Source organism: Paenibacillus sp. D51F, assembly GCF_053345695.1.
This window is the reverse complement of the sequence record NZ_JBKFAO010000015.1, coordinates 1-57526: the sequence shown is the minus strand read 5'-3', so window position 1 is coordinate 57526 and position 57526 is coordinate 1. Positions and strand designations below refer to the sequence as shown.

Genomic DNA, 57526 nt, shown 5'->3' with positions numbered 1-57526 from the left:
ATCCCGTTCTCCGTCGCCTCCATCGCCGAGCGACGGCAGCAGCTCCGCCAAGTGGCGGACGACGCTGCCGCGGGTAATAAGTCCGATGAAGCGTCCGCCTTCGTCCACGACAGCGACGTTGTGCAGCCGGTGGCTGGCGAGCAGCTCGACGGCCTGTGCCAGCGGAGTGCCCGACTGGACGACGTAGCGCACGGGCATCATGACGTCGGACACGGTCTTTTCCTCTTCGCCGTACCGGTCCAGAACGTTGTAGATCGACACGCTGCCGAGCAGGCGCCGCTGGCGGTCCACGACGTACAGGGAATCCACCTTGCGCCGCTCCATCGTCAGAATCGCCTCGGCCAATCCGCGGTTCGGATACGTGATGGCCGGCTGGGTGACCATGACGTCGTTGACGGAAGCGGAAGGGGAGTCGACCGAAGCGTTCGCTCCTTCAAGCTGCAGCGCTTCTTCCTGTCCGACACCCGCGTCCAGACGCTTCTGCCCGATGAAGGAACGGACGAAGTCGTTGGCCGGGTGGCGGAGAATCCGATCCGGCGTATCGCTTTGCACGACTTCTCCGTCCTTCATGAGGACGATGCGGTCGGCGATCTTGAGCGCTTCGTCCATGTCATGCGTGACGAAGATGATCGTCTTGTGCAGCTCCTGCTGCAGCCGCGCCATGTCTTCCTGGAGCTGCTCGCGGCTGAGCGGATCGAGGGCGCTGAACGGCTCGTCCATGAGGATGACGTCCGGATCTGCCGCCAGCGCGCGGATGACTCCGACCCGCTGCTGCTGGCCGCCGCTCAGCTCCGAAGGATAGCGGTCCCGGTATTGGTCGGGATTCAGGCCGACCATCTCCAGCAGCTCGTCGACGCGGCTCGCGATCCGATCCTTGTCCCAATGCTTGAGGCGCGGAACGGTGGCCACGTTGCGCGCGATCGTCATATGGGGGAACAGCCCTACGCTTTGGATGACGTAGCCGATGCTGCGGCGCAGCTCTACGGGATCGATCGATGCGATGTCCTTGCCGTCGATCGTGATGGAGCCGCTGGTCGGAGCGACAAGGCGGTTGATGAGCCGCATCGTGGTCGATTTCCCGCAGCCGCTCGGTCCGATGAGGACGGTCATCTCGCCTTTGCGGAATTCGAGGTTGATATCTTTGAGGGCATGGAAGCCGTCGTCGTACTTCTTGTTGACATTCTTGATAACAATCATGGCACGCAACCTCCGCCCGATTCCTGAAGTGGTAGTTAAAGTATGGCCTTCCAGCGCCGTTTCATCCGCAGAAATTCCTTGCCGGCGACACTGGGGCCGGCCGGGCCAAAGCCTCCCGCGTCCGCGTCGGGGCACGGTGAATTCGGGCTTCACGCAAGTTGCGGCGGGAGACGTATTGGCGCTGCTTCCCCGGTTAATGCTACAATTTAACTCTAGAGGAGGCGATTGACGTGGCGTTTTGGCAGCCTTCCAAGTTGACGGTCTATCTGGTCGCCGGCGTCGCGACTTATCCTTCCACGTTTCAGGAATGCAGGCGCATGCTGGATCGGCTCTTTGGCGAGCAGGGCACGGAGGTGTCCATGGAGGTGCTGTTTCCCTATGGCGATTATTCCCGCAAGCTGTGGCGGCAAGTATGGGAGGTCCGGTCGGATCTGACCCGGCTGCTGTTCCCGAGCCGGATCGGAGCCCGCGCGATGATCCGCGATCTCGGGCGCTCTTATGCGGGCGGACCGGTGCTGCTGCTCGGCCACAGCGGCGGAGGAGTCGCGGCATGCCGGGCCGCGCGGCTGCTGCTGGAGCAAGGCATTCCGGCGGATGACATCCGGGTCGTCCAGATCGGGTCTCCCCGGGTGCCGGTTCCGGATGAGCTGCAGGAGAGCAGCGCGTATTTCTACGCGCTTGACGGCAGAGGCCGGCCGGACGATCCCGTGACGCGGCTCGGGAGCTGGGGAGGCTGGCTGCGGCTGCCTGGCGGAATTCCAGCCTGGAACCGGATGCGCTACGCGCCGGGTTATGTGAAGGGGCTGCCGGTCATCGGCGGGCATACGAATTATTTCCGCCACCAGCTTCCTTATGTGGACGGAGACTCCCGCAGCAATCTCGACAAGACGATCAGCGCCGTGGCGGACTGGTTGAAAGGCGACCTGCCTTCCGTTAAACTACAAAAAGGTAAGTAAATATAATTCGATTAGAGAAAGGGGCAGGCCCATGTACGAGATTCGCCGCAACGCGGACCGTTCCCATCGCGAGAACGAGTGGCTGAAGAGCAGCCAGAGCTTCAGCTTCGGGGATTATTATGAAGAGAGCAACCGCAGCTTCGGCTCCATGGTCGTGTTCAACGAAGATATCGTCGCCGGCGGCAGAGGCTTCGGCGCCCATCCGCATCGCGAGATGGAGATTGTGTCCATCGTCCTCAGCGGCAGGCTGAAGCATGAAGACAGCTCGGGCGGCAGCGCCGAGACGACCTACGGCGGCGTTCAGCGCATGACGGCCGGGACAGGCATCGTGCATTCGGAGGTCAATCCCGACCCGGACGAGCCGGTTCATTTCCTGCAGATCTGGTTCACTCCCGAGACGAGGAAGCTGGAGCCGTCCTACGAGACGAGCTTTTTCGATCCGAAGTCCATCCATGGACAGCTGCTGCCGATCGTCTCCAGGGATGCGGCGGGACCCGGCGCTGCTGGCATCCATCAGGATGTGAATCTGTATCTGAGCGAGCTCGGCGGCGGCCAAGGCATCATCCACTACACGCGCGAAGAGCGCCTGCTGGCCGTCTTCGTGCTGGACGGCAGCCTTGGCGCGGAAGGCGTCGACGGCGAGCTGGCCCAAGGCGACATGCTCCGGGCTTCGGGCTTCGACAAGCTGGAGCTGAAGGCGGGCCCGGACGGGACGCGGCTGCTGCTGATCGACATGGCTCCAGTCGGCAAGGGAGGCGTTCCGGCATGAGCGAGCGGCTTCTGATCAAGCTTGTCATCGGCCGTACTCTCCTCGATACAGGGGCGCATTCGCTTGCCTTCCAGGTGGAAGAGGGCGGCAGGGGATGGGTCATCACGGTGTCCAATCTGGCCGCTGCCGATGCGTCCTATATCGGAGACAACATCGATCAGCTGAACTTCTTTCATTTCGTAAGCGACGATTCTTCCGGACTTATCCGCAAGTTCTGGCTGTACGACCTGGACAGGCCTTCGTATGTGTACGATCCGGCGATGCAGGAAGCGGTATTCGAGGTGGATTCCCGGGTAGCGTACTCCAACGAGAAGGTGTAACCGCCCAGCAAGCGATTTCATAGGATAGGGAATGAGGAAGGAGGAAGGGATTCATGGCAAATACGTACACGTATACGCGGCGCGAGGAAGTGGCCAATGCGGTCACGCATGGAATCGGCACGGCGCTGAGCGTCGCGGCGCTCGTGCTGCTCATCGTGTTCGCGGCCGAGAAGGGAACGGCGCTGCATGTCGTCAGCTTCACGATCTACGGAGTGGCCATGCTGCTGCTGTATGCGGCTTCGACGCTGGTGCACAGCTTCCGGGAGGGGCGGGCCAAGCAGGTGCTCGAGGTGCTGGACCACTCCTTTATTTACGTATTCATCGCAGGCACATACACGCCTCTGCTGTTCCATATGGTCGGCGGAAAGCTGGGGTGGACGCTGTTCGGCATCATTTGGGGAATCACGGTATTCGGCGTGCTGTTCAAATCGTTTTTCGTGACGAGATTCCTGTTCACCTCGACGATCCTGTACATCGCGATGGGATGGCTGATCGTATTTGCCTGGGGCCCCCTTACGGCTCGCCTCGCTCCCGGCGGAGTCGCTCTGCTCATTGCCGGCGGTCTGCTCTACACGGTCGGCACGATCTTCTATGTATGGCGGGGATTCCCGTACCATCACGCGGTATGGCATCTGTTCGTGCTGGCCGGCTCGGCCGTCCATTTCTTCGCGATCCTGCTCTACGTGCTTCCCTGGAGCTGATGCCGCCGTATGCGGCTCGGCAGCTGTCAGCCGTTCATAGAGGCAAAACAAAGAGGCTGTCCCATAAGTCATGAAAATGACTGGGGGCAGCCTCTTCGCTTTTTCCCGCTTATCCCTGCTCTGCGGACGAAAAACTTCGCCGGCTACAGCATATCGGAATCGATGATGCGCCAATGGAGGCGTACCGCCTGCTCCAGCTTCTCCTTGTCGCGGCTGCGGAACAGCTCGGCGATCAGGCGGTGCTCGCCGTTGATTTCCTGCAGGAGGGCAACCAGCCTTTCCTTGTCCTCGCTGGCATAGGATTGCCGCAGGAATCCGTTCTTGAGGGAATCCAGCATCTCGATCAGGGTGGAGTTGCCGCATCTGCGGAGGTAGTATTCGTGGAACTGCGCCTGATGCTCGTAATAACGGCTGAAGTCATAGGCATCCAGATCGTCCTGAATCGCCGCGACCAGATCGTCGAGAGCCTCAAGGTCCCTATCGCTCAAGTGATCGACAGCCAGCGTGGCGGCCAGCGAATCCAGCGTTCCGATCAGGAGGGAGTAATCCTCCTTTTTTTTCTGGTCGAAAGCTTTGACGGTGAAGCCCCGTCGAGGCAGGTAATCGAGCAGGTTGTCCGAGCTGAGCTGGAACAAAGCCTCGCGGGTAGGCGTCCTGCTGATGTCCAGCCTCTTGCATATTTCGGCCTCGTTGATCTTGGAGCCGGGAAGCAGCGTTCCTTCCTGGATCCGCTGGGCGATGTACTCATAGACATGATCCTTGAGGGACTGGTACTTCGGCTGCATGCCTTCACTCCTCTGTTGAAGCGTTGCTAGGTTATCGTGCATGGATATGCAATTTATTTGTATAAATACTCCATATGACACATATTATCATCGGTTTTAAGCTTCATCAAGGGCATAAAAAGAATAATGATGACAGTTGCATGTTCGGTTTATGCACATGAATTCCATTAATCAAGAAAATCATTGTTAGATTCCATTTTCTATGTTATTATTCCTTTCATACGCGATAAGCGCTTCCATACTAGAATATTGTATACAAATGAAGCGTGTTTTAACCCTCCGGATCTCTGTTGGCCGGGTGGAGGCAGGGCGCCTGGATGTTTCCCGCATCCGGGATTTTTTATCCGTCATATTGTATACAAAATACAATATGCATTTAAAGGAGAGAAAAAACATGCAATCCGCAGAAGCCATCGCTTTATCCGAGCGGCATGCCGCCCGCAATTACCACCCTCTGCCCATCGTCATCGAGAAGGCCTCCGGCGTCTGGGTGCACAGCCCGGAAGGCGAACGCTACATGGATATGCTGAGCGCTTATTCGGCTCTGAACCATGGCCATCGCCATCCGGTGCTGATCCGGGCGCTGCAGGACCAGGCTGCCAAGGTGACGCTGACTTCCCGGGCCTTCCACAATGACGCGGCGGCTGCGTTCTACGGCAAGCTTGCCGACTTCACGGGCAAGCCGAGAATCCTGGCCATGAATACGGGCGCCGAGGCGGTGGAGACGGCGCTGAAGGCCGCCCGCCGCTGGGGCTACACAGTCAAGGGAATCCCGGAGGATCAGGCGGAGATCATCGTCTGCACGGGCAACTTCCATGGAAGAACCCTCGCGATCACCTCTTTCTCTTCGAGCGAGGAATACAAGAGAGGATTCGGCCCTTTCCTGCCGGGCTTCAAGCTCGTTCCTTACGGCGACCTGGAGGCGATGGAGGCGGCGGTCGGGGAGCATACCGCTGCCGTGCTCATCGAGCCGATCCAGGGAGAGGCGGGAATCGTCATTCCTCCGGACGGTTACCTGCGCGGAATCCGGGAGCTGTGCAGCCGCCGAGGCATGCTGATGATCGCCGACGAGATCCAGACCGGCTTCGGCCGCACCGGCAGGCGCTTCGCCTGCGATTGGGAAGAGGTGGAGCCGGACATGTACGTGCTGGGCAAGGCGCTGGGCGGCGGCATCATGCCGATCTCGGCCGTGGCGGCGGATGAAGGCGTGCTTGGGGTGTTCGAGCCGGGATCGCACGGGTCCACATTCGGCGGCAACCCGCTTGCCTGCGCGGTCGCCTCCGCAGCGCTGGACGTCCTGGAGGACGAAGCTCTGGCGGAGCGTTCCGAGCGTCTCGGAGCTTATCTGCTGGAAAGGCTGCATGCGATCCGGAGTCCCCGCATCCGGGAAATCCGCGGCCGCGGGCTGTTCGTCGGCATCGAGCTGGACCGTCCCGCGCGAGAGTACTGCGAAGCCTTGATGTCCAAGGGCCTTCTGTGCAAGGAAACGCATGATACGACGATCCGTCTTGCCCCGCCTCTCGTCATTGCCGAGGAGGAGCTCGACTGGGCGCTCGAAAGACTGGCGGAAGTGCTTGAAGCCGACATCGACCACAAAGGAGACGGTAGCGATGATGAAGATGACGACGGACATGAATGAGCGGCAGCGGAACGGGCAGCGCAAGATTCAGCTGATTCGAGTGCCATTCTGGCTCGGCGGGGGCCGTGCAGGTACGGAGCTTGGACCGGAGAGCATCATCGAGGCCGGACTCAAGCGGCAGCTGAAGGCGATGGAGCTGGAGCTGGCGGAGGAATGGGAAGTCGACGTGCCGGGAGATGCGGTGGAGCCGGCCCCTTCCGGATGCTTGATGAAGCACAAGGCTGAAGTGGCGGAAATGGCTGGCCTGGTCGGAGAGAAAGTATATCGCAGCGTCAGTTCAGGGGCTTTTCCCCTCGTGCTCGGCGGAGACCACAGCGTCGCCATCGGAACGCTGGCCGGCCTCAGCGGACATTACGGCAAGCTGGGAGTCATCTGGTTCGATGCGCATGGGGACTTGAACCACGAAGGCACGACCCCCTCGGGCAACATGCACGGCATGGCTCTGGCGGCAGCGGTCGGACACGGCTCCTTCACGCTCGCGGACATTCCGGGAGCAGGGCCGTTGATCCGTCCTGAGAATGTCGTTCTCGTCGGCGTGAGGGAACTGGATCCCGGTGAAAAAGAGTTCATCCGCTCGTCCGGCATGACTTGCTTCACGATGCATGAGATCGACCGGATGGGCATTCATGCGGTCATGGAAAAAGCGATCGCCGCCGCCGGGCGGGATGCCGACGGCGTTCATATCAGCTTCGACCTGGACTGTCTCGATCCCTTGCAGGCTCCGGGAGTGGGGACGCCGGTTCCCGGAGGACTGAGCTACCGGGAAGCCCACTATGCGCTGGAGCTGCTGGCGGAGAGCGGAATCGTCACTTCGATGGAGCTGGTAGAGGTGAATCCGGTGCTGGATCCTGCGCGGCGGACGGCCAGGGCAGCGGTTGAGCTCGCGGCTTCCTTGCTCGGCAAGCGTATTTTATAGGCGGAAAGGCTGCGATCCGGGCTGCTGCATGATTATACGGAGCAGCCCTTTGCATTAAGCTTGATTTTATCGTATGTTTGGTTGCTGTTTGGTTCATTTCAACGAGCAAAACCATGAAAAAAGTCGTTTGCTATCAAGGAATATACCGAATCGTAATAATTGAAAAGATAGATTGAGAGAATAGGATCGCAATGTTATAATTCCTACCATACGTTATACAGTCTTTAGTATATTGTATACATAATAAGGGGGAATGAAATCTTGTCCAGCCGCTTGAAGCTGAATAGAAAGCTGTTGTCTGCCGTCATTGCCGGTTCGATGCTTGCATCGCTGCTGGCTCCTGCGGCATCCGCCGCGCTGCCGAGCGCTTATGATTCGGCGACCGTCCAAACAACGGATGCACAAACGAGTGTGCCGCTCAACGGATCTCTAGTGCAGGGAGCGCCTGGCTACGAGGCGTACCAGTACATGATCAATCTTACGGATACGATCGGCACGCGGCCGGCTGGTTCCGCCAAGGAAAATGAGGCGCGGGATTATATCCAGGGAGAATTCGCCGCAATGGGGTACAGCCCCACCGTCACCGAGTTCGTCTACAACTCCAAGAACGGCGGCAAAAGCTACAATGTCGTCGCCGAGAAGCATGGCGCATCTCCGCGCACGATCATAGTCGGCGCTCATTACGATTCCGTGAAGGCGCCTAGCCGCGGCGCGGACGACAATGCCTCCGGCGTCGCCGTCATGCTTGAGTCTGCTAAAGCGGTATCGCAGCAGACGGTTCCATACACGATCAAATTCGTTGCCTTCGGTTCCGAGGAAGCCGGCCTGCAGGGCTCCAAAGCCTATGCAGCCGCCATGTCCGAGGCCGACAAGGCCAACACCGTGGCCATGATCAACCTGGACAGCCTCGCTGCCGGAGACCATATGTATGTCTACGGATCTGCCGGAAAGGGCGGCTTCGCGCGCGACCAGGCGCTGGCCATCGCCGGCACGCTCGGACTGGACCTGCAGACTCAGAACGGGGACAATCCCGAGTATCCTGCCGGGACGACCGGCGACTGGAGCGACCATGCTCCGTTCAAGAACGCCGGCATTCCGTACGCTTATCTGGAAGCGACCAATTGGGCGCTTGGCGACAAGGACGGCTACACCCAGACCGAGAAGGACGGAGCCATCTGGCATACAGCCAAAGATACGCTGTCTTATCTGAACGCCAATTATCCCGGCAGGGTCGAAGAAAGGCTGAGCACCTTCGCGTCCGTGCTGACGAACCTGCTGCTGGAAATCGAAGAGCCGTCCGACAAGCTGACCTTGAGCAGCGACAAGGCCTCGATCACCGAGAAGCGCACGATTACGGTCGATATGACTCTTCCGTCCGGAATTTCCGCGACGGATGCCGTTTATATGAATTGGACCTATGGCGGCAAGCCTCTCAGCGACTGGAAGAAGTACAATGCGCAGAAAGGCGATTATTCCGGAGCTCCCTTCATCTATCTGGAAGGCAAGCCCGTTGTAAGCGGACGCCATCTTACCGCCAAGATCACGTTCGACCTGCCCTATGACCGCGTCAACGTGTCCGGCAGCCCCTACCGCCAGCTGTATCCGAAGCTGCTCGGCACGAACGTGCTGATGGTATCCGACGCTGACGGCGTACCGGTCGCTTCGGCGCCGATCAAGCTGAACGTCTATGACACCTACCGCACTTATGACGAAATCAAGCCGGAAATCGACCGCATAACGGCCGGCGCGAAGAGCGGCCGCTACATCGAGACCCGGGTGCTCGGCAAGTCCGTCCAGGGCCGCGACATCAACTTCACGATTCTGGCCAAGGACAAGGCGTCCGTCGACCAGTATGTGAACGAGACGCTGCCCGCCATGATCGAAGATCCGGCCGGGCTGCAGGAGAAGATCCGCAGCGGCAAGCTGACGGACTACAAAGTGCCGGTCTGGATCAACAACATCCATCCGGACGAAGCACCGGGCGTGGATGCGATCCTGAACTTCTTTGAGGAAATGACCAAGAAGGACACGATCCAGTACGGCACGACCGACAGCTCCGGAGCCGCGCGCCAGGTAAGCTTCGATGTGGCGGATGCGCTGGATGACGTCATCTTCCTGCTGAACTACACGCAGAATCCGGATGGCCGCTACCTCAATACGAGGGCCAATGCGAACAGCTTCGACCTGAACCGCGACAACTCGTACCAGACGCAGCCGGAGACGCAGATCGTCGCCAGCGAGATCGCCAAGTGGTCGCCGCTGTCCTTCCTGGATTTCCACGGGTTCGTCGGCCAGTTCCTGATCGAGCCGTGCACGCCTCCCCATGATCCGAACATCGACTACGATCTGCTGATCGACAGCATGGTGGAGCAAGCCGATGCGATGGGCCGCGCCGCTGTCGCCAACACGAAGTACGATGTGTACCACATCCCTTATCTGGAAGCCGAAAAAGCGGCTGCAGACCCGAGCTACAAGCCGATCGCCAACGCTACGGGCTGGGACGACGCTTCGCCTGCCTACACAGCCGTATTCGCCATGCACCAGGGCGCTCTCGGCCATACGATCGAGATTCCCGAGCTGAATGAAGATTCGACGACGGCACTGCTGTATACCGCGCTTGCTTCGACGGATTACGTCATGGCGAACAAGCAGAAGCTGTTCCTGAACCAGCTGGAAGTGTACAAGCGCGGCATCGGGAACGTTGACAGCCCGACTGTCGACAAGTATCTGGTCAATGCCAAGCATGAGTCCATCGGCCGCCCGCGCGCCGAAGGCAAAAGCTTCTTCCCGGAGTACTATGTCCTTCCGGTCGACGCATCCAACCAGAAGAACGCTCTCGAAGCGGTCAATATGGTGAACTACCTGATCCGAAACAGCATCAAGGTCGAGAAGACGACCGATTACGCAACGATTGAGGGCAGGACGTATCCTGCCGGCACTTATCTTGTTCCTATGCATCAAGCCAAGCGCAGCTTCGCCAATCTCGTCCTGTATGACGGCATCGACGTTTCCGACTTCAGCGAAATGTATGCCGACATCGTACAGAGCTTCTCTTATATGAGAGGTTTCGACCGCTACGCGGTCTACGTCAAGAACGCGTTCGCCGGCAAAACTGAAGCGGTAGCGAAAGCAGACAAGCCCGCATCGGTTATCAACGGCTCTTATGCCCATTATGTCATCCGCAGCAGCAACAACGATGCGATCCGGGCGGTCAACGAGCTGACGGCTGCCGGCAAGGCTGTTACGCTCCTTACGGCAGGGGGACCGGATTACGAGAAGGGCGACTACCTCGTCTCGTATGCGAACCTGAAGCTCGTCAAGGACAAGTATTCCCTGGTTACCATTCCTTGGTATTCCCCGAGCTCCGTCCCAAGCGGCAAGCTGCTGAAGTCCGCTGCCGTATCCGCATCCGGCGTTCCGGCATTCGCGCTCAAGGATCTCGGCTTCAAGATCGCGGCCGATCAGGCCGCAGCGGATGTGCTCGTCAATACGGCCGGCAGCAAAGCCTTCATTGAAGCCGGCAAGCCTTTCATCGCATATGGAAGAGCGGCGATGAATACGCTGAAGGGGACGGGACTGCTTCCGGGATTCGATTTCGCGACTACGGGCAGCACCCATGAAGGCTTGATCAAAGCGGTCCTGAACCAGGACAGCGTCATCTCCGCTCCATATCTGGGAGATGATTATCTGTACACCCAATCCGGATCCTATATCAAATCCGTTCCGGAAGGCGCCGAAATTCTGGCCTCGGCAAGCGCTGCAGAAGATTTCTTCATCGCCGGCTGGTGGCCTGGGCATGACGTCGTCAAAGGCAAGGTCATGGGCTTCAAACTGGCCAACGCGGCCTTGAACGTGACCGTCTTCGCCGGCGAGCTGACCAACAAGGCGCATCCTCAGGCTCAATACCGTCTGCTCGCCAATGCCATCTACGCGGCAGCGCCTGCAGCGGCAGCCGCTTCCATGGACGATGGAGACGGCGAGATCCCGACCTCGTCGGTTTCGCCTTGGACACCGGCGCCGACCGTAGCACCTACAGCTACGCCTGCACCGACCGCGACGCCTGCGCCATCGCCGTCGATTCAGCCTTCGGCTTCTCCGACGCCGGCGCCGGCTCACAGCTTCCGCGATCTCGACTCCGTCAGCTCTTGGGCTGGAGATGCGATCGCAGAGCTGTACGCCAAGGGCATCGTCAAAGGACTGGACGAAAACAGCTTCGGTCCTAAGAAGGAAGTAACCCGCGCCGAGTTCCTGACGATGCTCGTGCGGGCGCTCAACGTGCCGAGCGGGACGGCGAGCATGTCGTTCGGCGATGTGAGCCGGAATGCCTGGTACTATGACGCTGTCGCTGCCGCTGTGTCGGCAGGCATCGCCAAAGGCACGGGCGAGAGCAAGTTCGAGCCTGGCCGGGCGATCACGAGGGAAGAAATGGCGATCATGGCGGCGAATGCGTTCAAGCTGGCTGGCAGCATCGCAGCTGCGGATTCGTCTGCGGCGCTTGCAGCCTATAAAGACAGCGGCAAGATCGCTTCCTATGCCAAATCTTCCGTAGCTCTGCTCAGCGAAAAAGGAATCCTCACGGGAACGGGAAGCGGCGGATTCGAGCCGAAAGGCAAGGCCAACCGCGCTCAGGCTGCCGTCATCATCAGCCGGCTGCTCCACGCATCCTGATGGATTGAAATGAAAGAGGGAAAGAACTGTTCCGAACAGTTCTTTCCTTGTTCATTTCTTGCTTTTAACCATTACTAGCAAGAGTACAGGATAAAATATCTTTATTCGTAAATAACTTCATCTTAAAAAGACGTAAATGGCATCATTTTGAAACTTGCGCTTCAAACGTTGTGATTGCTTATTATCGGTGTTATACTGGCATTCGTAATTATTTATTCGTTTTTTCGCATATTTACTTTTGCTAGCCATCGGACGGGTTCCAGCCCGCTCCACATCGATTAAATAGAGGCGGGAGAGATGATCATGAAGAAGGTTTGGACAGTAGCGATCGCGGCAATGCTGGTGCTGACAGCATGCGGCCAGAAAGGCAATGTCGAAAGCAATACGGGCGGTGCCGCGAATACGGGCGCGGCCGAGAATACGAATGCGGGCACGGAGCAGAAAACGCTGGTGCTCGGCACGAGTGCGGACTACGCGCCTTACGAGTTCCACAAAACGGTTGACGGCAAAGACGCGATTGTCGGCTTCGATATCGAGATCGCCAAGGAAATCGCCAAGGATATGAACGCCAAGCTGGAAATCAAGGACATGGATTTTGACGGCCTGCTGCTGTCGCTCGATACGGGCAAAGTCGATTTCGTCATCTCGGGCATGACGCCGACCGAGGAACGCGCGAAAGCCGTCGACTTCTCGAAGATCTACTATTTGGCCGATCAAGGCGTGCTCGCCAAAAAAGGAAACGAAGGAAGCTTCAACACGCTGGACGATCTGAAAGGCAAAAAAATCGGCGTCCAAAAAGGTTCGATCCAAGAAGGAATCGCCAAGGAAATCGAAGGCGCCAAGCTGACTTCGATCGCCAAGATCCCGGAACTGATCCTGGAGCTGAATTCCGGCCGCGTGGACGCTCTGATTCTGGAGAAGCCGGTTGCCGACCAGTACGTCAAAGCACAGGATACGGTCGCGCTGACGAACGTGAAGATCGAGCAGTCCGCCGACGAAGCGGGTTCCGCCATCGCCATCAAGAAAGGCAACAAGGAGCTTGTCGATTCCGTCAACAAAACGATCGACCGTCTGAAGGAAAGCGGAGAGATCGACCGCTTCGTCGTCGAAGCCAATGAACTGGTCGGAAAATAAGGGACGGATGGTGCGAATAAAATGAATCTCGATTTTTCCGCACTCAACGGATACTGGTCTTACTTTGTGGACGGAGCCTGGCTTACGCTCCGTCTTTCCGTTTTGGGAGTGCTGTTCGGCACTGTCTTCGGCGTATTGCTTGCCCTTGTCCGCCTTTCCCGGATCTGGGTGCTCAAATTCCTTGCGGTAACGTACATCGAGATCATCCGCGGCACCCCGATGCTCGTGCAGATTCTGATCATCTACTACGCGCTGCCTACGGTCGGCATCAACCTGCCGGCGTTCGTCGCGGGCGTCGTCGCCTTGACGATCAACAGCGCCGCTTACATGGCGGAAGTATTCAGGGCGGGCATCCAGGCCATCGACAAAGGCCAGACCGAAGCGGCCCGCTCCCTCGGGATGTCCCGCGGCATGACGATGCGGCTCATCGTGCTGCCGCAGGCTTTCCGCAACATGCTGCCGGCCATCGGCAACGAGCTTATCGTCATCATCAAGGATTCCTCGCTGATTTCGGTCGTCGGCCTCGCCGAGCTGCTGTACAACGCCCGGACGATCCAGGGCGTGACGTTCCGCTCGTTCGAGCCGCTATTGGTGGCAGGCGGCATCTACTTCATCATGACCTTCACGCTGTCCCGCCTGCTTATCTTGCTTGAGAGGAGGATGGGCCAGCGATGATCGAAATTCAAGAACTGCGCAAATCGTTCGGCAAGAACGAGGTGCTGAAGGGCATCAACGCGAACATCAGCAAGGGCGAGGTCGTAGCCGTCATCGGCCCGAGCGGCTCCGGCAAGAGCACGTTCCTGCGCTGCCTGAACCGGCTCGAGGAGCCGACCGGCGGCATGATCCGCTTCGAGGGCCGCGATGTGACGGGCGCCCAGAAGGATCTGAACTCCATCCGCCAGAAGATGGGCATGGTGTTCCAGCACTTCAACCTGTTTCCGCATATGTCGGTTCTGGACAACCTGACTGTATCCCCGCGCAAGGTGAAGGGGCTCGGCAAGGAAGAAGCCGAGAAGATCGCGCTGGAGCTGCTGCGGACGGTCGGCCTCGAGGACAAGCGCGATGCTCGTCCCGACAGCCTGTCCGGCGGCCAGAAGCAGCGCATCGCCATCGCCCGCGCGCTCGCCATGCAGCCGGATGTCATGCTCTTCGACGAGCCGACATCCGCGCTGGACCCCGAGATGGTCGGGGAGGTGCTCGACGTCATGAAGAAGCTCGCCCAGCAGGGCATGACGATGATCATCGTCACCCATGAGATGGGCTTTGCCCGCGAAGTGGCCGACCGCCTGATCTTCATGGACGGCGGTTATATCGTAGAGGAAGGCAACCCCCGCGACGTATTTGCCGCTCCGCAGCATGAGCGCACGCGCGAATTCCTTTCCAAAGTGCTGTAGAACCCGGCCTTCAATGAGCCGAACCTTGAAAGCCCCCGGGCCTTCAAGGTTTTTTTTGCATTCCCGCCAATCGGTCCATGTTCTGCACCCTGCTCCTGCCGCATAGTTCATTAGAAAGGATGGCCTGATCGGGAGAGGTGGAGGAAGCATGACAGGAAACATCGAGAGCTGGCTTCGCTGCGCCGCGGCGCGGATGACCTCGAAATTCAGGCATTGCGTCTGGTGTTCCACGGAAGCATCCGGCACCGATGCCGTGTTGGAGAGGCTGAAGGAAGCGGCGATTCCATTCCGGCTGCAAGAGCTCAGCTATGATCAGGGACTGCTTGGATGCAGCCTTACCGAGTACCGGTTCTATGTGGCCAGCAAGGACCGGGAAAAGGCGATTGTAAAGCTCCGGGCCTGATCCGAATGAAGCGGATGCAAGGATGCTTCCTTGTTTTTCGTATATGGGAAAATGAAGGACATGCTCTAATGAGGCGGAGATCGCGATGCTCCTGCGGCGGTCATTGGATTTCGGAAGGAGTTCAGGCATGGCGGGAAGCGGCGATGCGGCGGGAACAACGGCAGCTGAAGGAGGCTCCTGTCACGCCGACGGTCGAGAAAGGCGTATGCCGGGTCGATTTCGCGACGGACAAAGATCTCATGGAGGGAACGATCGGCGCTTACGTGAATTCCGACCTGAAGATCGTCGGATGGGCGGGGCGGGAGTAAGGCCGGGCTGAATGTGGAATGCGAAGGGCGCCGACTTGATGTGATGGACGGCTCTGCTGGCGGAGCTGCTTGCCGCGGCCATTTTGAAATGCCTCGATTGGATTCTAATTCTGCTTCAGTACCGATTTCAGCTCTATGATTTGTTCAATATGCCGCCGCTCATGCAGATGCAGCAGCTCCACCCATTGATCCAGAGGCAGATCGCCGAAGCGGGGATGATGCACGGCTGCTACCTTCAACACGGATTTATCCTCGATCGAATCCAGAAATGCCAAGAAATTTGACCTGGCGCCGTTCAATTGCTGGACGATTTGCGGAATTTGAAAGGGGCCATCATCGGGCTCCGAAACCTTCGGGGCTGGAAATTTGATGGAGCGATCGGACACGATTTCGATGGACTGCCGCTGTGGTCGGGATTGCTGCTCTTGGCGCAGGCCGAATGCAAGGGCTTTTTGGAACAAGATTTCCGTCTTCAACAAATGCTGGCAAATTTGAGCGATGCTCCACGCATGGTTTTCCGCGATCTCATTGAACTCGTCTTCGGTCAGAGCTGAAATTTCCTGCAGCAGCAGCTCTCTTGCTGCGTTCAGACAGGGTTTGCTATCCTCCATCCCCTATCGCCTCCATAAACTGACGGTTCTTTCAGCCATTATATATCAAGGTATTAGGACTTAGTACTAATATCGAGGGCTGCCTGTCCGAGGAATGCCCGGCCGTTTTTCCCTGTCCATACGGCGGGCCTTCTTGCTTGCGTCCATTGATAAAAATCCCAAATTTCGCAACATTTCCATCGGACCTGCGTTTTATTCTAAGTGCGATAAGCGATTCGGCCGTTCTTTACCGATTAGAATCAAAGGAGACCCGATCCATGAAACCGATGAAATGGCTGCTCATGCTTTCCTTGTTATTGCTTCCTGTGTACGGCGGCAGCGCGAATGCCAGTCCTCAGGACGGTGCCCAGACGCTCGTTCTGACCAAAAACAGCACAAAAATGATGATCAACGGCGCTCCTTACAACGCGGTGCAGCCGCTTACGATCAGCAAGGACTACTCCTACGCCGCCTTCAGCTCGCTCGCCAAGCTGTACGGCTATCAAGTCTCGTACGATGCCAAGACGAAGGAATCCATCGCCATCAGCGCCAAGGGCGAGATCCGGTTCAAGATGAACACGAAGGATATCCTGGTCAACGGTACGAAATGGACGGGAGAAGCGCCCGCCTACTCCTTGAAAGGATCGCTCATGATTCCGATCCGGACCTGGGCGCTCATATCCGAGAGCAAGATCGCCTTCTCCGGCAAGACGGTCACGCTGACCTGGCAGCAGTCGATGCCCAGCGCGGCCTTCCAGGTGACGCCGCAGCCGCTGTACGCTGGCGATCCCGTGCAGTACATGGACCAGTACTCCTCTCCGGCCGGCTTGCCTATGCAAAATGAGGAGTGGACCGGCCGCCAGGATGTATTCGCCGTGGCGGGGACGTATACGGTCACAAGGCGGGTCCAGGATTCCGCAGGCACCTGGAGCGACCCGTACTCGGTGACTGTGCAGGTCCTTCCGGTGAACATGCCGCCGGTGGCGGACTTCTCGACCGACAAGACGGTCTACCGTCAAGGCGAGCAGGTTCAGTTCACGGATCTCAGCACGGACGACAACAACGCGATCGATCCGGCCAAGACGAAATGGACCGGGCGCCAGCTGGGCTATTTCGAGCCGGGAGAAAAGACGATCGCGCTGAGCGTAACGGATACGCAAGGCCTCACCTCGACGGTGAGCAAGACGATCACCATTACGGACGAAGTGCTCTATAACGAGACCGAGTTCGGCATGCTGTATACCCCTGTCGGAGAGAAGTACAAGGTGGACGGCGGGGCCGTGCTCAGCATTCCGACTTTGTCTTATGATTTTCAGTCGGAGCCGTCGCGGATGATCCGCAGCAACAGCCCGGAGCTGTGGAAGCAGGAAGGCATCGCATACGACGACCAGTTCTCGGGCAACATCCGCTTCCTCTTCCACAATAAAAATACGCTCAGCTACAATGTCCGCATGTACCTCGTCGTGACGAACGAAGGCAATATGCCGGCGAACTTCAGCGTCGGAGCGGTCGGCACCGGCGGACCGGATCCATCCGAGATCCGCACCGGCAAACTCTCAACTGTGCGTTACCTGAGTGCATTGCAGGCCAATGGCGCAGCGGTGACGACACAGGTAAGGCCGGGGCAGTCGGTCAAAGTGCTGCCGCAAATCTCGGAGTCGGCAATCAAGCCGGGAATGGTGTACTCGGCCTATGCGGATGTCGCCGCCGACCAGACGCTGCGCTTCCGCGTCGTCGTTGTCGCGGACGGCAAGGATCCGCTGCAGAACCTGGATTTCCTGGACCTGATGCCGGCTGACGGAATTCACACGCGGGGCTCTTTCAACAATACGACCCGCGACATCCAGATCGACGGCGTCCTCGGCACGAAGGAAGAGCGCGTCGTGCTCGGCGACAACGTGCTGGATCCCTATCTGGACGGCTATGACAACACGACCGGAACGCTCCAGTACAATGTCGGCAATTTCGGCGTGCTGTACAAAATGAAAGTGACTTTGGCGCCGCGCACGATCGTCTCTCTCAATCCACGGGGAGGGTTGTACGCGGGAGGCTTCCTCGTCAACGGGCAGCTGGTGCCGGTCACGAACAATGACCAGTTGAAGGATCAGAACGAAGCGGCCGTCATCTACCGATCCGGCAACACGCAGGAAACGGTGGAGCTTGTCTACATGATCGCCTCCGGCAGCAACCTGCCGATTACGATGATGTTCCAGCCGATGCCGGCTGTGAAAGGCTGAGCCAGCTGGATTCACGTTCATCCAAGGTTTGATCCAAGCGTAATAAACCGTCCGGTTTTCCGGACGGTTTATTTTGCTTCTTTGGATATAAAGAGGGGAGAGCGAATATCGCCAGCTCCGAAGCGGCTGGATGTACGGGATGCAAGGCTCCCGGCGATTTTCATCTGGCTGTGAGGACGGCAGCAGGCGTAATAATGCCTGCCTGCTATTGCCTGGCAAGTCTCCGGGCGGCTTACATCAGAGGCCTACGTTACGCGCTTGCTGTCTTTCATTTTTACGGCTATGCGGTAAGCGTCCAGGCTTGCTTGCAGGAAGGCTTGTTCATCGGCAGACAGCGCCTGCAGTCCGCCGGTCGACGAATCGGAACCGGCGGCCGCCTTCAGTCCGAGCAGATCGTCAGAGGGGACATCGAACAGCCGGCAGAGGCGGGCAAGCATCCGCAGATCCGGTTCGTTCACGTTGTTCTCGTATTGGGATACAGTCGACTTGGCGATTCCGAGCACGTCGGCCAGCTGCTGCTGCGTCCATCCGCGAAGAAGCCGCAGCTCCCGGAGCCGGCTTCCGATAGCCGGCTCCGGAGCGGAGACGGGGTGGTCAGGCTTGGACATGACGCAATCATTCCTCCGATCGAAAAAAGGCGGCCGGGGAGACGGAGGCAACTGAAAATGTGTCGCTGCAGATTGAAATCATTCTTCCGATCGCTGTTGTCCCCAGATTTCTCTGATTTCTGCCGCTTTTAACGGTTGAAATCCGGGGACAAAGGCGACCACATCCGTTTCTCCAGAACGATTTCGCGCCTTACGCTACTTTTCCAGTGGCCTCGGAGAGACGGCCGCTCGCTTTTCTATTGTACCGGAGAACAGGCAGACTTGCGACTGCATGCGGCAATGGATCGGCATGCTCCGGCGGAGCGGAATGCGCATCGGCGGCAGACAGCTCGCAGACAGCTCGCAGACAGCTCGCAGACAGCTCGCAGACAGCTCGCAGACAGCTCGCAGACAGCTCGCAGACAGCTCGCAGAAGCTACCAGGCAGCTACCAGGCAGCTCGCAGCCGGGACGCTTCAGCAGCTCCGCTTCCATTCTTTCTCCGGCGGCGGGAGCGGGACTATCTCCCGCCTTCACCCGGAAGGCTTGGAGAAGGACACCAGCCGATCGGATCCATGCACATGGCGTCGACGAATCCGGGCTCCTGCAGCGCGAGCGCGCGGAAGTAGCTGCTCAGCACATGATTCCCCGATATGCCGCCGCCTTTGAAATCAAGCTCGCTCGGATGGCGGACATGCGAGTAATAATAGATCGTCTTGGTCCGCGGATCCTGATAGACGAGCGGAGGGAGGTGAACGACGATATCGTCCTTGTTGGCGATGCGGAAGCTTTGCGGAACCGCTTTGTTGTAAGCGTCGACGAATTCCGGATTCCCGACACGGGGGGCTGCGAACGTATACACGACGGGAGCGGAGAAACCGCTGTTCTCCGCGAGATCGACCGCCGCCAGGACGGCGAGCGCGCCGCCGAGGCTGTGCCCGGTTACGAACAGCGGATTGCCGGGCGGAACTTCGCCCAGCAGCTCCATGACTTGCGGCCTTGCGCTGCGGTACAGTTCCGTGAATCCGCGGTGAGTAGCCCCGCCTCCGGGGATGAGATCGAAGTCCACTTGATCGGCCATGAAGTCGGTGATCCATTCCAAGGTGGAGCTGGTGCCGCGGAAAGCGAGAATGGAAGTGCGGGCCGACTTCGCGACGAATCCGAACGGCTGGGAATACCCGTTCAAGCCTCCGGCTTGGAAGGTGCCGACAAGCTCATATTCCTCCGGAAGCCGGATTGTTCCCATGCTTTGGAGCTGCATATAAGTCTGCCCGCACATCGCCGCGAGAAACAGGGCAGTACGGGGATCCATCTCCGGGGAGGCGCTGCTCAGATTGACCTCTCTGCTCACGCTTCCAACTCCTTTGCCGCTGAATGCTTGTGTATGCATTATATGCGGACGGTCAAGGATATGCGCCTATGGACGGGGGCTGTGAGCGGATAATAACGCAAGAGCGGCTGCCCTGGGATTGAAGTCCGGAAGGACCTCCCGTGCTTCTGATGGGTCTACAGATGCTCGATCAGATCTCCGGCGATCAGGGAGGCCGGGGAGCGGCGCGCGGCGGCGGCGCGGTCTCCCGCCGCTCCATGGCGCCAGACGCCGAGAGCGGCTGCGGCTGCAGGGCTCTTCCCTTGGGCGAGCAGGCCGCCGATGATGCCTGCCAGCACGTCGCCGGTGCCGCCGGTCGCCATGCCCGCATTGCCGGTCGGATTCACGAAGCAGGTCCCGTCCGGAGCCGCGATGACGGTGCGGACTCCTTTCAGAACAAGCGTGACCCCGTGCTCGGAGGCATATCGGCGAGCTGCTTCGATGCGGTTCCGCTGCACTTCCGGCGTAGACAATCCGGTCAGCCGGGCCATCTCGCCGGGATGAGGGGTGAGGACGACGCCGCCCTGGCGGCGGGGCCAGGAAGCGAAGTCCTTTTTTGCGGCGAGCTGGTTCAGCGCATCGGCATCCAGCACGATCGGCAGCGATTCCGGCAGAGCTTCCCACAGCCGGCGCAGCCAGCCGGAAGGAAGCTTGCCGAGGCCAGGGCCGATGACGAGCGAGTCCATCCGGGCAGCGGCGGAGGCGAGCTCGACGGGATCGACATCCTGCCAGCCGCCGGTGCCGCCATCCTCTAGAGCAGCCAGCATGAGCTCCGGCCGCAGGCCGATGACGGCTTCCGCCATGCGGTCCGGCAGCGCCCAGGTGACGAGACCGGCTCCTGAGCGCAGGGCGGCGGTCGCGCAGAGCAAGCCGGCGCCGCTCATAAGCCTGCTTCCTGCCGCGGACAGCACATGGCCGTACGTCCCTTTGTTGCTGTCGGCCTCGCGTCGGTCATCCGACTCCTCGCCCAGCACATTCCGCAGCACCGGTTCCGATAGCATATGGACCGCTGGCAAGCCCAGGGCTGCAGGATCGAGAGAGGCGCCGATCGGAGCGACGAGGACGGCGCCGGCCATTCCGGCGCCTGGATATTGAGCCAGGCCGATCTTGGCAAGGCCGAAGGCAACGGTAGCCGAAGCCTGGATGCAAGGATCCGATACGGCGCCTGTATCCGGTTCGACGCCGCTCGGCAGATCGGCTGAGATGATCGGCAAGCCGCTGCCGTTGGCTTCGCGGATCAGCGAGGCGAAGGGCTCGCGGAGCGGGCCGGAGACCGTACCGGTTCCGAGCAGGGCATCGACGATGCCTCCGAACCCGTTCCATTCGATTGCGCCCGGCGCGTAGACTTGTTCATCCGGCTGCAGGGCGCCCGGAAGCTTGTGCAGCAGCTTGCGCTGGCGGACGGCTTCTTCGTCCAGCTGCTCCGGAGGAGCGGAATAGATGATGCGGACCGGCAATCCGAGAAGCGCCAGATGCCTGGCCGCCGCCAAGCCGTCGCCGCCGTTACGGCCTTTGCCCGTCAAGACGCCCCATGGCCGCATCCCGCCGGGGTGGCCTTTGTTTATCGCATTGTTCTCTGACCAGCGGCTGGAGCCTGCGCCTATGTCCGGATTTCCCGGCAAGCGCAGGGCATACGGTCCTTCAAGCTCATGGCCGAGGGCGAATCGGCATACCGCCTCGGCCAATGCGCGGCCAGCGTTCTCCATCAGGGTCGCCGCCGTCAGGAGACCTCCTTCCATCGCTTTTTCTTCCAGGCGGCGCATTTGCTGCGCGGTTGCGAGATTCATGGTCATCCCTTCCTTCTAAATGTTGCTGCTTCTATAGCTGTCTTACCCTCGTTCGGATTCCTTCAATAGAATCCTTGTTCCGGCACGCAAAAAAAGCCCCCGCTTCCCGAAGGAAGCGAAAGCTTTCCAGCGTAGGCTCGTCCGGGATCGGACGAGCTCCGGCTTGCCGCTTAATCTGTCCGAGCCTCCCCGTTAAGGGGTTGTTCTCCGGCCCGTAATGAGCGAGATGACGAACAGGATCAGGAAGATGAAGAAGAGGACCTTGGCGATGCCTGCAGCTGCGCCGACGATGCCGCCGAAACCGAAGATTGCCGCCACGATGGCGATGACAAGGAAAATAACTGCCCATTTTAACATGAGATTCACCGTACCCTTCTTAGGTTAGTTTACGGATTCGACAGCCGGGCAGGACTTGATGCCTGCCCTTCTGTCAAACCCGCCGGACGACTGTGCCGTCCGCTGTTGTAGCAGTATTAACCGAGCCTGCAGAGGCCGAAACAACAGAGGGCAAGCCTAAATTTTCCTACATCTAGTACGAGATATAACAAGAGATCAAGGCGGGAGGCGCGATATCCATCTTCGGAGGCAAGGATGGATATCTCCTTCAGCATGGGAGGGAATGGAGGCAGCCACGGATAGGAGAGAAGAAGCAAACGGCTTGATTGGATCGGCGGCCTGACGGGTAAAGACGTAAAAATCAAGCGGGCAGTCGCATGACCGCCAAGGAGGAAATGAAATGAGCATGATCTTGGAGATCAGCGTACTGGTTATCGCCCTTTCAATCGCCGTTCTCGTCGGATTTTTGGTTCAGACGCTGCGCAAAGCCCAGCATTCGCTGGAAGCGGCAAGCGGAGCGATCCGCGAGGTGCAAGGGGCCGTCAAGGAATGGAAGGGCGATGTGGATGCCCTCGTCGTGAGCGTCAAGGATTTGACCAATCAGGTCAACCATCAGATCGATGCCGTCGATCCATTGATGGCTTCGGTTCGCGAAGTCGGCAAGACGGTCCACGAAGTGGCGTCGGCCGCGCGGGAGTTCTCCTCCGGCTGGACCAATAAGCTGCGCCGCAAGGCGCATGAGTCGGCCGTCCATGCTCAGCTGGAAGAAGGCGCGGCAAGCGCGGCGGCAGCATCCGAGAAGTCTCTCAGCGGCGCGGCTGCCGCCTATGCCGGAACGGCGGTCCCGCTGCGGTCCGGTACGCCTGCGACGGGAGAACGCCCACGCAAGGTGCCCGTTCTTGCGGATGAAGCTTCTTCTTCTCCGGCATGGGTAGGCTGGCTGGATGTAGGCATTCAAGCGGCGCGTCTGCTTCGTGCAGGCAAGAGCAAGGCGTAAGCAAGCGGCTAGTCGGCGGAAGGCTTCCGCCGGCTGGACTTTATCGGCAACATGGGCTACCATAAGGACAGAAAAAAAGGCGGCAGGGGGATAAACCTTCCTGCTTTTGCCATGATTTCCGGGGAGATTACATTAACATGCGCATAGTAGTAGTAGACGACAACGCGATGAATATAACGGTCGTTCAGGAAATGCTCAAGCGGGCCGGATACAGGGATATCCGGGCAGCCTCCTCGGGCATGGAGCTGTTCTCGATTCTCGGCTTGTCCGAGAATGGAGAAGAGATGTGCGAAGTCGCGCCTGATCCCGGCGTCGATCTGATCCTTCTGGATATGATGATGCCCCGCATCGACGGCATCGCGGCATGCCTGGCCGTTCAGGCATCGGAGCGGCTGAGGGATATCCCTGTCATCATGGTGACCGCCATGGGAGACTCCAAGAAGCTGGCCGAGGCGCTGGATGCCGGCGCGATCGATTACGTCACCAAGCCGATCAACCGGATCGAGCTGCTCGCCCGAATCCGCGTGGCGCTGCGGCTCAAGCAGGAGAAGGATTGGCATAAGGAGCGCGACAGGCGGATCCGGGAGGAGCTTCAGCTCGCCAAGGAAGTGCAGTCGGCCGCATTGCCTGCCCGCCTGGAGGAAAGCGGCATCCAGATCGACGCGCTCTATCAGCCATCCGAGGAGCTCTCCGGAGACCTCTATGCCTGGAACCGGATCGATGAGAACCGCTACGGCATCGCCGTCATCGATGCGATGGGCCACGGGATCTCCTCCTCTCTCGTCTGCATGTTCATCGCTTCCGTCCTGCGAGACGCGATGGTAACGAGAGTAGAGCCGGTCAGCGTCATGGAGGAGCTCAACCGGCGGGCGCTGCAGCTGCAGTTCGCCGATCAGCTCATCCAGTATTACTTCACGGCTCTCTATCTTGTCGTGGACCTGGCCAGCGGCACCGTCGAGTATGTCAATGCGGGGCACCCGCCGGGCATCCTGGTCCGCTGTGATGCCGGCCTCCCGCTGGAGAGACTGTCCGGCGGCGGCATGGCGGTCGGAATGTTCGAGGACGTCGCCTTCACCAAGCATGTCCTGAAGCTGCAGCCGGGCGATCAGCTGCTGCTGTTCACCGACGGCCTGATCGAGCTCGTCAGCGGCCCGGAAGAGAGCCGGCTGGATACGCTGCTGGACCATCTGGCCGGCACGGTGCGCCATACCGGATCCCTACAGGATCTGGTGGGCGGAGAGGAAGGACTGGATCGGCCCGATGACTGCTGTCTGGTCCGGATTCAGATCAGCTGAAGGCGCTTGGCTGACGATCCAATGAAAAAGGCTGCAGGCCTGTCATCCGCGGATGACGAGCTTGCAGCCTATTTGCATCCGATTCAGCGCTTCTTGATCCATTTGTACCAGACGAAGTAGACGAGAAGGGGGGTAGGGAAATGAAGAAGGCCCCAGATTCCCCAAAACCAGCGGTTGCGTCCCCGGCGCCCCGCATCGATGAACAGCCAGGTGCTCTGGGCCAGCAGCACGGTTAGGACGAGGATCCAGACATAGATCGGAACGTCGCTGATGGAAGGATTATTCCTGCTCATGTGCGGCAGCCTTTCTTCCCGAAGCAAGCTTGAGCACACAGGCGACAACCGCTCCGACGGCAACGAGAAGCTGGGCGGCGAGATAAGGAACGAGCGCGAACGCTGCCGCGCAGAATACAGCCCCGAGCACGAGCGCGGCAACGCCCCAAAATAGGAGAAGATCGCGAAGCAAAGCCTGGCGCTGTCTTGCCTGCACGGTTCGTACAAGCCCCTCCAGCTCGCTCAGTCCGGGACTCCCTTCATCCGGCAGCTCCCGGTCCAGCTGCCGGAGCTCGCGGACAAGTCTCGCTTCGACATCCGTTTCCATGTCATTCGCCGATTCCTTCTCATCAGATTCCTTCATGGGCATCCAGCTCCTTCCGCAGGCGGGCCAGACCGTGATGGACGCGCGACTTGGCCGTCCCCGGCGATACGCCTGTCATCGTTCCGATTTCTTCGTACGAATAGCCGTAGTAATGCTTGAGCAGCACGGCGGCGCGATGTTCCACCGACAGAGCCTCCAGCGCCTCAAGCAGCTCGATGGACAAGCCGGGACAGGCTTGCTGCAGGCGCAGCCGTTCGGTGTCCCGGTATGCCCTCAGCCAGCGGCTTCTCCGGTCCTGCTTGCGCCTGTCGTCGAGAAACGCATGAGTCGCTATCTGCAGCAGCCAGGTCGTGAACTTCGCCTCCGCCCGATAGCTCCTTATGCCTTCAATGGCGCGGATCGCCGTTTCCTGAGCCAAATCCTCGGCATGAGGAAGGCTCAACGTGAGCTTGATCAGATACTTTTTCAAAAAGAGATAGTGCTCGTGAAGCAGCGAAGCCAGCGCATCCGGATTGCCCTTGCGCGCGAGAGCTTCCCGGCTGCCGAGAGGAGCGCCTGCAGCAAGCTTGCTTGATTCCGTCATCTTCGTTCCATCCTGACCTTCCGGCGTCGTATGTCCCTCACCGGCTTATTTGTTGTCGGCAGTTTTATATTTGTCGCCTGTCGGCAACGAAACGTTCATCGGAATCAAAAAAAGAATAAACGCTTTGCATGGAGCAAAGAGGTTTATTCTTCTTCGGATGGAGACCCCGGATAAGGCCGCCGGCTTCGCCCGCCCGCGAAAGGCGCTTTCCCGGACTTGCGGCGTTGGCGGCGCTCGGGAGCCCGAGCGGCAGATCTGGAATTCGGCGAAGCCGAGGATTCGCCAGAAGGAGTCGAAGGGCGGTCGGTGAGCAGATCGCCGGTCCAGCCTTTGTGCCAGAGCCAGGCATAGAGGGCGCAAGTCACGGCGACGACGGCGCCGCACATGATGATGAAGCCCCACTCGGAATTTCTGCCGGGCAGATGGAGAAAGTTCACGCCCCACAACGTTCCGGCGATGGTGGACGGAACGAACAGGGCGGTGAAGATGGTCAGCGTCTTCATGATGTCGTTGCCGCGGAAGCTCGCGATCGCGTCGTCCATGGCGATCAGCGTGTCCATCTCCGACGTGTAATGGGTCAGCAGCGAGTCGATCCGCTCCAGCTTGTAGCTGAGCCGCTGGAAGGAGGCGGACTGCACGATTCCGTCCATGAACGCTTCCTTGGCGGCGTCATGCACTTCGCGGACGGGGAGGAACAGATGATTCCAATGAAGCAGGTCATGGCGCCGCTCGAAGATGACGGGCAGCAATGCGGTCCGGTTGCGGTTATGCACCGCATTCTCGAGTCCGGTCAGCCGCCGCTCGAATTCGTCGAGGCCGCTGTGGAACACCTCGAGGGCGGCGCTCAGCAGCACCGCGAAACCTTCGGGTGCGGTGGCGCAGCGCTCCAGCGATTCGGACCAGGCGGATGTCTGCAGCCGCAGCGGCAGCCGCAGATCCTCATGCCAGGTGACGAGGCGCGATTCCTGCAGCCAGAAGTGAAGAGGGCGGGTGTCGCGCCCTTGCTCCGACAGCTGGATCATCAGCGTGCCGGAGAGGATGGAGACGCCGCCGCTCTCCTCCGTGTACGAGACGAGGTTGTGGCGGCGATCCGAGGCTTCCCGAATCCATGAGCTGCAAAAAGGAAGCTCTCCGCACAGCCTGGCCGTCTGCTCGGCGCGGCCTTCCTCGGACGCAGCTTCCGCTTCGGACGAGGGGCCGTGAGCGGGCGCCGGGGTTCGCGACTTGCGGCTTCCGAGAGGGGGAGGAGGCGCTTCATCCGTGCTTCCCGGGGCTGCGGAATCCCGCTGCTCCTGAATGATATGCCATTCCCAGCCTGCCGCATAACGGAGCATGCGGTGAATCATCGGAGCGCCTCCTTCCATGATGAATTGATCTTCAACATCATACCCCGAAGAGGTTCTGCTTACAACCGGACTCCAGGCAAGATGAAAAAACCGCATCCGGCAAGCCGGATGCGGCCAGTGAAAGACGATATGAGGGCAAGAGGCGCGGATCAGGCTTCATCATAGGCTTGTCCGTCTTCCGACAGGAGCCGCTTGAGCTTGTCGATGGCTCTCCTCTGGATGCGCGAGATGCTCATCTGGGAGACGCCCAGGCGATCGGCGATGAGACGCTGCGGAATGCCTTCCTCGAACGCGAGCATCAGCACCTGCTGCTCCTCGGGCTTCAGCTGCTGGAGAGCGGCCTGCAGGTCCATCTTCTTGTCGACGGAGTCGAAGTCGTCCGCCTGCGAGCCGATCAGCTCGCCGAGCGTCGTCGTGCTCTCGTCCTCCGATATCGGCGTATCGAGTGAAATATAATGGTACAAGTCGCGGCCGCCGAGTATTTCCAGCGTTTCCTCGGTCGTAAGATCCATCCGCTCCGCAATCTCTTCTACCCGGGGAGAACGCTCCAGGCGTATGGTCAGCTCGTCGATAGCCTGCTGGACGGCAATCCCTTTTTCCTTGATCCGGCGCGGAACCTGAATATACCAGGACTTGTCCCTCAGGTAGTTCTTCATATGGCCGATGATGCTTTTCATGGCATAGGGCTCGAACTGCACCCCCATCGAAGCGTCGAACTGGGCGAACAATCGAAGCAGGGCCATCTGGCCTACCTGATACAAGTCTTCGTATAGATCGGGCCGATTCCGCGCGATTTTGCCGGCTGCCATCTTGACCATCGGTTCGTAATGGGTGATAAGCAACGTAGCCGTATCGTTGTTGGGATTGCTTTGATATTCCAAAATCAAGGCTGTGCCCGCTTGCGGCGATTGGCTAGCCGGGTTCATGGTCATGCCAATTCCCCACTTTTTACCAGACGTTTGGTAAGAACGACCTCCGTCCCGATCTCGCTGCGCACTTCGACCTCATCCATAAGCGCCTGCATCAGATAGAGGCCGAGTCCTCCTGCCTGAATGTCATGGATGGACTTGCCATGCAGAGGCTCAGCTTTTTGAGCGACAGAAGCGGCGTCGAAGCTGGCCCCTTCGTCCTTGACGATGATCGACAGCGCATCGGGGGTGCGGACGAATCGGATCTCCATTTCACCGGCTCCGTCCGAATGCCCAGCATAAGCGTAGAGCACAGCGTTGTTGCAAGCTTCGGATACGGCGACCTTCATATCTTCGATTTCTTCATACGTAAATCCGACTTTGGTCGCGACTCCGTACAAGGTAAGACGAATCAGATCCAGATATTCGGATCTCGCCGGGAGGCGTAGAACTATTTTTTCTTCAGCAGGATTCATATCTTTTTTCGGTCCTTTCTCGGCGCAGGCGGAATTCTTAGGATTTGGTCAAAAAAGGAGTGATTCCGGTCATGTCGAACAGCTTGCGGATACCCGGAGGAATGGCTTCGACCTCGAACGGGGCGTTCTTGGCATGACGGGCTTTGAGCACGGAGACGAAGATGCCGATTCCCGTGCTGTCAATATATTTAAGGTCGCTCAGGTTAAGGATCAGCTCGCGGTCGGTCAGCTCCATAAGGGGAGCCATGGCGGCTCTGAGCTGGGACGCGGAGTCAAGGTCAAGCTCTCCGCTCAGGTAGACGATGCAGCGTCCTTCCTGAGTTTCGGTGCGCAGTTGGAACTTCTCGTTCTGGTTCATAGATCCCTCTCCTGATTAAGTGTCATGACAAAAATGATTTCATTAAATGGTCATACAGGATAAATAACCTGTCCGCGCATATCTGAAACAGCTTTTGAACCGATTCATCCTGAAATATATTCTTTCCAGAGCCGGTTTTTCCTTCCAAGGGCATGGGTAATGAACCCTAAGCGAAAATCGCAAGCGAAGGGAGGAACCGCACATGGATAACCGCAACGTACAGGTCGAAGAGCGGCATGTCGAGCATAAATCGGACTCCAGCATGGTGGCCGCCACATTCATCAAATATGCCGCCTACATCATCATCTTCTTCGGAGTGCTGTACTTCTTGATCCGCTATATCATCCCCATGTTCTGATCCGGCATGCGCCATGACGGCGCGGTCCGCATGAGGCGGACACCGCGAGGGAATAGTGATAATTGGCCTTAAAATCCGAACTGAAGGAGGAAGTCAGAATGAGCAAGACGATCGCTGTTTTCGACAATCAGGAAAATGCCGTCAAGGCGGTTCAGGCGCTCCGTGACGGAGGATTCGCCCCGGATGAGATCAAGGTGCTCGGACGCGACCGCGACTCGATCCGCTTCATCGAATCCGATACCGATGTCCATGCCGACGAGCTCCAGGACATCAAGGAAGCTCGCCGCAACGACTCGGGAGCTTACCCGCTGGATCGAACGGGCTTTGTCGTCGGCGCCGCGCCATTCGGCGGCAATACCATATCCAGCGGCGGAGCGCCGTTTTTTGCCGGCGGATACGTGCTTGCCGACGACGTCATCGGCGGAGATACGCCGTTCGAGTCGATCTTCAAGGAGCTTGGGCTCAGCGACAATCTGGCCGAAGAGGCGAGGGACGCCGTCGCGGAAGGCGGAATCGTATTGATCGCCGATCGCGAGGACGGATCGGACAGCGTCTACGAGGCGGATGGTCCTTCCCAGGATTCGCTGGCCGGAGCCGAGACGATCTTCCGTTCCAATGGCGCCACGACGATTCTGACCTAAGAAGCAAAGCGATGCGGCCGCCTGCGAGGCGGCTTTTTGCGTTCGTACAGATTTACATTTATATAGAAGAAACAGCCCTTCAGATGCTGTGCGAGGTCAAAAACAAGCCTAAACGGAAGCAGGAGGCCTCTTTTGCGGACAATAGTCCGGTAGGCGGCGGCTCAGCCGGTTTGACGCTCCAAACGTTTTAGAAGTAAAATTTAATTAATTGAGTTAATTTCCGGGCCATAGCCTGGATATAGAGAGAAAGCGAGAGTGGTGAAAACCGTGAGTACCGCAAGTCCAACCGCTGCGGGAGGAGCAGCTGGATTCAAAAGAGCTCCTCTGGTGGCTGCATTGATTATAGGAGCTTTCGTGTCCCTGCTCAACCAGACGCTGATCAATGTCGCCCTGCCCCAAATGTCCGAAGATCTGGGCATCACGACGAACACGGCCCAGTGGCTGACGACGGGCTTCATGCTCGTCAACGGCATCCTCGTTCCGCTTAGCGCTTATTTGGTCGCCCGTTTTTCAACGAGGCTGCTGTTTATTTTATCGTTGGTTCTTTTCTGCATCGGCACCGTCGTCTGCGCCGTCGCGGGAGGGTTTCCGGTCCTGCTGACTGGCCGCCTGATCCAGGCTGCCGGCGCCGGCATCCTGATGCCGCTGATGAACGTCGTGTTCATGACGATCTTCCCGGTCGAGAAGAGGGGCCAGGCGATGGGCATGATGGGCATCGCGATGATTTTCGCGCCTGCCGTCGGCCCGACGCTGTCCGGATGGGTCATTCAGCATTACAGCTGGCCGGTGCTCTTCTACATCGTCCTGCCGATCGCTCTCGTCTCGCTTGTTCTCGGCATGTTCCGCATGCGCAACGTGCTGCCGCAGTCCAAGCCCGTTCTTGATTACTGGGGCGTTGTCCTGTCGACAACCGGCTTCGGCGGCCTTCTGTACGGCTTCAGCGAAGCCGGCACGAAAGGCTGGGACAGCCAGCTCGTCCTCTGGATGCTCATCATCGGAGGCGTCAGCCTGGTGCTGCTCGTATGGCGGCAGCTCGTCATCAAAAATCCGATTCTGGAGTTCCGCGTCTTCAAATTCGATATGTTCACGCTGACGACCATCATCAACATTCTCGTGACGATGGCCATGTTCGCCGCGATGATCCTGCTTCCGCTGTACCTGCAGAAGATTCTGGGCTTCTCTCCGATGAAGGCGGGCCTGCTGCTGCTCCCCGGCGCGATCCTCATGGGCATCATGAGCCCTGTCACCGGCATCATCTTCGATAAAGTCGGAGCCCGCTGGCTGGCGGTCACCGGCCTTGCCATTACGGTCGTGACGACGTTCGAATTCAGCAGGCTGACCGACAATATGAGCTACACGCATCTGATCTGGCTGTACACCGCCCGTATGTTCGGCATGTCCATGCTCATGATGCCGATCATGACCGCGGGCTTGAACCAGCTCCCAAGGCGGATGATCGCGCACGGAACGGCGATGTCCAACACCTTGCGGACCGTTGCCGGAGCTCTCGGCACGGCGCTGCTCGTGTCGATCATGAGCAGCAGCGCCAAGAGCAAGGGCGCCGAGATGATTACGGCCGCCGGACTCGATCCGAAAGACCCGGCGAACGCCAAAGCCGTCCTGCACATCACCCAGGAAGCGACGATCCACGGCATCAACCTGGCCTTCCTGGTTGCGACCTGGATATCCGCGGCCGCGCTCGTGCTGGCGTTCTTCATACGCAAGACGCAGCCGCATGTCGAGGTAACTCCGGACAGTCCCGCGAAGCCGGCCGACTCCTCCCAGACTCCGGCGGCAAGCTCGCAGCAATAAAGAAACCGAAGAAACCTCCTTTGTCCGTCCGCGGGCAAAGGAGGTTTCTTGCGTTATATTCTCCCCGGGCGGTCAAGGGCGACAAGGTCGGCCAGCGGATGCTCGAAGCCGAGGATGAGATCACGGAGAATGGATGCCCCCATCATGCTGTATACGGTTCCGTTTCCCCCGTAACCGAGGCAGTAATAGACGTTCCTCCAGGCTGGATCGCGGCCGATGAAAGGAAGATTGTCCAGCGACTCTCCGAACGCCGCGCTCCATTCGTATTCGAGCGTGCTGTCCAGCATGGGGAACATGGAGGCGAGGCTGCGGGACAGCTTGTCCATTCGGCGCAGGCGCGCTTGCTCGTCATGGACGGGAGCGGCTGACGGCTCGTCCAGACCGCCGATGACGACTCTCCCCTCGGGAGTCGTGCGGACGTACAGGTAAGGACGGGCAGTCTCCCAGATCATCATGCGCTCGTGCCACGCGCCGAACGATGACTGCACCGGCGTGACACCGGCAAAGGAGCGGTTGATCTCCGCTTTGAGAAGCTTTCCCCTCAGCTCTTCGGGCTCATAGCCGACGGCATAGACGACATGGTCGGCCTCGACGATCGCGCCGCCTGCCGTTTCCAGCCGGTGGACTCCATCGGTACCGGTCGTATGCCGAGCCACTTCGGTTCCTTCATAGACGACCGCTCCGTTCGCTGCCGCTTCTGCGGCCAGGGCATGGACCAAGCGGAACGGGTTCACTTCCGCATCGCCCCGGGTCACGACCGCTCCTGGACCGGAAAAAGGGAAGCGGGACCGGATATCCTCGGCACTCCAGCAATCGACGGGGAATCCTGCTTCATGCAAAGCTTTATACTCCGCCTGCACGCCCGCAAGGTCCTCATCCGCGGAAGCGAGGTAGAGGCTGCTGCGGCGGCGGAAGCCGGTGTCCGCCGGAAGCGAGCCTGCCACCAGGGCGAGGTGCTCCAACGATTCCTTGCATGCTCGGTAAAAGCGTATCGCATCCTGCTTGCCGATCTGTTCCATCAGACGGCAGAGCATGATGTCGTTGGAAAATTGCAGCAGGCCGGTATTGGCCGAAGTGCTGGCTCCTGCTACGGCATCCCTTTCCAGCACGCAGCAAGAGATGCCGCTCCTGGCAAAAAGAAGCGCGCACAGCGCGCCGGACATGCCGCCCCCGATGATGGCGGCCTTGACCTTCGCATGGCCTTCAAGGGCGGGGTAGGAAGGGACGGCGGCGAGCGTATGCGGCCAATATAGGTTTCCCGCGTGATGGTCTTTCATAGTGGTGCACCTCCCGACTTATTATGGAGCGATCACCTTGAATTCATGAGGGCAAGCCAAAAAGCGGCGCCGTCCATCATTGATGGACGGCGCCGCTGCTTGAGATGATCAATCCTGGGCCGGATCGGGAACGAGCCCTTCCTCTTCGAGCTCGGAATTGGTGCGCATCCTTTCCATGTCCTTGCCGAGCCGCTTCATATCCTGCTCGTCTTGAACCATGGAGCCGTTGCGCGCATCCTCGATATCCCGGTGCTTGCTGCCGGCCTGGCCGTCAGGCTGGGGGAATTCCTCCCGGCTGCCTCCGCTCATGGCCATCGGCCTCCTTAGTTGTTGAAGCTGGAGTTGGATTTGTTGATGGACGGCGTGTCTTTCATCGCCTTGTCGTGGTTGTCGGAAGCTTCGCTCTTGATGTTGTCCACATGCCGGGTAGCTTCCGAAGCGACCTTCTGCGCATGGTCCTTCACGTCCGTTACGGCATCCTTCGTTTCCGCGATCGCGGTCGCGGCCGTTTCCTTGATGACATCCTGCTGGATCAGCGCTGCATCCTTGGCCTTGGCGGCCAGCTCCTGCACCTTGGAGGTGAGGGCGGAAGCCTTCTCTCCCGCCGTGCTTGCGACGCCCTTCGCCTGCTCGGTGAGCATGGCTCCCTGACGCTTGGCGTAATCAGCCGCATCCGAAGATTTGCGGGCGAGATCGGAGCGGAGCTCCTTGCCTGGCTTCGGTGCGAACAGCAGTGCCGCCGCCGCGCCGATCGCGCCGCCGATCAAAAGTCCTTTTGTCATTCCACCGCTTTTTGCCGTTGTTTCGTTTGCCATATCCGTTCATCTCCTTCAAGTGGTTGTTGTTGAATTTATAAACGTCTGCACGTCCGTTGAAACCTTAATTGCGGGCGGCGGCAGGAGGTTATCTTTGGAAGGAGTGGTGAACGGCCTCCCCGGACTGGTATAATGAATCGTCATGTTGAACGCTGCCGGAGCCGGACGGTTTGAACCTGCGGAGAGCCGGCAGAATATGAAGGTAGGATAACGTCCCGCAGGCAGGCAACTCCGGCCGCGGGGGGACGGGAAGGATGCTGAGGATGGAAGAACGTAACGAAGCTTTCCGTGACGGCGTGGAGCTGTCGATGACGACGCGAGGGGATTGGAAGGAGAACAGCCATGCCGGACATCTGGCTGCGCGGCATGCGGGTGGCGCGCCGGCCGCGCGCGCTGGCGATGCCGGGTCCGTCTCCTTCATGCGCTCGACGGCGAAGCCGCTGCAGGCCGCTGCAGGCATAGCGGCGGGATTGATGGAGCATTACGGGCTCCCGGAAGGCGCGATCGCCTTGATGTCCGCATCGCACCGGGGCGGGGAGCAGCATGTCGAGCTGTTGGAAAAGATGCTGGAGCTGACCGGCGTCCGCGAGGAACAGCTTGCTTTCCATCCCGATTATCCGCTCGGGCGGAACGAACGGGATGATGTCATGCGCAGGCAGCTGCCGCCGCGCAAGCTGTACCATACCTGCTCCGGCAAGCATATCGGCTTGCTCGCCTTTTGCCGGATGAACGGCTGGCCTCTGGAAGGATATACGGCCATGGATCATCCGCTGCAGCAGGAGCTGCTCCGCCATATCGTCCTGTTCACGGATCTGGATGAGAGCGCCATCGGACGCGCCGTCGACGGCTGCGGCCTGCCTGTGTTCATCGTTCCTCTGGAGAGGCTTGCGCTGGCTTACGCCCGGCTGGCGAGTCCGCCCGACGACTGGGCGGATGAGCCGCTGCGCAGCGCAGCCCGGCGGATCTCGGCCGCGATGCTTGCTTATCCCGACTTGGTCGAAGGACAGGGCAGGCTGGCCAGCGTGCTTCTCGCCTCGGGCATCGTGGCCAAAAGCGGAGCGCAGGGAGTGTTCGCCCTGGCTCTTCCCGAAGCCGGTCTCGGAGTCGCGTTCAAAGTGCTGGACGGCGGAGAGAGCGCATGGCCGGTCATAGCCGCCTCCGTGCTGGAGCAGGCGGGAGATGAAGCGGCCCGCCTTCGCGGCGTTGACGCCGCGAAGCTGACGGAAGCGGCCAGGAAGATCCGAGAAGCCTATCCCGAGGAAATGATCAACGACATGGGTACGGCGACCGGACGCAGGGAAGCTGTTCTCAAGCTGGAATGGACTTGAGCGCAGGCAAGCCCTATTATTTATAAAAACGGTCTGGACCTTTTCGGCCCAGACCGTTTTTTTTTGCGGCCGGTCAAGGCTCCCGCAGGGAATGCCATACCGACTCTCGGTAATCGGTCGGAGATTCGCCGTGGAAACGGCGGAACTGTCTGGAGAAATACAGGGCATCCTGCAAGCCGACGGACGAGGCGATCTGCTCGACCGTCAAATCCCGGCGTTCGCGAAGCATGCGCCGCCCCTTGTCGATGCGCAGCCGCAGGAGGAACGAAACCGGCGACATGCCGGCATGCTGCTTGAACACCCGGGACAGATAGGCTCGGCTGTAGCCGAACGACTCCGCCATCCCTTCCATGCTGATCGGCTCCGCATATTGAGTGGACAAATACCGGATCATTTGGGAAGCGATGCCTCCGTCGTCGGAGCCTTCGCCGGGCTCCGGCCTCGATTCCCTGCCGCGCGCGGCGGCAAACTCGGCCAGCACGGCATGCAGGCAAGCGACGGCGCCGAGCTGAGCTCCCGCCGGCTGCCGCAGATAGCGCATGCTCCGCTTGAGCGCAAGCCTCGGCCGGCTGCAGCGTCCCGTATCCGCTGTCGGAGAGGCGACGTCGAACCCGGCGGCCGCAGCGGCATGCGGCGCCCATGGTCCTTGGAAGGCGATCCAGCGGTAGCACCATGGATCGGCTGGATCAGCTTGATAAGAGACCAGTTGCCCGGGCTCGATGAGGAAGGATTGGCCGGCTTCGAGCCGATGGACGGCGCCGCGGCATAGAAACTCCCCTTTTCCCGACAGCACATGATGAAGCAGATAGAAATCATGCACCTTCGGCCCCAATCGATGTCCGGGCTTCGTCTGGCTCTCTCCTGCGAACAAAACCTCCAGCGGCATCTCCGCGCCTTCTTCGGAAGCGGGAATGACCTTGTAGTAAAAGCTCTTCTCCATCCGCCGATTCTCCTTTCCCGTCTCCGATCGTGCTGCATGCTCTCTAGCGAAAGTGTACCCGAATTCTCCGCCGGGCGCGAGCGATAGAGGAGCGGGACGAAGGAGGCATGCCTGCCTGGCCGCTCGCGGAAATAAGGATGGGCATATCGGCCTTCGGCTTTGCCCGAGATCCCGGCCTTGTCGAATGATGCCTATGTTCTATTTCCTAGAGGGAGAGGGACTTGGGAATCAATTTTAATTTTAGTAAGAAAATTCCAAAAATTTCGATTGTGAATCCGAAAATACGAGACTATACTTGCTTTATTCTAAGACAAGATTCCTTGCCAATCGGCATGATTCGGATAGATCCGCATTTCGCTCGCGCAGCCACTGCAGCCAGCCCTTGATCCGCCTCCCTCCCGCATTCCCCGCAGACGCTCCCGTTCCAGCGCTGCTTTCTGTCATCGGCTCCCGCAGCTATCATCCTACTCGATGCAGGGGCACTGCAGGGTGGGCCAATCCGATCCTTTTGAAGGGGGTGATGAATTCGACCGTCGTCCGGCGGCGGCAGCAGAAACGCTGATCCCATTAAACCAAGTATAGGGAGTGGTTAAGTTTGAATTTTAGAAAGAAAAGCAAGAGACCGATGGCTGTCCTGATGGCCGTCCTGCTCGCATTCTCGTTTCTGGAACCGATCCATGCGGCTGGCTCCGCAGCTTCGGACAAGCTTGACCGCAATTCATCCATTCAGAAAGCCGCGGCCGCCAAGGTGGACGGCAAGCTGCTCAAGCAGTTCGGGCAGTCGGAATACGTCACTTATCTCGTCAAAATGAAAGCCCAGGTAGATACGGCATCGGTGTCCAAGCAGGCGCTGCAGAAGGCTTCCCTGCAAAAGGCGACGCTGTCCGCGGCGAAGCTGTCCGCCCGCAGCGCGGTCGTCAGCACGCTTAGAGATACTGCCCTGCAGACTCAATCGGAGCTGGACGACTACTTGGAGAAAGCGCAGAAGAGCGGAAAAGTGAAGAGCTACAAAAGCTACTTCATCGTCAACGCGCTGGCGGTCACGAGCACGAAGGAGGTCATGGAGGAGCTCTCCAAGCTTCCGGGGGTCGACAAGGTGCTGCCCGACGAAACCCGCTATCTGCAGAAGACCGAGGTGAAGCCGGACGTGACGGCGCCAGGCGCCGGAACAGCGGCGCAGCCGGCTGCCGGAGTCCAGAAGGAGGCTGGAGTCAAGCCGGCTGCCGCGCCGAGCAGCGTGGAGTGGAACATCGCCCGCATCAACGCTCCGCAGGTATGGGCCCAGGGCATCGACGGGACCGGCATCGTCGTCGCCAACCTCGATACGGGCGTGGATTATACCCACCCCGCCCTGCAGCGCAAATGGCGCGGCCTGGACGCATCCGGCGCCGTCGTCCATCCGGAGCTGAGCTGGTACGATCCGCATAGCGGGGCGCCGCTGCCTTCGGACGGCGACGGCCACGGAACCCATACGATGGGAACGATGGTCGGCTCGGAAGCGGACGGCTCCAACCAAATCGGCGTGGCGCCGGGAGCGAAATGGATCGCGGTCCGGATCTTCGATCCGGAAACGACCGACAGCATCATTCTGGACGGAGGCCAATGGCTGCTCGCTCCGGTCGATGCGCAAGGCAATCTGCATCCGGAGCTGGCGCCGGACGTCGTGAACAACTCCTGGGGCGGAGGAGCCGGCATCGACGAGTGGTTCCGGCCGATCGTGCAGGCATGGAGAAGCGCGGGCATCTTCCCCGAGTTCTCGGCCGGCAACACGACGCTGACGAACCCGGGCGGACCGGGATCGGTCGCCAATCCGGCGAACTATCCGGAATCGTTCGCGACCGGAGCGACCGACATCTCCGACAACCTGGCCGACTTCTCGCTGCGGGGTCCATCGCCTTACGGCGAGATCAAGCCGGAGGTGTCCGCGCCGGGCGTCAATATCCGCTCCTCGATTCCGGGCGGATATGAAGGAGGCTGGAACGGCACGTCCATGGCGGGACCTCATACGACCGCTCTGGCCGCGCTGCTGCTGCAGGCGAACCATTCCCTGACAGTCGACCAGCTGGAGTCCATCATCATGAATACGGCGACTCCGAGAACGGACAGCGCCTATCCGAACAGTCCCAACAACGGCTACGGGCATGGCGTCATCAACGCGCTGGACGCCGTAGGCTCCGTTCTTCAAGGCATCGGAACCGTATCCGGCAAAGTCGTGACCGGCGGGGACGATCTGGAGGAGCCCGTGCTGGAGCATATGCCCGTAACGACGGCCTTCACCGGCTTCGACGTTCCGATCACCGCTCATGTCTACGACAATGTGAGCGTGAGCTCGGTCGAAGTATTCGCGCGGGCAAAAGGAACCCAGACGTACGTGTACCTTCCTGCCGAGAGAGTGTCGGGCGATTACAAGGACGGGATCTACTCGGCTTCGATTCCCGCATTCCTCGTGACGAAAGCCGGACTCGACTATTACATCCGGGTCAACGATTACGGCAATAACGGCATTCAATCTCCGGTCTACTCCGTTGAAGTCAGCGACGGCGTGAAGCCTGGCTACGCGCAGGACTTCGAGAGCGGCTGGACGGGCTTCTCGACCGGAGGCGAAGGCCTTCCATGGCAATGGGGCGTGCCGGTCAGCGGACCGGGCAGAGCCGCTTCGGGGCAGAAGGTCGCCGCGACCAATCTGACGGGCACCTATGCCTCCAATTCCAACTCCTATCTGCTCGCTCCTCCGATCGACCTGACGGACAGCCCGCAGGGCGCCGTCCTGAGCTTCAAGCACTGGTACGACTTGGAGACCAACTATGACAATGGAACCGTCTATATCTCCGCCGCAAGCACGAACAATGAATTCGTGCCGGCCGTTTCCTTCACCGGAGCGAGCGGAGGCTGGAAAACCCAGCATATCGACCTGGCTCCGTACGCAGGCCAGCAGGTTCTGGTCGCATTCAATCTGTCGAGCGACAATACCCAGAACAAAGCCGGCTGGTATCTCGACGACATCTCCATCGACGGACCGGACAGCCAGGCTCCCGGAGCGCCGACAGGCCTTGCAGGCGAAGCCGACGTGCTCGGCAATGTCCGCCTGACGTGGACGCCGCCCGCCGACGAGGACCTCAAGCAATTCGTGGTCTACCGCGCGGCGGAGGGAAGCGCCTCGTACGAGCAGATAGGCGTCGCGCCGGCGGCTTCCTACACCGATACGGTGACGGCGACGCAAGCGACCTATTCGTATGCCGTATCGGCCCAGGACTACAGCGGCAATATCGGTCCGAAATCCGATCCGGTCACCGTGTCGGTCAGCAGGGCCGGCATCCTGTACGAGGATGACTTCGACGGGGATACGGATAACGGCTGGACCCATTCCGGCACGAAGGACGAGTGGGAGCGCGGCATTCCGACGGCTTTGGGACCAGCAGCGGCAGCCTCGCCTCCAAATGTGTGGGGGACGGATCTGGATTCGACCTATGAGTCGAGCGCCGATTATTCGCTCGTTTCGCCGCCGATCGATCTGACCGGGGCAGGACATGCGTCGCTGACGTTCAATCAATGGTACGAGATCGAGGGCCGCTATGACTTCGGCCTTGTGGAAGCCTCGCGTGATGGAGGCGCCACCTGGACGGAGCTGCTGCGCTTCTCCGACAACACCGCAGGCAAGCAGTGGACGCCGGTCGTCTACAATCTGGATGCTTATGCAGGCTCGACCGTGCAGATCCGGTTCCGGCTCAAGTCGGACAGCAGCGTCGTCAAGGCGGGCTGGTATCTGGACGACTTCCGCATTCTGGATACATCAGCCTCCTTGCAGACGCAAGGCGATGCCGCAGCAGCCGCGATTCCGGGCCGCCAGAAGAATTCGGTCCAAGGCCCGCTTCTGAAGGTCGGCCATACGGACGAAGCCAGCTTCAAGCCGCAGGCGCAGCCGCAAGCTCAGCAGCAGGCCGACCAAGGAAGCATCGGCATTCAGAGCCTTCCGGCAAGCGCGACGGTCACCGTGCTGGAGACGGGTCGCTCGGTCAAGACGGATCCCGCCACCGGCAAATTCGCATTCTCCCATGTGGCTGGAAGCTACACGCTGAAAGCCGAAGCCTACGGCTACTATCCGCAAACGAAGCCCGTCGAGATCACGGACGGCGGCACGGCCAAGGCCAGCTTCAGCCTGGAAGCGATCCCGCATGGGCAAATCCATGGCGTCGTCCGCGACGAGCGGAGCGGGGAGCCGATCTCCGGCGCCGTTGTCGCCGTCCTGGAAGATGCGGCCGTTGCGCCTGTACGCACCGCAGCCGACGGAACCTTTACGTTCGACCTGCTTGAAGGGACGTACACCCTTTCCGTACAGAGCGGAGATTATTACAGCAAAACGGTCTCGGTCACTGTGCCGGGCAACAAGGCGGTGGAGCTTGCCGTCCAGTTGAAGCCGTTCATCGGATTCCCGGGCGAAATCGCCTACGATGACGGAACGGCCGAGAACGCCAGGGCGTTCAACGCCGCGAACAACGCCTGGGCGGTACGCTTCACGCCGGAAGGCGGAGCCGCCCAGGTGACGGGAGCGTCGCTCCGATTCTGGAACACGGAATTCCCGAGTCCGGGAGGAACGGCTTTCAAGTATGCCGTATACGACGCATCGGGCTCCGCAGGAGCGCCGGGCAGGCTTTTGGCAGGACCCTATGATGGAACCGCCCTGCGCAACGATCAGTGGACGACAGTGACGCTTGCCCAGCCTATCACGGTATCAGGCGATTTCTACATCGTGTATATCCAATCCAATGCAGGTCTCAGTTCTCCGGGCCTCGGCACGGACGAAAGCGGCAAAAACGCGCTGCGCAGCTGGCAGCGGGTCAACGGCGTCTGGAGCCCGTCTCCCGTGGAGGAAGGCAATTATATGATCCGGGCGCAGGTGCGCTATGCTGTAAATGCTCCTGTCATTACGTCTCCGGCAGCGGATACGTATACGAATAATGCCGAGCTTGCCGTGTCCGGCACATCGGCGGCCGACGGCGCCGAGATCCGGGTCTACAACGACGGCCAGCCAAGCGGAACGGGAACGGTAGCGGGCAGGAAGTTCAGCGTTCCAGTCACCCTCCATGCCGGAGCGAATGTGCTGACGGCGGAAGCGGTGATCGGCGGCAAGGCGACGGACCGCTCGGAGCCGGTGACGGTCATTCTGGACCGGACGCCTCCGGCTCTGGCCGTGACATCCCCTGCCGAAGGCGCCGTGACGAACGCGGAGGCCGTGACGGTGACCGGCACTGCGGCGGATGAATTCTTCAAGCAGCTCACCGTCAACGGGCAGAAGGTTCAGCCGAAAGCAGACGGAAGCTTCACGCAGAAGCTGCTGGTCGAAGAGGGCGCGAATGCCATTACGGTCATCGCCTCCGATCTGGCCGGCAACGAGAATACGGTCGTCCGCAACGTCTATGTCAGCCGCAAGCTGCCGGCGCTCACGAATATCCAGCCTGCGCAGGACGTCCATATCCAATCCGGCCAATCGGTCGCGATTGCTTTCGACAGCAGCCCGGGACTGACGGCTTCGTTCACGATCGAGCTGCCCGCAGGGGCAAGCTCGCCGGCCCGCAGCGGCTTCCCGCTGACGGAGACGTCGCCAGGCCATTACGCGGGAACCTATCAGACTTCTTCCGCTCTTCAGCTGCAGGGCGGCATCATCGTCCTCTCGGCCAAGGACGCGGCAGGCAACACCGCCGTAACGGAGGCTCCGGGCAAGCTGTACGTCAGCGCTCCGGCGCCGACGCCAACGCCGACGCCGGTGCCAACACCAACACCGACACCGACACCAACACCGACACCAACACCGACACCAACACCGACACCGACACCAAAGCCGACACCAACGCCAACGCCGACACCGTCGCCAACGCCGACACCAACGCCGACACCGAATCGTCCGCCTAGCGCAAAAATCAGCGCTCCATCCGTCGGACAAAAGAGCAAGGACATTACGTTCAATGCATCCGCATCCAGCGATCCGGATGGAAGCATCGCCAGCTACAGCTGGAGCTTCGGCGACGGCAAGAGCGGATCGGGAGTCAAAGCCGTCCATAAGTACAGCAAGGCCGGCATCTACAAGGTGACGCTCACCGTGACCGACAACCGGGGAGCCCAGAGCAATTCGGAGCATATCATCGTTATTTTCTAGCTTTTCCGGCATAGGAGCGATTCGGCTCCAATCGGATCTGATCAAGCGGCTGTCCCCGTTTCCGCGGGTGGCGGCCGCTTTTTATCTATTGCGGCAAGGCCGATCGATTGTCAGGAAAGAAGGATGTTCAGATCTCATCCCGTCTTTCCTTCTCTGCGCGAACGACCGCCAACTATCCAGTTGGCGAGGTCGTTCTGCTTGTCAGGAAAGAGGGATGTGCAGATTCCATCCCGTCTTTCCTTCTCTGCGCGAACGACCGCCAACTATCCAGTTGGCAAGGTCGTTCTGCTTGTCAGGAAAGAGGGATGTACAGACCTCATCCCGTCTTTCCTTCTCTGCGCGAACGACCGCCAACTATCCAGTCGGCGAGGTCGTTCTGCTTGTGTCACAAAAATCCATAAGAACCGCACATCATGCCATACCATGCCGGCTCCCGCAGCTTTATACTGGACCTATAGATGACAGCAAGAGAAGCGGCCGGCGACAGCTGAAGCTTGCCGAAGGCTGGCTCCAAAATTCCTTATGAACAGGATGATCAAAATGGCGGATCTGCTTCAACTGAACCAGCAATTCCTGCAAGCTTTCGGCGAGAACGGGCAAAACATCCATTATTATTACGCTCCGGGCCGAGTCAATCTGATCGGCGAGCATACGGATTACAACGGCGGTTATGTGTTCCCGGCGGCGCTGACGTTCGGCACGACGCTGCTGCTTCGTCCCCGCGGGGACCGGGTGCTGCGGATGGCATCCGCCAACTTCCCGCTGACGGGAGAGATCGATCTGGACTCCATCGCCTACCGCGAGGAGGACGACTGGATGAACTATCCGAAAGGGGTCGTCAAGGAGCTTCAGAACCGCGGAAAAGGGCCTGCCCACGGTTATGACATGCTGTACAACGGAGAGATTCCAAACGGAGCCGGCCTTTCTTCCTCCGCTTCCATCGAAGTGCTGACGGCCTACGCGCTGCTGGCCGAAGGCGGGCATGACATCGACAGGACGGAGCTTGCGCTCCTGGCCCAGAAATCCGAGAACGAGTTCAACGGCGTCCAGTGCGGCATCATGGACCAGTTCGCGGTGGCGAACGGCCGCGAGAACGAGGCGATCCTCCTGATGTGCGATACGCTGGAGCATCGGCATGTCCCATTCGATTCGGGAGACTGCGTCCTCGTCATCGGCAATACGAACAAGCGGCGCGGCCTCGTCGATTCCAAATATAACGAAAGACGGGCGGAATGCGATCAGGCTGTGCAAGACCTCCGCTCCGCCTTCCCGGACCTGACGCTGCTGGGGCAGCTGACCCCGGAGCAGCTGGAACAGGAGTCCGGACGGATAGCGAGCGATACGGTCCGCAAGCGCGCGAAGCATGTCGTGGAAGAAATCGCCCGCGTCCTGGAATCGGTGCAGGTGCTCGAGAAGGGCGACCTGAACGCATTCGGAGCCCTGATGAACGCATCCCACGATTCCTTGCGGGATCTGTACGAAGTAACCGGTCCGGAGCTTGACGCCATGGTGGAAGCGGCTCGCATGGTGCCAGGCGTGCTTGGCTCCCGGATGACAGGCGCCGGCTTCGGCGGCTGCACCGTCTCCCTGGTCCGCAAGGACAGCGTGGACGGCTTCAAAGCCGCTGTAGCGGAGAATTATACGAAGAAGACAGGGTTGATCCCGGACTTCTACGTCTGCTCGATCGGCGGCGGCGCCGGCCGTCTGGACGCTCCGGTCTGATCGCTGCGATTGCCGGACAATGAAGCTTCCGGCCCTTGGACAACCAGCATCCCAAGCCGGATGCCCAAGCGGCGGAATTTGTCGTATGATTCAGTAGGCAGCATAATAGACGAGCTTTTCGAGAGGAGAGAGAACCATGGCTGTATTGGTAACGGGAGGAGCCGGTTATATCGGTTCGCATGCAGTAGCCGCGCTGCTGGAAAATGGCGAGGAGGTTGTCGTAGTCGACAACCTGCAGCAGGGCCACCGCGAGGCGGTGCTCGGCGGGAAGCTGTACGAGGGGGATTTGCGGGATGCCGGGTTCCTGGACCGGGTATTCGGCGAGAACTCCATCGACGCGGTCATCCATTTTGCGGCGAGCAGCCTGGTCGGGGAGAGCATGAAGGACCCGGGCAAATACTACCATAACAATGTCTATGGAACGCTGTGCCTGCTTGAAGCGATGAACCGCGCCGGCGTGCGCCGGATCGTCTTCTCCAGCACGGCGGCGACTTATGGAGAGCCTGAGCAGGTGCCGATCTCCGAGCTGGACCGCACGGAGCCGACCAATGCATATGGGGAAACGAAGCTGGCGATGGAAAAAATGATCCGCTGGTTCGACCGGGCGCACGGATTCCGGTTCGTATCCCTTCGATATTTCAATGCCGCAGGCGCTCACGAGAGCGGGCGCATCGGGGAAGATCATGATCCCGAGACGCATCTGATCCCGATCGTGCTCCAGACGGCTCTGGGCCAGAGGACTCATATCTCGGTATTCGGAGAAGATTACCCGACGGCAGACGGCAGCTGCGTCCGCGATTACATCCATGTCAGCGACCTTGCCGACGCCCATATGCTCGCCGTCAAGCGCCTGCGTCAAGGAGCGGACAGCGCCGTCTACAATCTGGGCAACGGACACGGCTTCTCCGTGAAGGAAGTCATCGAGATCGCTCGCCGGATTACGGGACGCGAGATTCCGGCGGTCATCGAGCCGCGCAGAGCCGGCGATCCTGCCGTGCTGGTCGCTTCTTCCGAGAAGGCCCGCAGTGAGCTAGGATGGAATCCGCAGCGCAGCGATCTGGAGAACATCATCGCCAGCGCTTGGCAGTGGCACCAGGCCAAGCCGCAAGGCTACAACAGCTAAACGGCTGTCAAGACAGGCCGTATTCCCGAGAGGAGAGCATTTCCATGAATGAAATTCCACTTATTCCGCATGAGCAGGATGTCTCGGAAGCAATCGGAAGGCTGGTCGCCTACGCGCTGGAGAGGGGCATGCTGGAGCCGCTGGACGCAGGCTCGGCGCGCAACTCGCTCCTTGACCTGTACGGTCTGGCTGCTCCAGCGGCAGGCTCGGAAGAGCTTCCGTCCTGGGAGCAAGGGCTGCTGGATGCGCCGAATGACGCCGACAGGGCCAAGCTGGCGGCAGGCTTGCCGGCAGCGGGAGCCGAGGCGCCGGAGCTGCTGCGGCCGCTTCTCGACTATGCCGCCGCATCCGGCATGATCCGGGACAGCGCTACGGAGCGGGATTTGCTGGATGCTCGATTGATGGGATTGCTCATGCCGCGGCCGTCCGAGACGCATGCCCGCTTCCGGGCTGCGGCAGCGGAGCGCGGCATCCGGAAGGCGACGGATGAGTTCTATCGGCTCAATATCGATGCCAACTACATCCGTCTCGACCGCGTCGCGCTCAATATGAACTGGATCCATCCGACGGCTTACGGACCGCTCGAAATGACCGTCAACTTATCCAAGCCGGAAAAGGATCCAGCCGAGATCGCCATGCTCAGAAGCATGCCCCCTTCGGCCTATCCGAAGTGCTTGCTGTGCAAGGAGAACATGGGTTATGCCGGAAGAGCCGATCATCCGGCCCGGCAGAACCACCGGATCCTGCCCTTGCGTCTGAGCGGCGAGTCCTGGTTCCTTCAATATTCTCCGTATGTGTACTACAAGGAGCATTGCATCGTCTTCCGGGCCGAGCACAGCCCGATGTCGATCACGCACCGCACTTTGGGCAGGCTGCTGGAATTCACGGAGCAGATTCCGCATTATTTCGTCGGCTCCAACGCGGATCTTCCCATAGTCGGAGGCTCGATCCTCAGCCATGACCATTTCCAGGGAGGACGGCATGTCTTCCCGATGGAAGAGGCGCCCATAGAGGAGAGCTTCTCCCATTCGTCCCGGCCGGACATTTCCTACGGAATCGTCCGGTGGCCGATGAGCGTGCTGCGGCTGGCGGGACGAGACCGGCGGCAGCTCGCCGAAGCCGCATCGGATGTGCTCGACGCGTGGAGAGGGTACAGCGATCCGGAGGCGGAGATCCATGCTTATACGGAGACGGGTGGAACGCGCATTCCGCATAATACGATTACTCCGGTGGCAAGGCGCAGGGAAGACGGAGTGTACGAGCTTGATCTCGTGCTTCGCAACAACCGGACCAGCGAGGAGCATCCCGAAGGCATCTTCCACCCGCATCGCCATCTCCATCATCTGAAGAGGGAAAATATCGGCCTGATCGAAGTGATGGGGCTGGCCGTGCTGCCCGGGCGGCTCAAGGCGGAAATGGAAATCATCGCTGCCTGCCTCTCCGGATCGCTGCAATGGAATGATGTCTCAGCGGGTGCGGACGGCGCGGCCATGGCTCCGCATGATCGTTGGTTCGCCGAGCTTCAGCATCAATGGGGCAAGACGATGGATCGCGAAGCCGCTATGCAAGCGGTTCTGGATTCCGCAGGAGACAAGTTCCTGCAGGTGCTGACCGATGCGGGCGTCTATAAGCGGACGGCTGAGGGCCGCGCTGCGTTCAAGCGGTTTGCCGCCGCTGCGGAGCTGCAGCCGGTCAACGGCTGAGCGGAACATATGGAGGCCGATGGACATGGCTGCACGAAAACGCAGAACGGTATTCAAGCCGTTTTGCGTTTTTTTATGCGCCAAATGAAAGAGAGAGCGCGAACGATGTCGAATTGGCTGGAAAAGGTGAACATTTTTTCGAAAGGGTAGAAGCATATGTTCAATAATGGCGAATAATAAGATGAAAATTAACGCATTCAAGCAAAAAAATAATTGTATAAGTCAAATTTCTATGGTATTTTTTAATGTATATTCGTTAATTAATAAATGATAATGAGACACATCATGATATTTGGAGGGGTAAAATTTGATGCCGATTATGCCGCTTGATGAATTTTTGAAGCTGGAATCCGATGAGCAAGTTGAGAAACTTAAGCGCTGGAAGACGGATTACACGCTGAAAGATATCCGGGAAGCTTGGGGCTTCAAGCATTCCGCTCAATATTACATGCTCCTTAAGAAGCTGCGCATTTACGAGCGCGTGGTCAACAAATCCGACAAGTTCTATCCGGACCAGCTGGCAGGCTCCAACACCGAAGCGGGCGAATTCGCTTACCTGCCGCGCGAGATCAAGCTGCCGGCCGATCAATTCGGCTATCAGCTCAACGTATCTCTTACGGGACCGGAGCTGGCCGACAAGCTCGAGCGGCTGGCGCAGTTCCTTCGCGGCGAGCAGAAGCTCGTGAGCGTGAAGCTTTCCGTGGAAGCGGCTGCCGAAGAAGCGGCTGCAAGCGAAGCTGCACCGGAAAAAGAAGCCGTCTAAACGGCGACAAGCCAAACACCCCCGCATGCATGGCATGCGGGGGTGTTGTTTTTGCTCTCCGGAGCCTTGCGGCCCGGACAGGGATCAGCGCGGCGCGCGGAGCTTGCCGAGCTCGGAGACGAGAGCTTCCACTTCACTGATGCTGAAGTTGGATTTGGACGATACGATTTCATAGAGTTCCCGGATATCCTCATAGCAGCCCGGTCCGAAGCTGGAAGCCTGCATGGCGGCCGCTGTGGCCATTTTCAGCTTGGTTTTGATGGCTTCGATCATGAATTCTACATTTTCCTGGGTCGGCTGGCTAAGGTCAGTCATGGAAAACCTCCTGCGGATATATGGCTTTCAACCATTGTACCATGAAAGCCGTTACCTTCCCATGCTGCGCCATCCCGCCGCAAATTGAACGGAGCCTGCGCTTCCGGTACAATAGAAGCAAACTAAACTGCCAGCGCAAAATGGGGGCGCGGATATGAAGCGGGAACTGAAGCAAATCCGTCCGGAAGACGCGGCCAAGTGGGCAAGGGTCGACGGGCGGGGTCTGGAAACGTTTTTTGAATCGGTTGCCGAGAAACATCCCTTGCGAGACGAGGTCGTCTTTCTATGCATCGGAAGCGACCGTTCGACGGGCGACTCGCTGGGACCGCTCGCCGGCTCCATGCTGCGGGAAAAAGGCTTTCCCCGGGTAACGGGAACGCTTGAGCAGCCATGCGATTCGGAGCAGGTCGGTCCGATTCTGGCGACACTCAGCGAGGCGGCATGCGTCATCGCCATCGATGCTTGCCTCGGCCGCTCGGAATCGACGGGGCTTTATCTCGTGCGCAGCGGTCCGCTTCAGCCGGGACAAGCCATCGGGCAGCAGCTGCCGCCAGTAGGAGACTACAGCGTCGCCGCTGTCGTCAATACTCAGGGGCATAAGCCCTATTGGATCATCCAGACGACAAGCCTTTACCGCGTGATCGGCATGGCGCAGGGAATCGCGGACGCAGCTGCGGCTGCCTGGCCTGCGGCTCCCTCGGACATGCCCGCGGAGGGCGGAGCGGACAGCCAATTCGGTTTCGCGAGCAGGTCGGCGGGCAGTCGCAGGGGCAATGACGCTTCTTGATGCCGGCTTTTATATGATGAACCATTGATGTGCACAAGCGGCGGAGCGGATGGAAGGATTCTGGAGAAGCGAAGTTCGAATTCCGAGTTCAACTTATCAGGATTAGGAAAGGAATGATCGAAGATGTCCGACCGATCGCTTGCAACCCGCAAGCTGACGCTGAGCAACGGCACGGAGCTGGCCTATAGAGACAATGGAGGCGCAGCGGGACAAGAGGATGTGCTTGTTCTTCTGCACGGCTTCTGCGGAAGCTCCGCCTATTGGGAGAAAGTGCTTCCGATTCTGGAAAAAAGGTATCGGGTGCTGACGCCGGATCTGCGCGGCCACGGCGGTTCTTCGGGAGCCCGGGAAGCGGTGCTCGGCATGGAGGAGCTGGCGGAGGATGTCGCCGCCCTCCTGGATGCGCTGGAAATTGGGCCGGCTGTCGTGCTGGGCCACTCGCTCGGAGGCTATGCAGCGCTTGCTCTGGCCGAAAGACATGCAGCCCTCCTGAAAGGATTCGCACTTGTCCACTCCACGCCGCTGCCGGACAGCGCCGAAGCGCAAGCCGGGCGCGACAAGGCGGCTGCGGCATTGCGCTCTGACGGCATCAAGCCCTTCGTGGACGGCCTTGTGCCGAAGCTGTTCGCGCCTGAGCGGGCCGAGTCCGAGCTTGCTGTACGGGCGAAGGAGATCGGCTACGGCACGTCGGCGGAGAGCGCCGCTGCCGTAGCGCTCGGCATGAAAGCCCGTTCCGACCGCAGCGGTGTCGTGGAGCAGTCGGAGCTGCCCGTGCTGCTCGTCGCCGGAGCCAAGGACGGCGTCATTCCGCCGGAGCGGGTGTTCGCCGCGCGCGGCAGCCGTTCCAGCACGATCGTACTGGAAGGCAGCGGGCATATGGGGATGATGGAAGCTCCGGAGAAGCTGGCGGAAGCGATCGATGATTGGATGCGGGAGAGCTTCCCGGCCAGCGAATAAACAGCCAGGCTGGATATTCCGGCGGCGGGAAGGAAGGAATTCATGTTCCAGCGGGATTATATCATGCGGATGATCGAGCAGCTCGGACAGGTAGCTGCGGCCGTGCTTGGGCTCAAAAAAGAATTGAGGCATGCCGAGGCGCTCCAGGCGATCGAGGAGCTGCTGGAGAAGCAGTTCCGGCTCAACTCGCGCCTGCTGCGCAGCCTGTCCGACGAGGATCTCGTCGCCATGCTGTCGCGCAGCGGGAATCCGGATCATGCCCAGCTGCAGGTGCTTGCCGTCCTGCTCCGCGAGGAAGCGGACCTGCTGCTGGAGCTTGGACAGGAATCCGCCGCCTTCGCGCTCAGGATCAAATCGCTCCATCTGTTCATGAGGCTGTCCCTGATGGGCGCGGAACGGATTGTGGCGGATCCGGACGAAGAAGCCGAACGCCAGCTTGAGGCGCTTGCTTCCTATGAGCTGCCCCCGGATACGAAGCGGCTGGCAGCCCGCTGGATGGAGCAGCGGGGAAATTTTGCCGGCGCCGAGGATCTGATGTTCGAGCTCGAGGAGGACGGGGAGCTGGCGCCGGGAGAGAACGAGGCGTTTTACCGCAGGCTGCTGCTTCACGACGATCGGCGGCTCGCTGCGGGAGGGGTTACCCGGCTTGAGCTTCTTACGGCTCTCAAGGAAGACCGTATAGGATAGGCGCTTCCAAGGTACAGGAAGGAAGCTGCCCTAACAATCACACGAGCAGTTCGGATCCTCCCAAGCGGGGCCCCGCGCCGGCCTGTTGCCGGAGCGGGGCCCCGCTTGGCGGAAACGATTCAAGAAGGAGTTATGGATGACATGGACAAGCAAGAGGAAACGACCGCCTGGGAGCAGGCGATAGGCGAAGCAGCCGAGAGAGGGGAGCTTCTTCAAGCTTCGATGAGCGGCCTGAGGAAAAGCTCGGACGAGGTCGCGCCGCGAACGGTTGTCAGGCCGGTCAAGCTGAAGTCGGGCTTCCGCTACCAGTTCGAGAGCCATCATAAGACCAAGGTGCTTCATGAGAATCTCGAGCCGGAGGCCGCAGTTGCGCGCATCGTCCTGCTCATGAAGGAGCATTACCGTCAGGCGATCTTCAAGACGCCGGAGGCCGATCTTCAGCTTCTGCTGAACAAAAAGGGCAAAGCGGCGCTGCTCCGGAAGCCGGCAACCGCGAAGATGGCGGAGGGCGGACCGGCTTCCCATGACCGCACGAAAAAGCGGATGCTTGAAGGCTCCATGCCGGCGCCGTTCCTTGTCGAGCTCGGCATCATGACTGCCGAAGGCCGGGTGAAAGCGGACAAGCAGGACAAATATCGCCAAATCAACCGTTTCCTTGAAATGGTGAACGATGTGGCCGACCAGCTGCCTGAAGGCCGGGAGCTGAAGATCGTCGACTTCGGCTGCGGCAAGTCCTATCTCACCTTTGCCTTGTACCACCTGCTCGCGATCGAGCAGAAGCGCTCCATTTCCGTCATCGGGCTGGATCTCAAGGAGGATGTCATCGCTTTCTGCTCCTCGCTGGCGGACAGGCTCGGCTATGAGTCGCTTCGCTTCCAGGTGGGAGACATCGGCCGCTTCGGCGAGCTGTCGGCCGCGGACATGGTCGTCACGCTGCATGCCTGCGACACGGCAACCGATGCGGCGCTGGCCAAGGCGGTCGGCTGGGATGCTTCCGTCATCCTGTCGGTGCCATGCTGCCAGCACGAGGCATTCGGCCAAATACGCAGCGAGGAGCTGGCTCCGCTCCTGGGGCATGGCCTGCTGAAGGAGCGGTTCGCGGCGCTGGCGACGGATGCGGCCCGGACGGCGCTGCTGGAAGCGGCAGGCTATTGGACTCAGGTGCTGGAGTTCATCGATCCTGAGCATACGCCCAAAAACCTGATGATCCGCGCGGTCCGCAGAAACAGCTCGCCAAGCGGCAAGCTCGAAAGGGAAAAGCTGCTGGAATACCGCCGTTATCGGGACAGTCTCAATCTGGATCCGGCTCTCGAGCGGGAGCTTGCGGCGGCCGGAAGGCTTCCTTCGCTATAGATCCTTTCCTTCCTATTATCGATATCTACAGAGAACCTTGTTTCTTTATCGAAACAGGGTTCTCTGTCGCGCTTAATTGAGGGTAGCGGACCCTGCCGCCTGTGATATAATGGAAGACAATGGATTTTTAAGCGAATGGGTGAAGCAATTGGAATCATGGATATGGGCTGATTTCAGTTTGTTCGTGTTTATGCTTGGCCTATTTTTCTATCTCTTTCTCCATAACCCTATGACGCGACTACATAAGGTATATTTGCTTTTTCACTTCTCCATGATGCTCTGGCCGCTGACTCAATTCGGAGCCAAGACGACGGACAATCCCCATTTCCAGCTCTTCTACATTTCGGCTTCCTTCTCGTCCCTTTCGCTGCAGGGAGCCGGCTGGCTCGTACTCACCTTCTTCCTTACAGGCCAATCGTATTTGCTTACCCGCAGGGCATCCGCAGCACTGGCCGTCCCCGTCGCCCTGACGGTGATCGGCATAATGGCCAATCCGAGGGGGATGTTCGTCCGGACAGGCGGAGACGTATGGTCGCAGAGGGAGTACGGCCCCATTTTCTGGTTCATGGTCGCCGAGATTGTCCTGCTCTGCCTACTGTCCATGATCTGTGTCGTGAAAGCGCTGCGCAAGGGGGTGACCCCCAGGCATCGGAGCCAGGTAGGGATGGCGCTCAAGGGAATGCTGCTCTTCCTGGCCTTCGGATGGGCCGATCTCCTCGTCAATGTCTTGTTCAGCGAGTACTTCCCCGATATTCCCGGCATTACCTCGCTTGGACTCGCTCTTTCGGCCTTATATTTCACCACGTCGATCCAGCGCTACCGCGTTTTCGATATCGTGCGGATCGCACAGAAAGATATCTCGGATTCGCTTGCAGCCGGTCTGGTCGTCATCGATGCGCATGACGTGGTGCTGGAATGCAACCGTTCGCTGGAATCGTACATGCCGGCGAAGACGGGGGACCGGGTCGATCTGGCGGCATTCCTTCGAGAATGCGGTACGAGCACCGCGGAAACGGAAGCCTTCATGGCCAAGTATGGATCCGTCATACCGGAGCGGGTGCAGATGGAGCTGGCCATCCCAGGACCGGATGCCTTCGGAATGAGGCATGTCCTTCTGGATGCTTCCCCCATCCTCTCCGGGACGAAAGAGCTTCTCGGCAGGGTGATCTCCATGCAGGATGTGACGGAGATCCGTTATTTGGTGGAAGAAAAGAACAGGCAGAACGAGATGTTGCAGCATCGCAACAGAGAGCTCGTCCAAATTCAGGAGGAGCTGTTCAAAGCGAACCTGAAGCTGGAGCAGATGGCGACGACCGACAGCCTGACCGGCTGCTACAACAGGCGGTTCCTGATGCAGAGGCTGGAGCATGAGATGGCGGCCAACATCCGCTATCACATTCCTTTCGCCGTCATCATGTTCGACATCGACCTGTTCAAGCAGATCAACGACAGCTACGGCCATATTATCGGGGATGAAGTGCTGTTCGGCACGGCGGAGGCGGTAAAGGGCATTCTTCGCAGATCCGATCTTCTGGCCCGCTACGGAGGGGAGGAATTCGCCATCTACTTGCCCCACACGAACCGGCAGCAGGCGGAGAAGCTGGCCGAACGGCTCAAGGAGACGGTGGAGAGCAACCGCATCATGACGGGAAAATCGGGACTTTCCATATCGGTTACGATCAGCGTAGGCGTGTTGTCCGTCGAGGGCCGCCAGACTCCTTCGGATGCAAGGGAATCCACGGCTTACATCCGGCATTTGTTCGAGCAGGCGGATGCGGCTCTGTACGAGGCCAAGAACAACGGGCGCAATTGCATCGTAGGCCGCAAGCTCGCTTGACGGCCTTATGGGACAGATGACCCCCTTAAAGGCATGACACGACCGCGAATTTTCTGATAGAATAGAACCAATTCCTGCAAGTTCAATTTTAGCTGCAAGAAGGCATGATATTCTAAAAGCGGAGCCGTAAGTCATGAGAAAAGTACTAGTTAGCAGCGTACAGCCGGGCGCAAAGCTCGCAAGGCCAATCTTTCGCGAGGATGGCAACATTCTGCTCGGAGTGGGCATGGAGCTCAGCAGCCGGTACATCCAGCGATTGACCGAGCTTGGCATCGACATCATATTCGTGGAGGATGCGCTTACCGAGGGCATCGAGCCGATCGAGACGATCCGGGACAGCACAAGGCGGAAAGCCGCGGAAGCGATGCACAAGCTGATGACGGTCCAGATCAGTCAGCCGCAAGCTCGGGGCAGAGCCGCTCTTCCGGAGATGGGCAGGACGTTCCGATCCGTCTTCGGCGATATCATGAACGATGTCCAGACCCGGGAGGACGTATTCGTCGAGCTCGGACAAATTCATACCCACGATTCCTATTTGTTCCAGCATTCCATCAATGTGGCCGTGCTGGCGGGCATTATCGGCATTGCCAAAGGGTTCAACCGCAACCAGCTCGAGGAGCTCGGCATCGGGGCGCTTCTGTTCGACATCGGCATGACGCGCGTACCGAAGCCGCTGCTGCAGAAGCCGGGGCCTCTGACAGCGGAGGAACGGAAGATCGTCGAGAACCATACCGTGGAAGGCTTCGATCTTCTCCGCAAGCAGCATGACGTGTCCCTGCTCTCCGCGCACTGCGCTCTTCAGCATCATGAACGTTATGACGGGAGCGGCTATCCCCGAGGGATCAAGAAAGACGAGATTCACATCTATGCCCAGATCGTCGGCATCGCCGATGTGTTCGATGCGCTGACCGCGTCACGGCCATACCGCAAAAGATACACGCCTTCCGAGGCGATCGAATTTTTATTCGCATCCGGCAACACCTACTTCGATCTTGATCTGGTCCGACTGTTCTGCAATCATATTTCCATGTATCCCGTCTCCACGACGGTGGAGCTGAACACGGGGCAGATCGGCGTCGTCTCCAAAAACTTCCAGGTCGCCGTGCATCGTCCGATTGTTCGCGTCATCAAGGAAGCAGACGGCTCGGAGCCGTCCGTACCGTACGATATCGACCTGCGGACCGAGCTGCATCTGACCATAATCCGGGAAGTTTAGTTTTTGCCAAGGCACCCTACAGGCTCAGGAGGAATGTTCCATGATGCAAATGCCGGAATCATCGCTATCCCCTCAAGCAGAGCCGGATCGGCAGTCTGGAGAAGACAGCACCTGGCTGGAGCAGACATTGATCCCTTCGCTTCTGCTCGGCAGCCGGACGATGGTCGAGCAAGACGGCTTAATCGAGGAAGGAACGCTTACTTTGATGGAGGGCGACCTCATCGAGGTCGGAGTTGCAAATCCCCAGCTGTTCGTGCTGGGCAAATCCGTCTGGCTCAGCGTGGAGTCGGTTTCCGGGATGTATCGGATGCCTTCGCGGGTGATCGGACGCCGCGACGGTTCCCTCGCCTTGCTGTTTCCTTACGAGCGGTATTTGCTTCCGGAAGAGAAGAGGATCCATCCGCGGATCGAAGTGAATTGCGCCGGCCGACTGCTGGTCGGAGACCGGAGCGGGAACCGCAAGCCGACCCGCACGGATCTGCTCCGCTTCCAATGGTCGGATGAGCTTCGCCACAACGGGCTCGACGAGGCGCTGCTGCAGAAGCTGGAAGAGCTGATGGACGAGGAAGATCTTTCCCATCTGGAGCAGCAGGACGAGCTTCGCCGCAAGAAGGCGGCGCTGGCCGAAATCACGGTATGCAACATCAGCCTGGAGGGCGTGGGATTCAGGGCGTCGAAGGAAATCGATCTGCCCTGCTCCGGCGAAGTGGAGGCCGTCCTTGACCTCGGGTTCGAGCTTCATTGCAGGCTTGAGGTGTTGTGGAGGCAGGACGCCGCAGGCGCTCCCTCCTATGGAGCGAGATTGGGAGCACTGGAGCCGGAAGCGGCCCGTCAGCTCCGCGCTTTCATCGTCCATGAGCAGATGAAGCAATATTATTTGGCCCGCAGAGCCGGACGGCAAGGTTCGGAGGATGGGACTATGTAATAGGATTGCCTGAGATCATCCCGGGTGCTGCCGCTTGCAGAAGCCGGGATGATTTTTTTGCGCCAAAAGCCTGCTCTGCAGGCTTTTTTTGTTTTCGCCAAAGACGAAGACAAACGCAGCTTCATGGATTCCTTGAACGAGAGGGCTCAAAAAGGGATTCTCTGAAAAGAAGGTATGGAGGCCGGGAGAGCGGCAACAATGGGAGCAGAAGGGGGGCTGCCGCATGCATTCGGAATCCGGCGGAAAAAGCGTCCAGCAATCGGAGGAAGTTCCTGCGCGAAAAAGAGGCCGGAATGCGCTTGGACGCATCCGGCAGAACGGGATATCCTTGCGCGGAGCGGCGGGAGCGGCGGGAGCGGCGGGGGCTGCGGCTTGCGCAGCGCTGCTTGTCTGGGTGATGAGCCGGGCGGGAATGTACTTCGATGAGCGCTACTACGGCTTGCAAACGATGCTTTGCCTAGCGGCGGCAGCTTCGCTCCTCGGTGCAGGGATTAGGCGGCAAGCGCAGGGAAAGATACGGCCGGGGCCGAGGCGGGGAGCGAGCAGGATGGACAGGCTGCTGACAGCGGCCTGTTTCCTTGCTGCGGCATTGTCGGCGCTTTGCGTTGTCGGGCTTGCTTTCTCGCCTGTTTCGGTGCGAGGCAGCCTGAATGAAGCGCTCCGCTGGAGCGTGCTGGCCGCACTGATCGTGCTGCTGCGAACTCGGCTGGCCGGAAGCCGCAGTGTGGCTGCCGGCATTCAGCTGTTCGCGGCAGCCGCTGTTGCCGTCTCTATCGCTGCGTGGTTCGGCTGGATTCGCGGAACCGATTATATTATGTTCACGGCGGATGAACGGTTGTCCTCATCAGGCATGAGACTGGCGGGCTGGCTGCAGTACAGCAATTCCCTCGGGGCTTTTATGGCGTCGCTCCTTATGTTCCAGTGGATGATCCTCGCCGGCGGCAATCGCCTGCTCCGCTGGAGCGCTGCGCTTCTCGCCGCGCCTTGCTTAGCCGTGCTGGTGCTGACGGAGTCGCGAGGCTCATGGGCGGCTGCAGGAGCCGGCTTGCTGCTCGGGATGCTGCTTGCTCCAAGAGACATCCGATGGCGGTGGCTGGTGTCTGCCGCCGGGACTTTGCCGGGGGGAGCGGCGCTGACGGGATTAGCCTACCGCCTCGGGCCTGCCGCCTGGGGCATTCCCTCCGCCGAAACGCGGTTAAGCGAGGCGGCGGCTTGGGCAGCTGCTCCGGCTGTGCTCGCTGTCGGCGCATTATTCATGCTGCAGCTGGTTTCTATGTGCCGGAGAGAGGTTCCGTCCGATCCTATTTCCAAGCCTCTGGCTGAAAATCTATCCCGATCTCCCATCGAAGCTGCTTCGAGCCGGGGGGAGCGAGGTTGGAGGAGCCGGCTTTTTACGAAGCCTTTGATTTGGAGGCTGCTCGCACCAGGAGGCTTCCTGTTGGCGGCAGCGCTGCTGTGGCTGCCTTTGAGTCCTGTCCATCGGGCGGCCGCTTCGCATGAGACGGGGTCATCGCGGCTGATGTATTACCTGGATGCTCTAAGCATCGCGGCGAAAGCTCCTTTTCTAGGGACAGGAGGGGATTCGTGGCGGAGCCTGTACCGCTCTGTGCAGCGAGTTCCGTATACGGGAAGCGAAGTCCATAGCGGCTACCTCGACCAGCTTATGGATCATGGAGCCGCAGGGTTGCTCCTGATGCTGCTGTTTGCCGCTGTCTTGCTGGCATTGGCCGCTTCGGGAAGAAAGGATGGTGCCGCGGCGCCTGCGGCGCTGCTTCTGCATGCCGCGGCGGACATCGATATGTCGTACGGACTGTTCTGGATCTTCCTTATTTTCCTGGCTGCCGGAAGCGCCTCGATGGGAGCGGGAGGGGACGCGAGGGAAACGGTGCTGGAATGCAATGTCTCTATCATGCCGGCAAAAGAGAGAGGGGCGCCTATTATGAATCGGCGCGAAATGCCAAGCATCGCGCGCCGGGCCGCGCTGCTGCTGTTCGCCTGCTGGCTGGCGGCCGCTGCCGCCGCCAGCCAGCAGTCCGGCCGCGCCGTGCGGCTGCGCGAAGCCGCCTCCGGCGCGGCCGGCGCCGCGCGCATCGCGCTGCTGCGCGCGGCGGGCGAGGCGGACCCGGCATGGACCCGGGTCCGCCTCCTCCTGGCGCCTCTC

At 59.6% G+C, this 57526-nt stretch carries 49 protein-coding genes and 2 pseudogenes; 32 read left to right on the top strand and 19 right to left on the bottom strand.

Annotated elements, in window-relative coordinates; genetic code table 11:
* Positions 1-27: 27 nt before the first annotated feature.
* Positions 28-1197: pseudogene (locus tag ACLBWT_RS20570) on the bottom strand (betaine/proline/choline family ABC transporter ATP-binding protein); the annotation flags it as partial.
* A gap of 230 nt (positions 1198-1427) precedes the next feature.
* On the opposite strand from ACLBWT_RS20570, the gene ACLBWT_RS20565 reads away from it, so the two are divergent.
* The 4 genes from ACLBWT_RS20565 to trhA are packed head-to-tail and all read left to right on the top strand — an operon-like array spanning position 1428 to position 3943.
* Complete coding sequence (locus ACLBWT_RS20565; protein WP_076353496.1) at positions 1428-2153, top strand: hypothetical protein; 726 nt, start codon at positions 1428-1430, stop codon at positions 2151-2153.
* 31 nt (positions 2154-2184) lie between these two features.
* Positions 2185-2922 carry a pirin family protein gene (locus ACLBWT_RS20560; protein ID WP_447664994.1) on the top strand — a complete coding sequence of 246 codons (738 nt, stop codon included), beginning with the start codon at positions 2185-2187 and terminating at the stop codon, positions 2920-2922.
* Entirely contained in the window at positions 2919-3242 is a 324-nt protein-coding gene (locus ACLBWT_RS20555; protein ID WP_447664993.1) for a hypothetical protein, read from the top strand. Before ACLBWT_RS20560 ends, ACLBWT_RS20555 begins: the two co-directional genes overlap by 4 nt.
* A gap of 53 nt (positions 3243-3295) precedes the next feature.
* Positions 3296-3943, top strand: a complete 648-nt coding sequence (gene trhA, locus ACLBWT_RS20550) for a PAQR family membrane homeostasis protein TrhA (RefSeq protein WP_447664992.1) — start codon at positions 3296-3298, stop codon at positions 3941-3943.
* Positions 3944-4086: 143 nt separating this feature from the next.
* Here the strand turns inward: trhA and ACLBWT_RS20545 are convergent, their stop codons facing one another.
* Positions 4087-4728 (bottom strand): GntR family transcriptional regulator, encoded by a 642-nt coding sequence (locus ACLBWT_RS20545; protein ID WP_447664991.1) that lies wholly within the window; start codon positions 4726-4728, stop codon positions 4087-4089.
* Positions 4729-5122: 394 nt separating this feature from the next.
* Between ACLBWT_RS20545 and ACLBWT_RS20540 the strand changes: the two genes are divergently transcribed.
* From ACLBWT_RS20540 to ACLBWT_RS20505, 8 genes are all read left to right on the top strand, one after another.
* Complete coding sequence (locus ACLBWT_RS20540; protein WP_447664990.1) at positions 5123-6367, top strand: ornithine--oxo-acid transaminase; 1245 nt, start codon at positions 5123-5125, stop codon at positions 6365-6367.
* Complete coding sequence (rocF, locus tag ACLBWT_RS20535) at positions 6339-7283, top strand: arginase (protein ID WP_447664989.1); 945 nt, start codon at positions 6339-6341, stop codon at positions 7281-7283. The genes ACLBWT_RS20540 and rocF overlap by 29 nt, the downstream gene beginning before the upstream one ends.
* Before the next feature lie 261 nt (positions 7284-7544).
* Entirely contained in the window at positions 7545-11951 is a 4407-nt protein-coding gene (locus ACLBWT_RS20530) for a M20/M25/M40 family metallo-hydrolase (protein ID WP_447664988.1), read from the top strand.
* A gap of 303 nt (positions 11952-12254) precedes the next feature.
* Positions 12255-13085, top strand: a complete 831-nt coding sequence (locus ACLBWT_RS20525; protein ID WP_447664987.1) for a transporter substrate-binding domain-containing protein — start codon at positions 12255-12257, stop codon at positions 13083-13085.
* 21 nt (positions 13086-13106) lie between these two features.
* A complete protein-coding gene (locus tag ACLBWT_RS20520) occupies positions 13107-13760 on the top strand; it encodes an amino acid ABC transporter permease (RefSeq protein ID WP_447664986.1) in 654 nt (217 codons plus the stop codon).
* A complete protein-coding gene (locus tag ACLBWT_RS20515) occupies positions 13757-14479 on the top strand; it encodes an amino acid ABC transporter ATP-binding protein (RefSeq protein ID WP_447664985.1) in 723 nt (240 codons plus the stop codon). Before ACLBWT_RS20520 ends, ACLBWT_RS20515 begins: the two co-directional genes overlap by 4 nt.
* A gap of 148 nt (positions 14480-14627) precedes the next feature.
* Entirely contained in the window at positions 14628-14882 is a 255-nt protein-coding gene (locus tag ACLBWT_RS20510) for a hypothetical protein (RefSeq protein WP_447664984.1), read from the top strand.
* Between the two features lie 143 nt (positions 14883-15025).
* The gene (locus ACLBWT_RS20505) at positions 15026-15190 is read left to right on the top strand and encodes a hypothetical protein (protein WP_447664983.1); all 165 of its coding nucleotides are present in this window, start codon (positions 15026-15028) and stop codon (positions 15188-15190) included.
* A gap of 104 nt (positions 15191-15294) precedes the next feature.
* Here ACLBWT_RS20505 and ACLBWT_RS20500 read toward each other — a convergent pair whose 3' ends face one another.
* Positions 15295-15801 (bottom strand): DinB family protein, encoded by a 507-nt coding sequence (locus tag ACLBWT_RS20500; protein ID WP_447664982.1) that lies wholly within the window; start codon positions 15799-15801, stop codon positions 15295-15297.
* A gap of 257 nt (positions 15802-16058) precedes the next feature.
* Between ACLBWT_RS20500 and ACLBWT_RS20495 the strand changes: the two genes are divergently transcribed.
* Entirely contained in the window at positions 16059-18017 is a 1959-nt protein-coding gene (locus ACLBWT_RS20495; protein WP_447664981.1) for a stalk domain-containing protein, read from the top strand.
* A 245-nt stretch (positions 18018-18262) separates the two neighbouring features.
* Here ACLBWT_RS20495 and ACLBWT_RS20490 read toward each other — a convergent pair whose 3' ends face one another.
* From ACLBWT_RS20490 to ACLBWT_RS20475, 4 genes are all read right to left on the bottom strand, one after another.
* Positions 18263-18625 (bottom strand): helix-turn-helix domain-containing protein, encoded by a 363-nt coding sequence (locus ACLBWT_RS20490; protein WP_447664980.1) that lies wholly within the window; start codon positions 18623-18625, stop codon positions 18263-18265.
* Positions 18626-19123: 498 nt separating this feature from the next.
* On the bottom strand, positions 19124-19954 hold the full coding sequence (locus ACLBWT_RS20485) for a lipase family protein (protein WP_447664979.1): 831 nt from the start codon (positions 19952-19954) through the stop codon (positions 19124-19126).
* Positions 19955-20109: 155 nt separating this feature from the next.
* Positions 20110-21759, bottom strand: a complete 1650-nt coding sequence (locus ACLBWT_RS20480) for an NAD(P)H-hydrate dehydratase (RefSeq protein WP_447664978.1) — start codon at positions 21757-21759, stop codon at positions 20110-20112.
* Between the two features lie 192 nt (positions 21760-21951).
* Positions 21952-22116 carry a DUF1328 domain-containing protein gene (locus tag ACLBWT_RS20475; RefSeq protein WP_447665021.1) on the bottom strand — a complete coding sequence of 55 codons (165 nt, stop codon included), beginning with the start codon at positions 22114-22116 and terminating at the stop codon, positions 21952-21954.
* 379 nt (positions 22117-22495) lie between these two features.
* Here ACLBWT_RS20475 and ACLBWT_RS20470 point away from each other — a divergent pair, with 379 nt between their 5' ends.
* Together ACLBWT_RS20470 and ACLBWT_RS20465 are read left to right on the top strand one after the other, a co-directional pair.
* Positions 22496-23092, top strand: coding sequence for a DUF948 domain-containing protein (locus ACLBWT_RS20470; RefSeq protein WP_447664977.1), 597 nt, complete (start codon positions 22496-22498; stop codon positions 23090-23092).
* A 137-nt stretch (positions 23093-23229) separates the two neighbouring features.
* Positions 23230-24387 (top strand): PP2C family protein-serine/threonine phosphatase, encoded by a 1158-nt coding sequence (locus tag ACLBWT_RS20465; RefSeq protein WP_447664976.1) that lies wholly within the window; start codon positions 23230-23232, stop codon positions 24385-24387.
* Positions 24388-24470: 83 nt separating this feature from the next.
* On the opposite strand, the gene ACLBWT_RS20460 is transcribed toward ACLBWT_RS20465, so the two are convergent.
* The 7 genes from ACLBWT_RS20460 to ACLBWT_RS20430 form a co-directional block, all read right to left on the bottom strand.
* The gene (locus tag ACLBWT_RS20460; protein ID WP_447664975.1) at positions 24471-24680 is read right to left on the bottom strand and encodes a sigmaY antisigma factor component; all 210 of its coding nucleotides are present in this window, start codon (positions 24678-24680) and stop codon (positions 24471-24473) included.
* Complete coding sequence (locus ACLBWT_RS20455) at positions 24667-25023, bottom strand: YxlC family protein (RefSeq protein ID WP_447664974.1); 357 nt, start codon at positions 25021-25023, stop codon at positions 24667-24669. Before ACLBWT_RS20455 ends, ACLBWT_RS20460 begins: the two co-directional genes overlap by 14 nt.
* Positions 25010-25567, bottom strand: a complete 558-nt coding sequence (locus ACLBWT_RS20450) for a sigma-70 family RNA polymerase sigma factor (protein WP_447664973.1) — start codon at positions 25565-25567, stop codon at positions 25010-25012. Before ACLBWT_RS20450 ends, ACLBWT_RS20455 begins: the two co-directional genes overlap by 14 nt.
* A 143-nt stretch (positions 25568-25710) precedes the next feature.
* Complete coding sequence (locus tag ACLBWT_RS20445) at positions 25711-26913, bottom strand: magnesium transporter CorA family protein (protein WP_447664972.1); 1203 nt, start codon at positions 26911-26913, stop codon at positions 25711-25713.
* A 149-nt stretch (positions 26914-27062) separates the two neighbouring features.
* Positions 27063-27845 carry a sigma-70 family RNA polymerase sigma factor gene (locus ACLBWT_RS20440; RefSeq protein WP_447664971.1) on the bottom strand — a complete coding sequence of 261 codons (783 nt, stop codon included), beginning with the start codon at positions 27843-27845 and terminating at the stop codon, positions 27063-27065.
* Positions 27842-28297, bottom strand: a complete 456-nt coding sequence (gene rsbW, locus ACLBWT_RS20435) for an anti-sigma B factor RsbW (protein ID WP_447664970.1) — start codon at positions 28295-28297, stop codon at positions 27842-27844. The genes ACLBWT_RS20440 and rsbW overlap by 4 nt, the downstream gene beginning before the upstream one ends.
* A gap of 37 nt (positions 28298-28334) precedes the next feature.
* A complete protein-coding gene (locus tag ACLBWT_RS20430) occupies positions 28335-28655 on the bottom strand; it encodes an STAS domain-containing protein (protein ID WP_021880239.1) in 321 nt (106 codons plus the stop codon).
* A gap of 202 nt (positions 28656-28857) precedes the next feature.
* Here ACLBWT_RS20430 and ACLBWT_RS20425 point away from each other — a divergent pair, with 202 nt between their 5' ends.
* From ACLBWT_RS20425 to ACLBWT_RS20415, 3 genes are all read left to right on the top strand, one after another.
* On the top strand, positions 28858-29013 hold the full coding sequence (locus ACLBWT_RS20425; protein ID WP_021880240.1) for a hypothetical protein: 156 nt from the start codon (positions 28858-28860) through the stop codon (positions 29011-29013).
* 98 nt (positions 29014-29111) lie between these two features.
* On the top strand, positions 29112-29654 hold the full coding sequence (locus ACLBWT_RS20420; protein WP_447664969.1) for a general stress protein: 543 nt from the start codon (positions 29112-29114) through the stop codon (positions 29652-29654).
* A 267-nt stretch (positions 29655-29921) separates the two neighbouring features.
* Positions 29922-31466: a DHA2 family efflux MFS transporter permease subunit gene (locus tag ACLBWT_RS20415; RefSeq protein WP_447665020.1), complete on the top strand. Its 1545-nt coding sequence runs from the start codon at positions 29922-29924 to the stop codon at positions 31464-31466.
* A 53-nt stretch (positions 31467-31519) separates the two neighbouring features.
* On the opposite strand, the gene ACLBWT_RS20410 is transcribed toward ACLBWT_RS20415, so the two are convergent.
* The 3 genes from ACLBWT_RS20410 to ACLBWT_RS20400 form a co-directional block, all read right to left on the bottom strand.
* Positions 31520-32743: an NAD(P)/FAD-dependent oxidoreductase gene (locus tag ACLBWT_RS20410; protein WP_447664968.1), complete on the bottom strand. Its 1224-nt coding sequence runs from the start codon at positions 32741-32743 to the stop codon at positions 31520-31522.
* A 108-nt stretch (positions 32744-32851) separates the two neighbouring features.
* Entirely contained in the window at positions 32852-33052 is a 201-nt protein-coding gene (locus tag ACLBWT_RS20405) for a hypothetical protein (RefSeq protein WP_447664967.1), read from the bottom strand.
* Between the two features lie 14 nt (positions 33053-33066).
* Positions 33067-33558: a YtxH domain-containing protein gene (locus ACLBWT_RS20400; RefSeq protein WP_447664966.1), complete on the bottom strand. Its 492-nt coding sequence runs from the start codon at positions 33556-33558 to the stop codon at positions 33067-33069.
* A gap of 263 nt (positions 33559-33821) precedes the next feature.
* Here ACLBWT_RS20400 and ACLBWT_RS20395 point away from each other — a divergent pair, with 263 nt between their 5' ends.
* A complete protein-coding gene (locus tag ACLBWT_RS20395) occupies positions 33822-34886 on the top strand; it encodes an asparaginase (RefSeq protein WP_447664965.1) in 1065 nt (354 codons plus the stop codon).
* Positions 34887-34959: 73 nt separating this feature from the next.
* Here the strand turns inward: ACLBWT_RS20395 and ACLBWT_RS20390 are convergent, their stop codons facing one another.
* Positions 34960-35826 carry an AraC family ligand binding domain-containing protein gene (locus ACLBWT_RS20390; protein ID WP_447664964.1) on the bottom strand — a complete coding sequence of 289 codons (867 nt, stop codon included), beginning with the start codon at positions 35824-35826 and terminating at the stop codon, positions 34960-34962.
* 637 nt (positions 35827-36463) lie between these two features.
* Between ACLBWT_RS20390 and ACLBWT_RS20385 the strand changes: the two genes are divergently transcribed.
* The 5 genes from ACLBWT_RS20385 (at position 36464) to ACLBWT_RS20365 (ending at position 47288) form a co-directional block, all read left to right on the top strand.
* On the top strand, positions 36464-41977 hold the full coding sequence (locus ACLBWT_RS20385; protein ID WP_447665019.1) for a S8 family serine peptidase: 5514 nt from the start codon (positions 36464-36466) through the stop codon (positions 41975-41977).
* A gap of 540 nt (positions 41978-42517) precedes the next feature.
* Positions 42518-43699 (top strand): galactokinase, encoded by a 1182-nt coding sequence (locus ACLBWT_RS20380; RefSeq protein ID WP_447664963.1) that lies wholly within the window; start codon positions 42518-42520, stop codon positions 43697-43699.
* 136 nt (positions 43700-43835) lie between these two features.
* Positions 43836-44822 (top strand): UDP-glucose 4-epimerase GalE, encoded by a 987-nt coding sequence (gene galE / locus ACLBWT_RS20375; protein ID WP_447664962.1) that lies wholly within the window; start codon positions 43836-43838, stop codon positions 44820-44822.
* A 44-nt stretch (positions 44823-44866) separates the two neighbouring features.
* A complete protein-coding gene (locus ACLBWT_RS20370) occupies positions 44867-46525 on the top strand; it encodes a UDP-glucose--hexose-1-phosphate uridylyltransferase (protein ID WP_447664961.1) in 1659 nt (552 codons plus the stop codon).
* A gap of 310 nt (positions 46526-46835) precedes the next feature.
* A complete protein-coding gene (locus tag ACLBWT_RS20365; RefSeq protein WP_447665018.1) occupies positions 46836-47288 on the top strand; it encodes a hypothetical protein in 453 nt (150 codons plus the stop codon).
* An 84-nt stretch (positions 47289-47372) separates the two neighbouring features.
* Here ACLBWT_RS20365 and ACLBWT_RS20360 read toward each other — a convergent pair whose 3' ends face one another.
* Entirely contained in the window at positions 47373-47603 is a 231-nt protein-coding gene (locus ACLBWT_RS20360) for a DUF1128 domain-containing protein (RefSeq protein ID WP_021879974.1), read from the bottom strand.
* 154 nt (positions 47604-47757) lie between these two features.
* Between ACLBWT_RS20360 and yyaC the strand changes: the two genes are divergently transcribed.
* The 8 genes and pseudogenes from yyaC to ACLBWT_RS20320 all read left to right on the top strand — a co-directional run.
* The gene (yyaC, locus tag ACLBWT_RS20355; RefSeq protein WP_447664960.1) at positions 47758-48390 is read left to right on the top strand and encodes a spore protease YyaC; all 633 of its coding nucleotides are present in this window, start codon (positions 47758-47760) and stop codon (positions 48388-48390) included.
* Positions 48391-48513: 123 nt separating this feature from the next.
* The gene (locus tag ACLBWT_RS20350; protein ID WP_447664959.1) at positions 48514-49347 is read left to right on the top strand and encodes an alpha/beta fold hydrolase; all 834 of its coding nucleotides are present in this window, start codon (positions 48514-48516) and stop codon (positions 49345-49347) included.
* 42 nt (positions 49348-49389) lie between these two features.
* On the top strand, positions 49390-50034 hold the full coding sequence (locus ACLBWT_RS20345; RefSeq protein ID WP_447664958.1) for a DUF6483 family protein: 645 nt from the start codon (positions 49390-49392) through the stop codon (positions 50032-50034).
* Positions 50035-50175: 141 nt separating this feature from the next.
* Positions 50176-51387, top strand: a complete 1212-nt coding sequence (locus tag ACLBWT_RS20340) for a class I SAM-dependent methyltransferase (RefSeq protein ID WP_447664957.1) — start codon at positions 50176-50178, stop codon at positions 51385-51387.
* A 109-nt stretch (positions 51388-51496) separates the two neighbouring features.
* Positions 51497-53224, top strand: coding sequence for a diguanylate cyclase (locus tag ACLBWT_RS20335; RefSeq protein ID WP_447664956.1), 1728 nt, complete (start codon positions 51497-51499; stop codon positions 53222-53224).
* 133 nt (positions 53225-53357) lie between these two features.
* Entirely contained in the window at positions 53358-54440 is a 1083-nt protein-coding gene (locus ACLBWT_RS20330; protein ID WP_447664955.1) for an HD-GYP domain-containing protein, read from the top strand.
* 40 nt (positions 54441-54480) lie between these two features.
* A complete protein-coding gene (locus ACLBWT_RS20325) occupies positions 54481-55365 on the top strand; it encodes a hypothetical protein (RefSeq protein WP_447664954.1) in 885 nt (294 codons plus the stop codon).
* 223 nt (positions 55366-55588) lie between these two features.
* Positions 55589-57526: pseudogene (locus ACLBWT_RS20320) on the top strand (hypothetical protein); the annotation flags it as partial.

What these genes read in the sequence shown, in the direction of transcription:
- ACLBWT_RS20335 (WP_447664956.1), top strand. Translation starts at nt 51,497, where the DNA reads ATGGAAGACAATGGATTTTTAAGCGAATGGGTGAAGCAATTGGAATCA.
- ACLBWT_RS20555 (WP_447664993.1), top strand. Translation starts at nt 2,919, where the DNA reads ATGAGCGAGCGGCTTCTGATCAAGCTTGTCATCGGCCGTACTCTCCTC.
- trhA (WP_447664992.1), top strand. Translation starts at nt 3,296, where the DNA reads ATGGCAAATACGTACACGTATACGCGGCGCGAGGAAGTGGCCAATGCG.
- ACLBWT_RS20505 (WP_447664983.1), top strand. Translation starts at nt 15,026, where the DNA reads ATGCGGCGGGAACAACGGCAGCTGAAGGAGGCTCCTGTCACGCCGACG.
- ACLBWT_RS20400 (WP_447664966.1), bottom strand. Translation starts at nt 33,558, where the DNA reads ATGGCAAACGAAACAACGGCAAAAAGCGGTGGAATGACAAAAGGACTT.
- ACLBWT_RS20470 (WP_447664977.1), top strand. Translation starts at nt 22,496, where the DNA reads ATGAGCATGATCTTGGAGATCAGCGTACTGGTTATCGCCCTTTCAATC.
- ACLBWT_RS20360 (WP_021879974.1), bottom strand. Translation starts at nt 47,603, where the DNA reads ATGACTGACCTTAGCCAGCCGACCCAGGAAAATGTAGAATTCATGATC.
- ACLBWT_RS20540 (WP_447664990.1), top strand. Translation starts at nt 5,123, where the DNA reads ATGCAATCCGCAGAAGCCATCGCTTTATCCGAGCGGCATGCCGCCCGC.
- ACLBWT_RS20455 (WP_447664974.1), bottom strand. Translation starts at nt 25,023, where the DNA reads ATGAAGGAATCTGATGAGAAGGAATCGGCGAATGACATGGAAACGGAT.
- ACLBWT_RS20370 (WP_447664961.1), top strand. Translation starts at nt 44,867, where the DNA reads ATGAATGAAATTCCACTTATTCCGCATGAGCAGGATGTCTCGGAAGCA.
- ACLBWT_RS20515 (WP_447664985.1), top strand. Translation starts at nt 13,757, where the DNA reads ATGATCGAAATTCAAGAACTGCGCAAATCGTTCGGCAAGAACGAGGTG.
- rsbW (WP_447664970.1), bottom strand. Translation starts at nt 28,297, where the DNA reads ATGAATCCTGCTGAAGAAAAAATAGTTCTACGCCTCCCGGCGAGATCC.
- ACLBWT_RS20410 (WP_447664968.1), bottom strand. Translation starts at nt 32,743, where the DNA reads ATGAAAGACCATCACGCGGGAAACCTATATTGGCCGCATACGCTCGCC.
- ACLBWT_RS20430 (WP_021880239.1), bottom strand. Translation starts at nt 28,655, where the DNA reads ATGAACCAGAACGAGAAGTTCCAACTGCGCACCGAAACTCAGGAAGGA.
- ACLBWT_RS20465 (WP_447664976.1), top strand. Translation starts at nt 23,230, where the DNA reads ATGCGCATAGTAGTAGTAGACGACAACGCGATGAATATAACGGTCGTT.
- ACLBWT_RS20520 (WP_447664986.1), top strand. Translation starts at nt 13,107, where the DNA reads ATGAATCTCGATTTTTCCGCACTCAACGGATACTGGTCTTACTTTGTG.
- galE (WP_447664962.1), top strand. Translation starts at nt 43,836, where the DNA reads ATGGCTGTATTGGTAACGGGAGGAGCCGGTTATATCGGTTCGCATGCA.
- ACLBWT_RS20480 (WP_447664978.1), bottom strand. Translation starts at nt 21,759, where the DNA reads ATGAATCTCGCAACCGCGCAGCAAATGCGCCGCCTGGAAGAAAAAGCG.
- rocF (WP_447664989.1), top strand. Translation starts at nt 6,339, where the DNA reads ATGATGAAGATGACGACGGACATGAATGAGCGGCAGCGGAACGGGCAG.
- ACLBWT_RS20340 (WP_447664957.1), top strand. Translation starts at nt 50,176, where the DNA reads ATGGACAAGCAAGAGGAAACGACCGCCTGGGAGCAGGCGATAGGCGAA.
- ACLBWT_RS20395 (WP_447664965.1), top strand. Translation starts at nt 33,822, where the DNA reads ATGGAAGAACGTAACGAAGCTTTCCGTGACGGCGTGGAGCTGTCGATG.
- ACLBWT_RS20495 (WP_447664981.1), top strand. Translation starts at nt 16,059, where the DNA reads ATGAAACCGATGAAATGGCTGCTCATGCTTTCCTTGTTATTGCTTCCT.
- ACLBWT_RS20385 (WP_447665019.1), top strand. Translation starts at nt 36,464, where the DNA reads ATGGCCGTCCTGCTCGCATTCTCGTTTCTGGAACCGATCCATGCGGCT.
- ACLBWT_RS20510 (WP_447664984.1), top strand. Translation starts at nt 14,628, where the DNA reads ATGACAGGAAACATCGAGAGCTGGCTTCGCTGCGCCGCGGCGCGGATG.
- ACLBWT_RS20490 (WP_447664980.1), bottom strand. Translation starts at nt 18,625, where the DNA reads ATGTCCAAGCCTGACCACCCCGTCTCCGCTCCGGAGCCGGCTATCGGA.
- ACLBWT_RS20420 (WP_447664969.1), top strand. Translation starts at nt 29,112, where the DNA reads ATGAGCAAGACGATCGCTGTTTTCGACAATCAGGAAAATGCCGTCAAG.
- ACLBWT_RS20390 (WP_447664964.1), bottom strand. Translation starts at nt 35,826, where the DNA reads ATGGAGAAGAGCTTTTACTACAAGGTCATTCCCGCTTCCGAAGAAGGC.
- ACLBWT_RS20350 (WP_447664959.1), top strand. Translation starts at nt 48,514, where the DNA reads ATGTCCGACCGATCGCTTGCAACCCGCAAGCTGACGCTGAGCAACGGC.
- ACLBWT_RS20325 (WP_447664954.1), top strand. Translation starts at nt 54,481, where the DNA reads ATGATGCAAATGCCGGAATCATCGCTATCCCCTCAAGCAGAGCCGGAT.
- ACLBWT_RS20380 (WP_447664963.1), top strand. Translation starts at nt 42,518, where the DNA reads ATGGCGGATCTGCTTCAACTGAACCAGCAATTCCTGCAAGCTTTCGGC.
- ACLBWT_RS20445 (WP_447664972.1), bottom strand. Translation starts at nt 26,913, where the DNA reads ATGATTCACCGCATGCTCCGTTATGCGGCAGGCTGGGAATGGCATATC.
- yyaC (WP_447664960.1), top strand. Translation starts at nt 47,758, where the DNA reads ATGAAGCGGGAACTGAAGCAAATCCGTCCGGAAGACGCGGCCAAGTGG.
- ACLBWT_RS20460 (WP_447664975.1), bottom strand. Translation starts at nt 24,680, where the DNA reads ATGAGCAGGAATAATCCTTCCATCAGCGACGTTCCGATCTATGTCTGG.
- ACLBWT_RS20500 (WP_447664982.1), bottom strand. Translation starts at nt 15,801, where the DNA reads ATGGAGGATAGCAAACCCTGTCTGAACGCAGCAAGAGAGCTGCTGCTG.
- ACLBWT_RS20475 (WP_447665021.1), bottom strand. Translation starts at nt 22,116, where the DNA reads ATGTTAAAATGGGCAGTTATTTTCCTTGTCATCGCCATCGTGGCGGCA.
- ACLBWT_RS20450 (WP_447664973.1), bottom strand. Translation starts at nt 25,567, where the DNA reads ATGACGGAATCAAGCAAGCTTGCTGCAGGCGCTCCTCTCGGCAGCCGG.
- ACLBWT_RS20425 (WP_021880240.1), top strand. Translation starts at nt 28,858, where the DNA reads ATGGATAACCGCAACGTACAGGTCGAAGAGCGGCATGTCGAGCATAAA.
- ACLBWT_RS20345 (WP_447664958.1), top strand. Translation starts at nt 49,390, where the DNA reads ATGTTCCAGCGGGATTATATCATGCGGATGATCGAGCAGCTCGGACAG.
- ACLBWT_RS20525 (WP_447664987.1), top strand. Translation starts at nt 12,255, where the DNA reads ATGAAGAAGGTTTGGACAGTAGCGATCGCGGCAATGCTGGTGCTGACA.
- ACLBWT_RS20440 (WP_447664971.1), bottom strand. Translation starts at nt 27,845, where the DNA reads ATGACCATGAACCCGGCTAGCCAATCGCCGCAAGCGGGCACAGCCTTG.
- ACLBWT_RS20365 (WP_447665018.1), top strand. Translation starts at nt 46,836, where the DNA reads ATGCCGATTATGCCGCTTGATGAATTTTTGAAGCTGGAATCCGATGAG.
- ACLBWT_RS20330 (WP_447664955.1), top strand. Translation starts at nt 53,358, where the DNA reads ATGAGAAAAGTACTAGTTAGCAGCGTACAGCCGGGCGCAAAGCTCGCA.
- ACLBWT_RS20405 (WP_447664967.1), bottom strand. Translation starts at nt 33,052, where the DNA reads ATGAGCGGAGGCAGCCGGGAGGAATTCCCCCAGCCTGACGGCCAGGCC.
- ACLBWT_RS20560 (WP_447664994.1), top strand. Translation starts at nt 2,185, where the DNA reads ATGTACGAGATTCGCCGCAACGCGGACCGTTCCCATCGCGAGAACGAG.
- ACLBWT_RS20545 (WP_447664991.1), bottom strand. Translation starts at nt 4,728, where the DNA reads ATGCAGCCGAAGTACCAGTCCCTCAAGGATCATGTCTATGAGTACATC.